General features: G+C 70.2%; 30 protein-coding genes. 11 read left to right on the forward strand and 19 right to left on the reverse strand.

Features of this window, described 5'->3' with window-relative positions; translation table 11 throughout:
• Positions 1-20: 20 nt before the first annotated feature.
• The 9 genes from ACZ4WS_RS10985 to ACZ4WS_RS11025 form a co-directional block, all read right to left on the reverse strand.
• A complete protein-coding gene (locus tag ACZ4WS_RS10985; protein WP_467979180.1) occupies positions 21-1,571 on the reverse strand; it encodes a GMC family oxidoreductase in 1,551 nt (516 codons plus the stop codon).
• Between the two features lie 37 nt (positions 1,572-1,608).
• Positions 1,609-3,189, reverse strand: a complete 1,581-nt coding sequence (locus ACZ4WS_RS10990) for an APC family permease (RefSeq protein ID WP_467979182.1) — start codon at positions 3,187-3,189, stop codon at positions 1,609-1,611.
• A 76-nt stretch (positions 3,190-3,265) separates the two neighbouring features.
• Complete coding sequence (locus ACZ4WS_RS10995; protein ID WP_467979184.1) at positions 3,266-4,732, reverse strand: aldehyde dehydrogenase family protein; 1,467 nt, start codon at positions 4,730-4,732, stop codon at positions 3,266-3,268.
• The gene (locus tag ACZ4WS_RS11000; RefSeq protein ID WP_467979186.1) at positions 4,725-5,855 is read right to left on the reverse strand and encodes an aromatic ring-hydroxylating oxygenase subunit alpha; all 1,131 of its coding nucleotides are present in this window, start codon (positions 5,853-5,855) and stop codon (positions 4,725-4,727) included. The genes ACZ4WS_RS10995 and ACZ4WS_RS11000 overlap by 8 nt, the downstream gene beginning before the upstream one ends.
• Positions 5,856-5,866: 11 nt before the next feature.
• Positions 5,867-7,021: an N-methyl-L-tryptophan oxidase gene (gene solA, locus ACZ4WS_RS11005; RefSeq protein WP_467979188.1), complete on the reverse strand. Its 1,155-nt coding sequence runs from the start codon at positions 7,019-7,021 to the stop codon at positions 5,867-5,869.
• Between the two features lie 21 nt (positions 7,022-7,042).
• Positions 7,043-9,565 carry a GcvT family protein gene (locus ACZ4WS_RS11010; RefSeq protein ID WP_467979190.1) on the reverse strand — a complete coding sequence of 841 codons (2,523 nt, stop codon included), beginning with the start codon at positions 9,563-9,565 and terminating at the stop codon, positions 7,043-7,045.
• A gap of 33 nt (positions 9,566-9,598) precedes the next feature.
• Positions 9,599-10,243 (reverse strand): MBL fold metallo-hydrolase, encoded by a 645-nt coding sequence (locus ACZ4WS_RS11015; RefSeq protein WP_467979191.1) that lies wholly within the window; start codon positions 10,241-10,243, stop codon positions 9,599-9,601.
• On the reverse strand, positions 10,240-11,325 hold the full coding sequence (locus tag ACZ4WS_RS11020; protein WP_467979193.1) for an S-(hydroxymethyl)mycothiol dehydrogenase: 1,086 nt from the start codon (positions 11,323-11,325) through the stop codon (positions 10,240-10,242). Before ACZ4WS_RS11020 ends, ACZ4WS_RS11015 begins: the two co-directional genes overlap by 4 nt.
• 259 nt (positions 11,326-11,584) lie before the next feature.
• Positions 11,585-12,406 carry an IclR family transcriptional regulator gene (locus tag ACZ4WS_RS11025; protein WP_467979195.1) on the reverse strand — a complete coding sequence of 274 codons (822 nt, stop codon included), beginning with the start codon at positions 12,404-12,406 and terminating at the stop codon, positions 11,585-11,587.
• Between the two features lie 213 nt (positions 12,407-12,619).
• Between ACZ4WS_RS11025 and ACZ4WS_RS11030 the strand changes: the two genes are divergently transcribed.
• Entirely contained in the window at positions 12,620-12,940 is a 321-nt protein-coding gene (locus ACZ4WS_RS11030) for a bifunctional 3-phenylpropionate/cinnamic acid dioxygenase ferredoxin subunit (RefSeq protein ID WP_467979198.1), read from the forward strand.
• 34 nt (positions 12,941-12,974) lie between these two features.
• Complete coding sequence (locus tag ACZ4WS_RS11035; protein WP_467979200.1) at positions 12,975-14,252, forward strand: NAD(P)/FAD-dependent oxidoreductase; 1,278 nt, start codon at positions 12,975-12,977, stop codon at positions 14,250-14,252.
• A 95-nt stretch (positions 14,253-14,347) separates the two neighbouring features.
• On the opposite strand, the gene ACZ4WS_RS11040 is transcribed toward ACZ4WS_RS11035, so the two are convergent.
• Positions 14,348-14,824 carry a hypothetical protein gene (locus ACZ4WS_RS11040; RefSeq protein ID WP_467979286.1) on the reverse strand — a complete coding sequence of 159 codons (477 nt, stop codon included), beginning with the start codon at positions 14,822-14,824 and terminating at the stop codon, positions 14,348-14,350.
• Between the two features lie 690 nt (positions 14,825-15,514).
• Here ACZ4WS_RS11040 and ACZ4WS_RS11045 point away from each other — a divergent pair.
• The 5 genes from ACZ4WS_RS11045 to ACZ4WS_RS11065 are packed head-to-tail and all read left to right on the forward strand — an operon-like array spanning position 15,515 to position 23,431.
• A complete protein-coding gene (locus ACZ4WS_RS11045; RefSeq protein WP_467979202.1) occupies positions 15,515-18,364 on the forward strand; it encodes a nitrate- and nitrite sensing domain-containing protein in 2,850 nt (949 codons plus the stop codon).
• Positions 18,361-18,801, forward strand: a complete 441-nt coding sequence (locus ACZ4WS_RS11050; protein WP_467979204.1) for a roadblock/LC7 domain-containing protein — start codon at positions 18,361-18,363, stop codon at positions 18,799-18,801. The genes ACZ4WS_RS11045 and ACZ4WS_RS11050 overlap by 4 nt, the downstream gene beginning before the upstream one ends.
• A gap of 9 nt (positions 18,802-18,810) precedes the next feature.
• On the forward strand, positions 18,811-19,206 hold the full coding sequence (locus ACZ4WS_RS11055) for a DUF742 domain-containing protein (RefSeq protein ID WP_467979207.1): 396 nt from the start codon (positions 18,811-18,813) through the stop codon (positions 19,204-19,206).
• A gap of 24 nt (positions 19,207-19,230) precedes the next feature.
• On the forward strand, positions 19,231-22,845 hold the full coding sequence (locus ACZ4WS_RS11060) for a hydantoinase B/oxoprolinase family protein (RefSeq protein ID WP_467979209.1): 3,615 nt from the start codon (positions 19,231-19,233) through the stop codon (positions 22,843-22,845).
• Positions 22,826-23,431 (forward strand): GTP-binding protein, encoded by a 606-nt coding sequence (locus ACZ4WS_RS11065; protein ID WP_467979211.1) that lies wholly within the window; start codon positions 22,826-22,828, stop codon positions 23,429-23,431. Before ACZ4WS_RS11060 ends, ACZ4WS_RS11065 begins: the two co-directional genes overlap by 20 nt.
• 189 nt (positions 23,432-23,620) lie before the next feature.
• On the opposite strand, the gene glpK is transcribed toward ACZ4WS_RS11065, so the two are convergent.
• The 5 genes from glpK to ACZ4WS_RS11090 all read right to left on the reverse strand — a co-directional run bounded on the left by glpK (position 23,621) and on the right by ACZ4WS_RS11090 (position 29,780).
• Positions 23,621-25,135 carry a glycerol kinase GlpK gene (gene glpK / locus ACZ4WS_RS11070; RefSeq protein WP_467979213.1) on the reverse strand — a complete coding sequence of 505 codons (1,515 nt, stop codon included), beginning with the start codon at positions 25,133-25,135 and terminating at the stop codon, positions 23,621-23,623.
• 13 nt (positions 25,136-25,148) lie between these two features.
• Positions 25,149-25,889, reverse strand: a complete 741-nt coding sequence (locus tag ACZ4WS_RS11075) for an MIP/aquaporin family protein (protein WP_189188126.1) — start codon at positions 25,887-25,889, stop codon at positions 25,149-25,151.
• Between the two features lie 501 nt (positions 25,890-26,390).
• Positions 26,391-28,034 (reverse strand): EAL domain-containing protein, encoded by a 1,644-nt coding sequence (locus ACZ4WS_RS11080; RefSeq protein ID WP_467979215.1) that lies wholly within the window; start codon positions 28,032-28,034, stop codon positions 26,391-26,393.
• A 101-nt stretch (positions 28,035-28,135) separates the two neighbouring features.
• On the reverse strand, positions 28,136-29,326 hold the full coding sequence (locus ACZ4WS_RS11085) for a lipid-transfer protein (RefSeq protein WP_467979216.1): 1,191 nt from the start codon (positions 29,324-29,326) through the stop codon (positions 28,136-28,138).
• Between the two features lie 28 nt (positions 29,327-29,354).
• Positions 29,355-29,780 (reverse strand): Zn-ribbon domain-containing OB-fold protein, encoded by a 426-nt coding sequence (locus ACZ4WS_RS11090; RefSeq protein WP_467979288.1) that lies wholly within the window; start codon positions 29,778-29,780, stop codon positions 29,355-29,357.
• Positions 29,781-30,086: 306 nt separating this feature from the next.
• Between ACZ4WS_RS11090 and ACZ4WS_RS11095 the strand changes: the two genes are divergently transcribed.
• Positions 30,087-30,623: an NUDIX domain-containing protein gene (locus tag ACZ4WS_RS11095; RefSeq protein WP_467979218.1), complete on the forward strand. Its 537-nt coding sequence runs from the start codon at positions 30,087-30,089 to the stop codon at positions 30,621-30,623.
• 47 nt (positions 30,624-30,670) lie between these two features.
• Here ACZ4WS_RS11095 and ACZ4WS_RS11100 read toward each other — a convergent pair whose 3' ends face one another.
• Entirely contained in the window at positions 30,671-33,037 is a 2,367-nt protein-coding gene (locus ACZ4WS_RS11100) for a glycoside hydrolase family 31 protein (RefSeq protein ID WP_467979220.1), read from the reverse strand.
• 213 nt (positions 33,038-33,250) lie between these two features.
• Between ACZ4WS_RS11100 and ACZ4WS_RS11105 the strand changes: the two genes are divergently transcribed.
• On the forward strand, positions 33,251-35,218 hold the full coding sequence (locus ACZ4WS_RS11105; RefSeq protein ID WP_467979222.1) for an acetoacetate--CoA ligase: 1,968 nt from the start codon (positions 33,251-33,253) through the stop codon (positions 35,216-35,218).
• Here the strand turns inward: ACZ4WS_RS11105 and ACZ4WS_RS11110 are convergent, their stop codons facing one another.
• Positions 35,219-36,538 carry an aminotransferase class I/II-fold pyridoxal phosphate-dependent enzyme gene (locus tag ACZ4WS_RS11110; protein ID WP_467979224.1) on the reverse strand — a complete coding sequence of 440 codons (1,320 nt, stop codon included), beginning with the start codon at positions 36,536-36,538 and terminating at the stop codon, positions 35,219-35,221.
• Positions 36,539-36,625: 87 nt separating this feature from the next.
• Between ACZ4WS_RS11110 and ACZ4WS_RS11115 the strand changes: the two genes are divergently transcribed.
• Together ACZ4WS_RS11115 and ACZ4WS_RS11120 are read left to right on the forward strand one after the other, a co-directional pair.
• Positions 36,626-37,834 (forward strand): MFS transporter, encoded by a 1,209-nt coding sequence (locus ACZ4WS_RS11115; RefSeq protein WP_467979226.1) that lies wholly within the window; start codon positions 36,626-36,628, stop codon positions 37,832-37,834.
• A 22-nt stretch (positions 37,835-37,856) separates the two neighbouring features.
• The gene (locus ACZ4WS_RS11120; RefSeq protein ID WP_467979227.1) at positions 37,857-38,747 is read left to right on the forward strand and encodes a hypothetical protein; all 891 of its coding nucleotides are present in this window, start codon (positions 37,857-37,859) and stop codon (positions 38,745-38,747) included.
• Positions 38,748-38,816: 69 nt separating this feature from the next.
• Here the strand turns inward: ACZ4WS_RS11120 and ptsP are convergent, their stop codons facing one another.
• Together ptsP and ACZ4WS_RS11130 are read right to left on the reverse strand one after the other, a co-directional pair.
• Positions 38,817-40,487 (reverse strand): phosphoenolpyruvate--protein phosphotransferase, encoded by a 1,671-nt coding sequence (ptsP, locus tag ACZ4WS_RS11125; protein WP_467979229.1) that lies wholly within the window; start codon positions 40,485-40,487, stop codon positions 38,817-38,819.
• Between the two features lie 80 nt (positions 40,488-40,567).
• Complete coding sequence (locus ACZ4WS_RS11130) at positions 40,568-41,017, reverse strand: PTS sugar transporter subunit IIA (protein WP_467979230.1); 450 nt, start codon at positions 41,015-41,017, stop codon at positions 40,568-40,570.
• Positions 41,018-41,473: the final 456 nt, after the last annotated feature.

A 41,473-nucleotide genomic window follows, 5' to 3' on the forward strand; every position in this document is an offset into this window, starting at 1 on the left:
CCCCTCACAGGGCGCTCGGTCTACACGTCCTCCTTCAAGAGATCCGCGCACTTCTCGCCGATCATCATCGTCGTGATGCACGGATTGACGGAGATGAGATCCGGCATCACCGAGCCGTCCGCGACCCGCAGACCGTCGACCCCCTTGACCCGCAGCCGCGCGTCGAGCGGGGCCGAGGCGTCGTCGTCCGCGCCCATCTTCACGGTGCAGGACGGGTGGTAGACGGTGTTGTGGGTCTTGTGGATGTAGTCGAGCAGCTCGTCGTCCGTGCGGACGTCCGGGCCGGGAGCAAGCTCCGCACCCGCCCAGCCGCCCAGCGCGGGCTGTGCCGCGATCTTCCGAGCGAGCTTCAGCCCGTACGTCATCACGCGCACGTCGTGCTCGTGCGTGAAGTAACGCGGGTCGACCATCGGCTTGTCCCGGTAGTCGCGGGTACGCAGCCGCACCGTGCCCCGTGACTTCGCGCGCGTGACGTTCGGCGTGAGGCAGAACGCGTTCTCGGACGTCGGATAGCCCCACCGCGCGGTGTTCATGTCGAACGGCACCGAGCCGTAGTGGTACATCAAGTCCGGCCGGTCCAGGCCGGGTTCGGTGTCGTAGAAGATGCCCGCTTCCCACCACTGGCTGGACGTGGTGGTCATCGGCTGCTTGGCCTCCCACATGATGACGCCCTCGGGGTGGTCCTGGAGGTTCTCGCCGACGCCCGCCGAGTCCACCACGACCTCGACCCCGACCTCGCGCAGCTGCTCGGCGGGTCCGATGCCCGAGAGCATCAGCAGCTTCGGCGTGTCGATGGACCCGCAGGACACGATCACCTCGCGGCGGGCGCGTACCGTCCGTGTGTGGATCAGGTCCGGGTCGAGGTACTCGGCGCCCACGCAGCGGCGTCCTTCGAGGACGAGCTTCTTGGCCCGTACTCCGGTGCGCACCTCCAAGTTGGGCCGCTTGCCGATGACCGGGTGGAGATACGCCACCGACGAGGACTGCCGGATGTTGTTCTCGTCGGAGTTGATCTGGAACCAGTTGGCGCCGCGTACCACGGTCGTACCGGTGTTGAAAGCGGTGGTGGGAATGCCCGCCTGCGCGCACGCCTCCAACAGGGCGGTGCCACAAGGGTCTTCGCCCTTCAGCGTGCGCAGCTTCACCGGGCCGGTGCGGCCGTGGTGGTCGCCGGGAGCGTCGTTCGACTCCAGCCGCTGGTAGAGCGGGAAGAGTTCGGCCGCGCTCCAGCCCGTACAGCCCCCCGCCGCCCAGTCGTCCAGATCCTCCGCGGGCGCCCAGAAGGCGATACAGGAGTTGTGCGAGGAACAGCCGCCGAGCACCTTGGCGCGGGCGTGCCGCATGAAACTGTTGCCGCTGGCCTGCGGCTCGACCGGGTAGTCCCAGTCGTAGCCGGACTCCAGCAGGCCCATCCAGCGCTCCAGCTTCAGGACATCGTCGTCGCCGACATCGCTGGGCCCTGCCTCCAGGACGCACACGGTGACGGACGGGTCCTCGGAGAGCCGGGCCGCGACCACGTTGCCCGCGGTGCCGCCGCCGACCACGACATAGTCGAACTCATCGACGTTCATGGGGAGTTGACCTCCTTGTACTCCTTGTAGCCGGGATTCAGTCGGTCGCGGGTGCGCCGACGTGAGCCGCTGCGGAACCGCTCTGCAGCCGGTGCTCCTCCAGCACGCCGGTCTTGTGGCGCTGGACGAACCAGTAGTAGGCGAAGCCGCCGCCGGCGATGACCGCGACGAACAGGACCGCGCCCCAGCGCAGGTACCAGTGGAACGGGGCGGCGGCGTTGTAGACCTCGGCCCGCGGCCAGATCAGGTTGATCGTCATGGCCGCGCCCCACACCACCGCGACGATGTTGACGAGCAGGCCCCAGCGGCCCAGCGAGAACTTGCCGTCGCCCGCGGGCTCCCACTTGCCGCGCAGCCGGGCCACCAGCATCGGCGCCGTGACACCGAGATAGGCGAGGTAGATCATGATGATGCCGATACTGGTGACCACGGTGAAGATCTGCGGCTGGCGGATGTTGACGACGAGGATCGCCACCGCCAGGACGCCGATGATCACCGCGGGGAGCACCGGGGTCTGGAAGCGCGGGCTGACCCGCGCCATGAGCGAGGACGCGGGCAGGTTGTTGTCCCGGGACATCGCGAAGGCCAGCCGGATCGCCGCCGTGTGCACCGCGAGCGCGCACACCGTGACCGCGATCAGCACGCACCACAGCATCGCCTTGCCGGCCGTCGGGCCGAGCACGTCGAGCACGATGTACTGCAGCCCGTCCGTGGACAGCTTGTCGCCCTTGAGGCTGGAGACGCTCATCAGCGCGAGCAGCAGCACCAGTCCGCCGAGGATGAACGAGGCGACGATGGCGCGGATGATGGCGCGCGGGGCGTTGCGGGACGGGTCCAGGGACTCCTCGCCGAGCGAGGCGGCGGTGTCGAAGCCGTACATGACGTACGCGGACGCCAGTGAGGCCACGAGGAACGCGCCCAGGTACCCGGCTTGGTGGCCCGTCCCCGTGCCGTTCGTCTCCATGACCACCTGCGGGCCGCGCGTGATGTGCACGGCGAACAGGACGATCAGCACGACCGTGGCGACCAGCTCGATGAAGACGCCCGCGCTGTTGATGGTGGCCATCAGCTTCACGCCGAAGGCGTTCACCAAGGTCGTGAACAGGATGAGGACCGTGGCCAGGACGACCGCGTTCGTCGCCACGTCGTACTTGCCGGTGCCGTCCCCGACGAACTGGAACGCCGACGAGATCTGCGGCAGCGTCAGCTGGTAGGCGAGCGCCACGGCCGAGATCGACACGATCGACGCGATCAGCATCATCCAGCCCGCGAGCCAGCCGAGATGCGGATTGCCTATCTTCTTCGACCAGTTGTAGACGGAGCCCGCCACGGGATAGCGGGCGGCCAGTTCCGCGAAGCACAGCGCGACCATGAACTGCCCGATGAAGACCATCGGCCAGGACCACCAGTAGGCGGGACCGCCGCTGCCGTAGCCGAAGTAGAAGAGCTGGAACGTGCCGGTGAGGATGGAGATGTAGCTGATGCCGGCGGCGAAGGTGTGGAAGTTGCCTAGGGTGCGCTTGAGTTCGGGCTTGTACCCGAACTCGGCCAACTCGGCATCGTCGTGGCCGTGTTGGCCGGATGGTGGCTGCTCGGATGGCTGTGTGGTTGTCGTCATGAGCGGACTCCTGGGGGAGGGGTGAGGGAGCTCGGCTCGTTGCGGGTGCCGGGATCTTGGATGGGGAGGTGGAGCCTCAGGCGAACCAGCCCTGCGGGGAAGGGTCGGTGTTGCGCCAGATGTGCTTGGCCTCGCGGTACTCGGCCAGACCGGAAGGCCCGAGCTCGCGCCCGAAGCCGGACTGCTTGAATCCGCCCCACTCGGCCTGCGGGACGTACGGGTGGTAGTCGTTGATCCACACCGTGCCGATCCGCAGCAGGGCCGCGACCCGCTGCGCCTTGGCCGCGTCGGTGGTCCAGACGGCGCCCGCGAGCCCGTAGATGGTGTCGTTGGCGAGCCGGACGGCGTCGGCCTCGCTCGTGAAGCGCTCCACGGTCAGCACGGGCCCGAAGGACTCGTCCTGGACCACGGACATGTCGCCCGTGCACTCGTCCAGCACGGTCGGCGGATAGTAGAAGCCCTCGTCGAAGTCGGGCCCGGACGGCCGCGCGCCACCGCACCGCAGCACCGCGCCCTCCGCGATGCCCCGCTCGACGTAGGTCTCGACCTTGGCGCGATGGGCCGCCGAGATCAGCGGACCGGTCTGCGCCCGCTCGTCGAACGGTCCGCCGAGGCGGATCTCCGCGGCCCGGCGTACGACCTCGTCGACGAACCGGTCGTGCAGCGAGTCCTCGACCAGCAGCCGCGCGCCCGCCGAGCAGACCTGCCCGGAGTGCAGGAAGACGGCGGTCAGCGCCATGTCGACCGCCGTGTCGAAGTCGGCGTCCGCGAACACGATGTTGGGGTTCTTGCCGCCCAGTTCCAGGGCGACCTTCTTGACCGTCCCGGCCGCGGCGGCCATCAGCCGGCGGCCGGTCTGGAGACCGCCCGTGAAGGAGACGAGGTCCACGTCCGGGTGGTCGGCGAGCGGTGCGCCCGCCTCGGGACCGGCGCCCAGGACCAGATTGGCCACCCCCGCCGGGAGCCCGGCCTCCTCCAGCAGCCGCATCAGATGGATCGCCGTGTGCGGGGTCAGCTCGCTCGGCTTGAGGACGAAGGTGTTGCCCGCGGCGAGCGCGGGGGCGACCTTCCACGCCGTCTGCAGCAGCGGGTAGTTCCAGGGCGTGATCAGCGCGCAGACCCCGACGGGCTCGTACACGACCCGGCTGTCGACGCTCGCCGTCCCCGTCTCGACGACCCGGCCCGTCTCGGCGGCGGCCAGCCGCCCGAAGTAGCGGAAACAGTTCGCGATGTCGTCGATGTCGTACTCGCTCTCGACGAGCCGCTTGCCCGTGTCCAGCGACTCCGCGCGGGCGAGGGCTTCCTTGTCGCGCAAGAGGAGGTCGGCGACGCGCAGCAGCAGGTCACCGCGGTCCGGCGCCGGGGTCGTCGGCCACGGGCCCTCGTCGAAGGCGCGCCGCGCGGCGGCGATCGCCTCGACCGTGTCCTTGCCGCCCGCCTCGTCGACGACGCCGACCAGGGAACCGTCGGCGGGACAGCGGATCTCCCGGGTGCGCTCGTCGAGTGCACCCCGCCAGGAGCCGTCAATGTAGAGGTCAGGCACGGGGGCCTCCCAATTGCGTGATCAACCACTCATGGAAGATCCCGATGTGATGCTCGGTCGGAACCAGCACACCACCGTTCCGGTACGCCCGCGATGTCATCGCAGGCTGCGTACGTTCACAGGCTTCGAAATCCTGTTCGTTCACGCGGTGGAAGAGCTCGACCGACTTGGACACGTCGGCGCCGGACTCCACGACCTCCGGCGCGTAGAGCCAGTCGCACTCCACGACCGTGCGGTCCTCGGCGAGCGGGAACATGCGGTGCAGGATGACATGGTCCGGGACCAGATTGATGAAGACCGTGGGTTTCACAGTGATTGCGTAGTAGCGGCGGTCCTGGTCGTCCGAGACCGCGGGGAGCTTGGCGAAGCCCTCGCTGCCGTCGACCGTGAACCCCTTGATCTCCTCGCCGAACTCCGCGCCGTGACCGACGTAGTACTGGGCGGCGTACCCGTCCGCGAACTCCGGGAGTACGTCGGTGAGCTCGGGGTGGATCGTCGCGCAGTGGTAGCACTCCATGAAGTTCTCGACGATCAGCTTCCAGTTCGCCTTCACGTCGTACGTGATGCGCCTGCCGAGCGCGAGGTTCTCGGTGCCGTAGTGCTCGATGGCCGCCGCGTTGCCGAGCCGCTCGACGGCCGCGCCCATCACCGTCTCCTCGAAGGAGGGCGGCGCGTCGGCCAGGCACACCCAGGCGTAGCCCAGCCACTCCCGCAGCGCGACCTTGACCAGGCCGTACTCGACACGGTCGACGTCCGGCATCTTGACCAGGTTCGGCGCGGCGACCAGCTTGCCGTCGAGGTCGTAGGTCCAGGCGTGGTAGGGGCACTGGAGGTTGCGGCGGACCTCGCCGGACTCCTCGGTGCACAGCTGGGCGCCGCGGTGCCGGCAGATGTTGAGGAAGGCGCGCAGCTCGCCGGTGCGGGAGCGGGTGATGAGGACGCTCTCGCGGCCTACCTGGACGGTGCGGAAGGCGCCGGGCTTCGCGAGATCGGCGGAGCGGACGGCGCAGAACCACATCGACTCGAAGAGCCGCTCCTGCTCCTGACGGAAGATCTCCGGGTCGGTGTAGTAGTGCCCGGGGAGGGTGCTGATCAAGCTGGGGGAGACGGGGGTCGTCGTCACGTGCGTACTCCTCAGGCGGGCGCGGCGGCGAGGCGGTGGGGGTCGAACAGCCCGATCGGATGCTCGGTGCTGCCGGTCAGGGCCAGATCGGCGAGGATCTCGCCGACGACCGGCACGAACTTGAAGCCGTGCCCGGAAAATCCGCAGGCCACGGTGACGGACTCGGGGTGCGCGGGATGCCGGGCGATGATGAAGTGCTCGTCGGGGGTGTTGGAGTACATGCAGGTGGCGGCCTTGAGGAAGGTGCCCGAGAGGTCGGGGATGCACCGGGACATGTGATCCGCCATGGCCTGGATCTCCTCCTCGTGCACGGTCCGGTCGATGTTCTCCGGGGTGCACTCGACGCCCTTGCGGAAGAAGGCGACCTTGGCGCCCAGCTCCGGCCCGTCGATGGACGGGAAGCCGTAGACCTGGACTCCGGCCGCGTCCTCCCAGACGTAGATCGGGTGGTTCTCGGGGCGGAACGGCTGGACCCCGCCCTTCGGCTGGAACCAGTACATGACCTGCCGTTCGATGGAGAACGGCACCCCGAGGTCGGTGAGCAGCTGCGGCGCCCACGCACCCGGGCAGATCACCAACTGGCCCGCGGTGTACGTGCTTTCGCTCGTGTGGACGCGTACACCGTCCTTGTACGGCTCCCACCGGGTCATCGGCTCTTCGAAGTGCAGCTCGGCGCCCTGCTGAGTGGCGAGCTGGAGGTGGGCCGCGACCATGTTCTCGGGGCGGACCAGTCCCGCCTTCTCCTCGTAGAGTGCCACCTCGTCGTCGTACGGGTTCAGTGTCGGGAAGCGGCGGCGGATGTCCTTCGCCTCCAGCATCTCGTGGGGCAGATCCCACTGCGTCGCGGAGCGCAGCGAGCCCGAGACGGTCCGCGATTCGGGGCGGCCGACCATCACGCCACCGCAGAGCGTGGCGATCTCACGGCCGGTCGCCCGCTCCAGCTCGTCGTACAGCTCGTAGGAGCGCAGCAGCAGCGGTACGTACGCCGGGTCCTCGAAGTAGGACTGCCGCGTGACGCGCGAACCGCCGTGGCTGGAACCGCGGTTGTGGACCGGGCCGAACTTCTCCAGTCCGAGCACGCGGGCGCCGCGCGCGGACAGATGGTGGGCGGCGGCGCTGCCCATGCCGCCGAGACCGATCACGATCACGTCGTAAGTGGGGGACACAGTAGGCCTCCTGAGAGCGGGTCAGCGGCGGATGCGGGTCATCTTCGGGTCGAAGAGCGGCTCCTCGGCGACGGTCGCGGGGACCTTCTCACCGAAGTACTCGATGTGCACGCCGGTGCCGGTGGCGAGCGCCGGCAGCCAGGCGTACGCGACGCAGCGGCCCAGCGTGTAGCCGTACGAGGCACTGGTGACGTAACCCGCGGGGGCGCCGTCGACGTACACGGGCTCCTTGCCGAGGACGACGGCGGCGGGGTCGTCGAGGAGGAGAGGGGTGAGCCTGCGCGTCGGCTCCGATCCGGCGAGGCCGTGCAGGACGCCCTGCAGCGCCTCCTGGCCGACGAAGCCGTCCTTGTCCATACGGACCGCGAAGCCGACGCCCGCCTCGTACGGATTGTGCTCGTCGGTCATGTCGACGCCCCAGGCGCGGTAACCCTTCTCGAGGCGAAGGGAGTTGAAGGCCGAGCGCCCGGCCGCGATCGCGCCGTGCCGCTGCCCCGCTTCCCACAATGTGTCCCAGAGCCTCAGACCCAGGTCGGCGCTTGTGTACAGCTCCCAGCCCAGCTCGCCGACGTACGACAGACGCATCGCCGTCACCGGGACGTGCCCGAGGTACGTCTCCTTCGCACGGAAGTAGCCGAAGCCCTCGTGCGAGAAGTCGTCGCGGGTCAGCGGCTGGACGAGGTCGCGGGCGAGCGGGCCCCAGACGCCGATGCAGCAGGTGCCGGAGGTGATGTCGCGAATCTGCACGTCGTCAGGGGCGTGCCGGGTGAGCCAGTCCAGGTCGGTGGGGGAGTTGGCGCCGACCTGGAAGCGGTCGGCGGCGAGGCGGGCGACGGTGAGGTCGGAGCGGACGCCGCCCGTCTCGTCCAGGAGCAGGGTGTAGGTGACCGCGCCCGGCTTCTTGCGGAGGTTGTTCGAGGTCATGCGCTGGAGGAAGCCGAGGGCGCCGGGGCCGGTGACTTCGAGGCGGCGCAGCGGGGTCATGTCGTACAGGGCGACGTTTTCGCGGGTCGCCTTGGCCTCGGCGGCGGCTATGGGCGACCAGTAGCGGGCCGACCAGGCGTCGCGCTCGGGGAGGGGGCCGAGGGCGTCGACGAGCGGGGCGTTCGCCTCGTACCAGTGCGGGCGCTCCCAGCCGCCGCCCTCCAGGAAGTACGCGCCGAGTTCCTGCTGCCGGGCGTAGAAGGGGCTGACGCGCAGGGGGCGCGGCTGCTCCATCGGCTGGAGGGGGTGCAGGACGTCGTACACCTCGACGAACTGCTGTGAACCGCGTTCACGGACGTACGACGGTGAACGCTGCGCTTCCTCGAAACGCGTGAGGTCGCATTCGTGCAGGTCGATGGAGGCGCGTCCGTCAACCATCCATTCGGCGACGGCCTTGGCAACACCCGCGGAGTGCGTGACCCAGACGGCCTCGGCGAGCCAGAAGCCGCGCAGCTTTCGCGATTCGCCGAGCACCGGCATGCCGTCAGGCGTGAAGGAGAAGACGCCGTTGAAGCCCTCCTCGATCTCCGTCTCACCCAGGGCGGGCATCAGCCGGCGGCAGTCGTCCCAGCTCGGTGCCCAGTCCTCCTCGGTGAAGGGGTAGGAGGACGGCATCTCCATGTCGTTCGCGCGCGCCTCGTCGTACGGGAGGATCCCGAACGCGTCCACGGGCAGCGGCTTGTGCGCGTAACTGCCGATGCCGATGCGGTCGTGGTGCTCGCGGAAGTAGAGGTCGCGGTCCTGGAAGCGGAGGATGGGCTTCGAGGCTTCCGTGGCGTGCGCGGCTTCGGTGGCTTCGGTGGCGTCCGCGGCTTCGGTGGTGGCTTCGGCCAGCTCGGGGAGCTGCTTCGTCTTCGCGTACTGGTGTGCGAGCGGCTGCAGGGGTACGTCGACTCCGGCCATGCGGCCGATCACCGGACCCCAGAAACCGGCCGCGGAGACGACGTGGTCGGCGGGGAAGGTGCCGCGGTCGGTGACGACGGCGGTGACTCGGCCGTCCTCCCGCTCGATTCCGGTGACCGTGTGGCGGTCCAGGAAGCGGACGCCGCGGCTTTCCGCGCGCTCCATCTGGGCGCGGGCCGCGAAGAGGGCGCGGGCCAGGCCGTCGTCGGGGGTGTGGAAGCCGCCGAGGACGGCCGACTCATCGATGAGCGGCCAGAGTTCCTTGCAGCGGGCCGCGCTGACGATCTCGCCGCGCACGCCCCAGGAAGCGGCGTAACCGGCCTTGCGGTGCAGGTCGGCGAGGCGCTCGGGTGTGGTCGCGAGTTCCAGGCCGCCGACCGGGTTGAAGCAGGAAACCCCGTCCACCTGGAGGGAGTTGAACTTCTCGACGGTATAGCGGGCGAACGCCGTGAGCGTCTTGGACGGGCTGGTCTGGAACACCAGGCCCGGCGCGTGCGAGGTGGAGCCGCCCGGGGCGGGCAGCGGCCCCTGTTCGAGAACGGTGACGTCGGTCCAGCCGCGGGCGGTCAGCTCGTCGGCGAGGGAGCAGCCGACGATGCCGGCGCCGATGATGACCACGCGGGGACCCTGGGGGCGGTTTTCGGGCGTGCTGGACATGCCCCTCCTTGCCGGGGTGGGGAGTGAACGCGCTTAGGGAGTGGTGATGTTGGGCCGCTCGGCGGCGATGGTGGTGTCCTCGCCGTGTCCGGTGCGGACGACCGTGCTACCGGGGAGGGTGAGGAGCCGGTTACGGATGGAGGCCTCGATGGTCGGCCGGTCGGAGTAGGAGCGGCCGGTCGCTCCGGGGCCGCCGTGGAAGAGGGTGTCCCCGGTGAAGACCGTGTCCAGGAACGGGGCGTAGAGCGAGCAACTGCCCCAGGTGTGGCCGGGGGTGTGGATCACCTGGAGCTCGATGCCGGCGACGCTGAGGATGCGGCCGTCCGTGAGCTCGCCGTCCGGCTTGCGGGCGGGGTGCGCGAAGGACCACAGCTCGTTGTCGTCGGGGTGGAGGAGGACCGGCGCGCCGGTCAGCACGGAGAGCTCGGCCGCCGCGTCGATGTGGTCGTCGTGCGCGTGGGTGCACACGATGGCCGTGACCCTGCGGTCCGCGACGGCTTCGTGGATCGTACGGGCGTCGTGGGCGGCGTCGACGATCAGTACCTCTTCGTCGTCGCCGACGAGCCAGACGTTGTTGTCGACGTCGAAGGTCTCGCCGTCCAGGCTGAAGGTGCCCGAGGTGACGACGCGCTGGATCCGTACCGCGTGGGTCTCCGTGTGGCTCTCCGCTCGGCTCACAGGACCACCACGGACCGCAGCACCTCACCGCGCTGCATCTTCGCGAACGCCTCCTCGACCTGGTCGAGGGCGATGGTCTCGCTGACGAACGCGTTGAGGTCGAGCAGCCCGTACAGGTACTGGTCGATGAGGAAGGGGAAGTCGCGGCTCGGCAGGCAGTCGCCGTACCAGGACGACTTGAGGGCGCCGCCACGCGAGAACAGGTCGATCAGCGGGAGGTCGATCTTCATCTCGGGGTCCGGGACACCGACCTGGACGAGCACGCCCGCGTGGTCGCGCATGTAGAAGGCCTGCTTGTACGTCTCCGGTCGGCCCACCGCGTCGATGGCGATGTCGACCCCGAAACCGTCGGTGAGCGCGCGCACGGCCTCGACCGGGTCCGTGCCGCGCGAGTTGACCGTGTGGGTGGCGCCGAACTTCTCCGCCTGGTCGAGCTTCTTGTCGTCGATGTCGACGGCGATGACCTTCATGGCGCCGTTCAGACAGGCGCCCGCGATCGCGGCGTTGCCGACGCCGCCGCAGCCGATGACGGCGACCGTGTCACCGCGGCCGACGTTGCCGGTGTTGACGGCGGCGCCGTATCCGGCCATCACCCCGCAGCCGATCAGGCCCGCGGCCTCCGGGCGGGCGGCCGGGTCGATCTTCACCGCCTGCCCGGCCGCGACCAGGGTCTTCTCGGCGAACGCGCCGATGCCGAGGGCGTTGCTGAGCGGGGTGCCGTCGAGCAGCGTCATCGGCTGCGTGGCGTTGCGGGAGTCGAAGCAGTACCAGGGGCGGCCGCGGCGACAGGAGCGACAGGTGCCGCAGGGGGCGCGCCAGGCGAGGACGACATAGTCGCCGGGGACGAGGTCGGTGACACCCTCGCCGACCGCCTCGATCGTGCCGGCCGCCTCATGGCCCAGCAGGAACGGGAAGTCGTCGTTGATCGCGCCCTCCCGGTAGTGCAGATCCGTGTGGCAGACCCCGCAGGCCTGTACGGCGACGAGCACCTCGCCCGGTCCTGGATCGGGAACGACGATCGTCTGCACCTCGACGGGTGCGCCCTTCTTGACGGCGACTACGGCACGGACCTCGTGTGGCACGACAAGCTCCTCTGCTGTTGCGCAATGCACGATGGGTTGCGCGATGAGGAACATATTGAGAACGCCGTCAGGGGGTCGTCAAGAGGTGCGAGTTAACCCTTGGCAAAAGGAACGGGCCGGACGAAACCTGCCCGACACACAGAAACGCGGGGCCAGGTGATTCCTGGCCCCGCGCTGTGTTCCGCGCCCCGTGGGGTTTCCGCCTGCGGCCGTGTCCGGTGCGGTTTCGGGCTCCGTTTCGTGTCCGGTACGGCTTCCGTCAGAAGCCGTACCCCATCCGGCGCGACAGCTCAGCGGCAGCGGCCACCGTGCGCTTGGAGAGGTCCGACAGGCGGTCCGGGCCCAGCCGGTACACCGGCCCGGAGACGCTGATCGCGGCGATGACCTTGCCGTCGTGGGCGCGCACCGGGGCGGCCACCGCGGTGAGGCCGACCTCCAGCTCCTCCAGGGTGATCCCGTACCCCTGGTCGATCACCGCCTCCAACTCGCTGCGCAGCGCGGACGTGCCGGTGATCGTGCGCTCCGTGAAGCGCGGCAGCGGGCGCGCGAGCAGGCCTTCGCGCAGTGTGGGCGGCATGTGCGCCAGCAGCACCTTGCCACTGGAGGTGGCGTGCAGGGGTGTGCGTCTGCCCAGCCAGTTCTGCGCCGTGACCGACGCGGTGCCGCGGGCCTGCATGATGTTGACCGCCGCGTCGTCGTCGAGGACCGCGATGTTGACGGTCTCGCCCAGCTCGTCGGCGAGTTCGCGACAGACCGGGACGCCCTCCTGGGAGATGTCGAGGCGCACTGCCGCCGCGCCCGCGAGGCGCAGTACGGCCGCCCCCAGGTAGTACTTCCCACGGTCCTTGGCCTGCGCGACCAGGCCGCGGTTCTCCAGGACGCCAAGCAGCCGGAACGCGGTGGACTTGTGCACGTCCAGCTCGTCGGCGATCTCGGTGACACCCGCCTCGCCGAGCCGGGCGAGGATCTCCAGCACGCTCACCGCGCGGTCCACCGACTGGACGGCACTGCCCGTGCTCCTGCCGTTCCGCCTCTCGGGATTCTCCTCGTTCCGCTCAACCTGCTTCTGCGTGCGGGTCATAGCTCAACTCTCACCACCTGGCGGCCCTGTTTGGGCCGCATCTGCGGGAAGCCCTTGACGTGACGGGACCCCCGCGCGGATTCTGTTGCGCATAGCGCTCCCTCGTGCGCCATACGAAACATCATGTTACCGAAGCGTCCGGAACCGGAAAGGTCTCGGACGACCTGGACCTGAGAGGTCCCGGACGAAACGTCCGGACCGAGAGGGGGGCCCATGATTCCCGTCTGCCGCCTTGAAGACCTCCCCGTGGGCGAATCCGTCCGTGTCGACACCACACCCCCCGTCGCCGTGTTCAACGCCGACGGCGAGTTGTACGCCATCGACGACACCTGCACCCACCAGGACGCCTCCCTCTCCGAGGGCTGGCTGGAGGGTTGTCTGGTCGAATGCCCGCTGCACGCCGCCTCATTCGATCTCCGTACGGGCCGGCCGACGTGCCTGCCCGCACGGCGCCCCGTCCGCACCCACCGCGTCACCGTCGACGACGGCATCATCCACGTCCATCCGGCCGCGGAGGAGGGCACCGCCGCATGAACGCCGTGACCGTTTGCGACGAAGAGTGGGCCTCATGAAAACCGTGACCGTCGTCGGTGCCTCCCTCTCCGGGCTGTACGCGGCTCGCGAGCTGCGGGCCCAGGGGTTCGACGGGCGCCTGGTGGTCGTCGGGGACGAACCCCACCGTCCGTACGACCGCCCGCCCCTCTCCAAGGACTTCCTCACCGGCCGCGCCGACGAGGACCAACTCTCCCTCACCGACGCCGAGGAGACCGCCGAACTCGACGCCGACTGGCTCCTCGGCGTACGCGCCCGCGGCCTCGACATCCGTGGCCGCACCCTCCTCCTCGACAACGGCCGCACCGTCTCCACCGACGGCGTGGTCATCGCCACCGGCGCCTCGGCCCGCCGCCTCCCGGGCGACGACCTCGCCGGCGTCCACACCCTGCGCACCCTCGACGACGCCCGCGCCCTGCGCGCGGAACTCGGCCGGGGCCCACGCCGCGTCGTCGTCATCGGCGGCGGCTTCATCGGCGCCGAGACCGCGTCCTCGTGCGCCGCCCTCGGCCACGACGTCACCGTCGTCGAGGCCGCCCCGCTGCCCCTCGTCCCCCAACTCGGCCCCGACATGGCCGCCGTGTGCGCCGCGCTGCACCGCCGCGGCGGCGTCGACCTCGTCACCGGCATCGGCGTCGCCGGGCTCCGGGGGAGCGGCGCTGCGGAAGCCCGCGGAGGCGGTTCCACCGCACGGGACGGCAGCCACGCAGTCGATCCGTCGCGGATCGGGGACGACGGCGCGGCGCGCGGCTCCGTCACCGGCGTACAGCTCGCCGACGGCCGGACCCTGTGCGCCGACGTCGTGATCGTCGGCATCGGCGCCACCCCCAACACTGGCTGGCTCGCGGGTTCGACGCTCGCCCTGCACGACGGCGTGCTGTGCGACGACGGCTGTGTGACCGGACTTCCCCAGGTGGTCGCCGTCGGTGACGTCGCCCGGGTCGGAGGTGCCCGCGCCGAGCACTGGACCTCCGCCACCGAGCAACCCCGTGTCGCCGTACGGAACTTGCTCGCCGGACGCACCGTCGAGACCGCGCGGTCCCTGCCCTACTTCTGGTCCGACCAGTACGGTGCGCGGATCCAGTTCGCGGGGCGGCGGCACGAGGCGGACACCGTCCGTATCGCCGAAGGCGCTCTCGAGGACGGCGCGCCCGCCGAGGGCGGCTTCCTCGCCCTCTACGAACGCGACGGCCGGACGACGGCCGTGCTCTCCGTCGACCGCCCCCGCCCGTTCATGCGGGCACGCCGCGGACTGGCGCGCAGCGCAGGTCCGATGGAAGCGGCGGCACTGTGACGAGCTGACGGTGCGGTGAGCGGGCCGGACCGATGTGTCCCTCGGCCGTGACCAGGAATGCTAGTGGTCGTGACCAGGAATGCCCCTGGTCGTGACTAGGAGTGCGACAGCTGCCCGGCCCCGCCCTGCCGACGTATCCGCTCCTGCGCACGCTCGGCCGCCCGTGCCTGCCGCCTGGCCCTGCGCCGCTCGCGTCGCAGGGCCCGCGCGGTGCTGCTCGGGACCGAGACCACCCCGTTGCGCTGGTTCCACACCTGTCGCGTCACCCAGACGTCGAGGGCGGACCAGGTGGCCACGACCGTGCTGGCCACGCTGCTCAGGACCATGGGGAAGGCCAGCCAGGATCCCGCGAGGGTGGACAGGAAGGCCACCATCGCCTGTATCAGTGTCACGGCGATGATGATGACCGCCCGCACGGCCGCCGTACGCACCGGATCGGGCAACCGCCGCCTGCGCGCGGGCTCCTCGATCCACAACGGCCGGTAGTACGCCTGCTCTTCGTACCCTTCAGCAGCAACGTCCGGCCGGACGGCTCGGCCGTGCCCGTCCGCGGCGAAGCCGTGCTCGTCCACCCGACCGTGCCCGTCCGCCGTGAAGCCCTGCCTGCCCACCCGGTCGTCCCCGTCCGCCGCGAAGCCCCGACCGTCCACCCGGCCGCGCCCGCCCGTGGCCACGCCCTGCCCGTCCACCCCGTCACGCCCGCCCGTCGCTCCGTGCCGCCCGTCCAACTGGCCGCGTCCGTCCGCCGGAATGTCGCGATCCGGTGCTTGAGCGGCCCGCCGCGCCGCCTCGGGTGCCGCAACGCCGGTCCCGGGCGCCCCGTTCCGCTCCACCGTGCCCATCAACTCGTCACTCCCCACCGCCGACAGACCCCTCGCACCGGTGTCAGATGACTCCGGCTCCCCAGTGGCTGCCCGGCTTGCGCTGTTTTACGCGGCCTGAGCGCGGCATGCGGCGCCTGTGGCCGATTCCGCCCCCATTTCCCGTACAGAACGACGAACGACGTGCCCCGAAGATTCCCGCCGAACGAAGAATTCCGGCCAACTGACCAAGTTCACCGCTCCGATGTGATCCGGCCTCAAGTACCGGATTCGGGGAGGCAATCTCCCCCAATGAACGGACAACTGCCCATGTCTCGTTCCCCTCGCGCCGGGGCTGCGCCCGGACAGCTCTTCGAGTTACCCGTGCTTCGGTAGTAGGCTCACGCCGTTTGTTGACGCACATGTGTACCCCCGGGTCAGGGGGTCGAGCTGGGGGAGGCCATGCGCTTTCGCGGGAAGTCCATCCGCCGGAAGATCGTGGCGCTGCTCCTCGTGCCGCTGGTTTCGTTGACCGCGATCTGGGCCTTCGCGACCGTGCTCACGGGGCGCGAGGCCAACCAGTTGTTCAACGTGACCGACATCGTCGAGAAGATCGGCTATCCCACCGAGGACGCCGTCCGTGTCCTTCAGCAGGAACGCCGTCAGACCCTCGTCTATCTGGCCGACCCTCGTGCCTCCGACGCGCTCGCCGCGCTCAAGCGCAGCCAGACCGCCACCGACCACGCCGTCGCGAAGGTCCGCAGGAACGCCAAGGACGATGACGTACGCGAGGAGATGGGCGAGGGCACATCGGAGCGCCTCACCTCCATCCTCGACGCCGTCGACGGAATCGACTCGCTGCGCCGCAGTGTCGAGGAGGGCACCGTCGGCCGGGCCCAGGCCCTCGGCCTCTACAACCGCCTGGTCGACCCCTGTTACGTCCTGATGGCCAACCTCCACGTGCTCGACAACGTGGAGATGGACAAGCAGGGCCGCGCCCTTGTCAACGTCGCCCGCGCCCGCGAGCTGCTCTCCCGCGAGGACGCCCTCCTCGGCTCCGCACTGGTCGCGGGGCGTATCACCCACGACGAGATCCGCGACGTCTCCGACCTCGTCGCTCAGCGCACCCTGTTGTACGACATCAGCCTGCCGCTGCTGCCCTCCTCGGAGCGCGATCGCTTCGCGCGCTACTGGAAGAACGCCGACACGGCGCCCCTGCGCGTGGCCGAGCAGTCCGTCGTCAACTCCGCGGCCGGCTCGCCCCGTGGCGTCACCGCGAAGAGCTGGGACAGCGCGGCCGGACATGTGCTCGACGAGCTCGGCGACCTCAACGACAAGGCGGGCGACCGGTACCAGGACCGGGTCCGGCCCGTGGCGATCGGCGTCATCGTCAAGGCGATCATCGCGGGAGTCTTCGGGCTCATCGCCCTGCTGATCTCGCTCATCATGTCCGTACGCATCGGCCGGAGCCTCATCCGCGACCTGCGCCGACTGCGCCTGGAGGCCCACGAGGCGTCCGGCGTCCGGCTTCCCAGCGTCATGCGCCGCCTCTCCGCGGGAGAACAGGTCGACGTGGAGACCGAAGCGCCACGCCTGGAGTACGACAAGAACGAGATCGGCGAGGTCGGGCAGGCCCTCAACACCCTGCAGCGCGCCGCCGTCGAGGCCGCCGTCAAGCAGTCCGAACTGCGCGACGGCGTCTCCGAGGTCTTCGTCAACCTGGCCCGCCGCAGCCAGGTCCTGCTCCACAAGCAGCTCACCCTGCTCGACACCATGGAGCGCAGGACCGAGGACACCGACGAACTCGCCGACCTCTTCCGTCTCGACCACCTGACCACGCGCATGCGCCGCCACGCCGAGGGCCTGGTCATCCTCTCCGGCGCCGCCCCGTCCCGGCAGTGGCGCAAGCCCGTCCAGCTCATGGACATCGTCCGCGCAGCCGTCGCCGAGGTCGAGGACTACGAGCGCATCGAGGTACGCCGTCTGCCGCGCGTCGCGGTCACCGGGCCCGCGGTCGCCGACCTCACCCACCTCGTGGCCGAACTCCTGGAGAACGCCACGGTGTTCTCGCCCCCGCACACCGCCGTCCAGGTCCTCGGCGAGCGTGTCGCCAACGGCTTCACCCTGGAGATCCACGACCGTGGCCTGGGTATGGCGGCCGAGGCGCTCCTCGACGCCAACCTGCGGCTCGCCGAGACCCCCGAGTTCGAACTCTCCGACACCGACCGGCTCGGCCTCTTCGTGGTCAGCCGTCTGGCCCAGCGGCAGAACGTCCGCGTCTCCCTGCAACCGTCCCCGTACGGCGGCACCACCGCGGTCGTCTTCATCCCCGACGTCCTGCTCACCGACGACGTCCCGGACACCAACGGCATCGGCTTCCGCCTCGACCGCGCGCTGCCCACGAAGGAGGGCGAGACCGAGGAGGGCCGCACGTCGGCGCTCTCCCAGGTTCCGGTGCGCCTGCCGGGCCTGCCGGCGTCGATCCTGGACGGTCCGGTCGAACTGGAAGCGCCGGTCGACCTGGACACCCTCACCGGTTTCCCAGGAGCCCTCGGCGACGAGGACAGCGAGCGCGGCGGTCTGTTCCGGCCGCGCCGCTCCATCGCCGGAGTCCCGGGAGAGCAGCACCAGCAGGCACGCGACAACCGGGGCGAGCTCGCCCGTCGGGACGACGACGACCATCCGGGCGCCACCCCCGTCCCGCTGCCGAGGCGCAGGGCCCCCAAACTCGTCAGTTCGCACGGCCGTCCCGTCACCCAGACGAGGTCACGGCGCGATGAGGCGGACGAGGAGTTCGCGGAGAACCTCGAACCGGTCCAGAACCTGGAGCCGGTGGAACGGGTCGGGGCGGAGCTCGACGGCGCTAAGCCGCTGCCCGCCCGGCGCGGCGAGCGCACTGAGACCCCGGAGCGGCCCAGCAGCGAAGGCCCCGAGACTCCCGGCCTGCGAGAGGCCCCGGGGCTCCGCGAAGCTTCCGGTCTTCGCGAGGCCCCCGCCCGCCCCAAGCGCACCCGCCGTACCGCCTTGTCGTCCGAGGCGGGAGAGGCAGAATCGGGGGTGGGTCCGCTGCCCCGCCGCGTCCGACAGGCCAATCTGGCCCCGCAGTTGAAGGACGGCCCCGAACGGCGCACCGAGCGCGACAAGGCCCGCACCGGCAACGGAACGGATCCCGCCGAGCGCGACGCCGACGAGGTACGCAGCCGGATGGCCTCGCTCCAGCGGGGCTGGCAGCGCGGCCGCGAAGAGAACGCGGTGGGCGACGAGACCCAGGACGGCACAGCACCAGGAACGACAAAGGGGGACGGTCGATGACCGCACCGAAGGCCGCAGGGCCCACCACGACCAGCAAGGCGGCAGGCGAGCTGAACTGGCTTCTCGACGAACTGGTGGACCGCGTCGCCAGCATCCGCAAGGCGATCGTGCTCTCCGGCGACGGCCTTCCCACCGGGGCCTCCAAGGACCTGACCCGGGAGGACAGCGAGCACCTGGCCGCCGTCGCCTCCGGCTTCCACAGCCTCGCCAAGGGCGTCGGCCGGCATTTCGAGGCGGGCAGCGTCCGGCAGACCGTCGTCGAGCTGGACGAGGCCTTCCTGTTCGTCACGGCCGCCGGTGACGGCAGCTGCCTCGCCGTCCTCTCGGACGCCGACTCGGACGTCGGGCAGGTCGCCTACGAAATGACGCTCCTGGTCAAGCGGGTCGGCGCACATCTGGCCGCCACTCCGCGCACCGATCTGACTTCGGGCGGGTAGTGGGATGACATGAGCGGAGACGGTCAGGGAAGACGCCACTGGTTCGACGACGAGGCCGGACCGGTGGTGCGTCCGTACGCCATGACACGCGGCCGCACCACCAGTGCGGCCCAGCACCGCCTCGATCTGATCGCGGTGGTCGTCACGGAGCCGCACGCCGACGACCCCGAAACGGACCAGACGCTGTCCCCGGAGCACGTGGACATCGTCGAACTCTGCCGCGACACGCCCCAGTCAGTCGCTGAACTCGCCGCCGAACTCGACCTCCCCATCGGAGTGGTACGGGTCCTCATCGGGGACCTCGTGGACGAGGAAATGGTCCATGTGACACGTCCCGTACCCCCTGCCGAGCTGCCGGACGAGAGTATTCTGCGCGACGTGATCAACGGCCTCCGGGCGCTCTGAGCAGGGCGGAAACGGGGAACAGACGTGACAGGCTGGCAGTTCTGGGTCGACCGAGGCGGCACCTTCACCGACATCGTCGCGCGGCGCCCGGACGGCCGTCTGCTCACGCACAAGCTGCTGTCCGACCATCCGGCCAGATATGCCGACGCGGCGGTCGCGGGCGTGCGTGAACTTCTCGACGAGGGCGCGGAGATCGAGGCCGTCCGCATGGGCACCACCGTCGCCACCAACGCCCTCCTGGAACGCAAGGGCGAGCGCACCCTCCTCGTCATCACCCGAGGCTTCCGCGACGCCCTGCGCATCGCCTACCAGAACCGGCCCCGCATCTTCGCCCGCGCGATCGAACTGCCCGAACTGCTGTACGAGCACGTCGTCGAGGTCGACGAGCGGATCGCCGCCGACGGCACGGTCCTGCGCGCCCCCGACCTGGACTCCCTCACCGGACCCCTCCAGAAGGCGTACGACTCCGGGATCCGCGCTGTTGCAGTCGTCTGCCTGCACAGCCACCTCCACCCCGCCCACGAACAAGCCGTCGGTGAACTGGCAGCCGGGATCGGCTTCCCGCAGATCTCTCTCTCCAGCGAGGTCAGCCCGCTGATGAAGCTCGTCCCGCGCGGCGACACGGCCGTCGTCGACGCCTATCTGTCGCCTGTGCTCCGGCGCTATGTCCAGCACGTAGCCGACGAACTCCAGGGCGTACGGCTGATGTTCATGCAGTCCAACGGTGGCCTTGCCGAAGCGGGTCAGTTCCGCGGCAAGGACGCCATCCTGTCCGGGCCCGCGGGCGGCATCGTCGGCATGGCGCGGATGTCGCAGCTCGCGGGCTTCGACCGGGTCATCGGCTTCGACATGGGCGGTACGTCCACGGACGTCTCGCACTTCGCGGGCGAGTACGAGCGGGTGTTCACCACCCAGATCGCCGGGGTCCGGCTGCGCTCGCCCATGCTGGACATCCACACCGTCGCCGCCGGCGGCGGTTCGGTGCTGCACTTCGACGGCTCCCGCTACCGCGTGGGCCCCGACTCGGCGGGCGCCGACCCCGGGCCCGCCTGCTACCGGGGAGGCGGCCCGCTCACCGTCACCGACGCCAATGTGGCGCTCGGCCGCATCCAACCCGCCCACTTCCCGCACGTGTTCGGCCCCGACGGAGACCGGCCCCTCGACGACACCCTGGTCCGCGACCGCTTCGCCGCTCTCGCGCGCGAGATCCGCGAGCAGACCGGCGACGACCGCACCCCTGAGCAGGTCGCCGAGGGCTACCTCCAGATCGCCGTGGCCAACATCGCCAACGCCGTCAAGCGGATCTCGGTCCAGAAGGGCCACGACGTCACCCGGTACGCGCTGACCACCTTCGGCGGCGCGGGCGGCCAGCACGCGTGCATGGTCGCCGACTCGCTCGGCATCCGCACCGTCCTCGTGCCACCCATGGCCGGTGTGCTGTCCGCCCTCGGCATCGGACTCGCCGATACGACGGCCATGCGCGAGCAGTCCGTCGAGGCCCCCTTGGAAACCTCCTCGATGCCCGCTGTCCTGAAGACCGCCGACGACCTGGAGGGCGCCGCCCGCGCCGAACTCCTCGCCGAGGACGTACCCGAGGACCGCATCCGGGTCACCCGCCGTGCCCAACTCCGCTATGACGGCACGGACACGACGCTCACCGTCGAGCTCACCGAGCCCGACACCATGACCCACGCCTTCGAAGAACGCCATCGCGCAACCTACTCCTTCACCCTCGACCGTCCGGTCGTCGTGGAAGCCCTCTCCGTGGAAGCCACCGGTCTCACCGAACCCCCCGATCTCTCCGCCCTGGCTTCTTTTGAAGGCCGCTCCGCCACCCCGGAGACGGTCCGCCTCCACACGGGCGGCGCCTGGTGCGACGTACCCCTGCACCGTCGCGAGGAATTGCCTCCCGGCGAAACGGTCACCGGCCCCGCGATCATCACCGAGGCCAGCTCGACGACCGCCGTCGACGACGGCTGGCAGGCCGCGACGACCGACGACGGGCATCTGGTCATGGAACGCGTGGCGGTTACGCAGAGTTCCGATCTCGGCACGGAAGCGGACCCCGTTCTCCTTGAGGTCTTCAACAATCTCTTCATGTCCATCGCCGAACAGATGGGCGCCCGTCTCGAGTCCACCGCCCAGTCGGTCAACATCAAGGAGCGCCTGGACTTCTCCTGCGCCCTCTTCGACCCCGACGGAAACCTGGTGGCCAACGCCCCACACATTCCAGTCCACTTGGGTTCGATGGGCACGAGCGTCAAGGAGGTCATCCGGCGGCGCGGCTCCGGCATGCGCCCCGGCGACACATACGCGGTCAACGACCCGTACCACGGCGGCACCCACCTCCCCGACGTCACGGTGATCACCCCGGTCTTCGACACGGAGGGTGAGCGGATCCTGTTCTACGTCGCCTCGCGCGGCCACCACGCCGAGATCGGCGGCATCGCACCGGGGTCCATGCCCGCGAACAGCCGCACCATCGAAGAGGAGGGCATCCTCTTCGACAACTGGCTGCTCGCCGAGAACAGCCGCTTCCGCGAGGCCGAGACCCTGGCCCTGCTCACCGAGCCGCCCTACCCCTCGCGCAACCCCAAGACCAACCTCGCCGACCTGCGCGCCCAGATCGCCGCCAACCAGAAGGGTGTCGACGAAGTCGCCCGCATGATCGAGAACTTCGGGCTCGACGTCGTCCAGGCGTACATGAGGCACGTGCAGGACAACGCCGAAGAAGCCGTACGCCGGGTTATCGACGCTCTTGAAGACGGTGAGTTCGCCTACGAGACCGACTCCGGGGCCGTCATCCGCGTCCATGTCTCCGTAGACCGCGAAAAACGCTCCGCCACTGTCGATTTCACCGGTACGTCACCGCAGCTCACCACCAACTTCAACGCACCCTTCGCGGTGGTCAACGCCGCTGTCCTGTACGTCTTTCGCACGCTGGTCGCCGACGACATCCCGCTCAACGACGGCTGTCTGCGCCCCCTCGACATCGTGGTGCCGCCGGGTTCGATGCTCGCGCCCGAGCCCCCGGCCGCCGTCGTCGCGGGCAACGTGGAGACGTCCCAGGCGATCACCGGCGCCCTGTACGGAGCCCTGGGAGTGCAGGCCGAGGGCTCAGGGACCATGAACAACGTCACCTTCGGCAACGCGCGGTACCAGTACTACGAGACCGTCGCCTCCGGATCCGGAGCGGGCGAGGGCTTCCCCGGCGCGTCCGTCGTGCAGACCCACATGACCAACTCGCGGCTCACCGACCCCGAGATCCTGGAGTGGCGACTGCCGGTCCAGCTCGACGAGTTCTCGGTCCGGCGCGGCAGCGGTGGCGCCGGGCGCTGGCGTGGCGGGGACGGCGCCGTGCGCCGCATCCGGTTCCACGAGCCCATGACCGTCTCCACGCTCTCCCAGCACCGCAGGGTCCCGCCCTACGGCATGGCGGGCGGCGAGCCCGGAGCGCTCGGCGCCAACCGGGTGGAGCGCGCGGACGGCACAGTCACGGAACTTGGCGGAAGTGATGCGGCGGACGTCGTCCCCGGCGACGTACTCGTCATCGAAACCCCCGGCGGCGGAGGCTACGGTCCACCGCCGCGCGACCCCCATCAAGCAGGAGAAGAGATCGATGATCTTCGGGCGTTCTGAGCGCGGCAAGCCCCCGGTCGAGCCCGTCACGCTCAAGATCCTGGTGGCCGGCGGCTTCGGCGTGGGCAAGACGACCCTCGTCGGCGCGGTCAGCGAGATCAAGCCGCTGCGCACCGAGGAGTTGCTCACCGAGGCGGGCCGCCCGGTCGACGACACCAGCGGCGTGGAGGGCAAGCACACCACCACCGTCGCCATGGACTTCGGCCGCATCACGCTCCGCGAGGATCTGGTGCTCTACCTCTTCGGGACGCCCGGGCAGGACCGCTTCTGGTTCCTGTGGGACGAGCTCGCCACCGGCTCGCTGGGCGCCGTCGTGCTCGCCGACACCCGCCGCCTGGAGGACTGCTTCGCGGCCGTCGACTACTTCGAGCGGCGCTCCATACCCTTCGTGGTCGGAGTCAACTGCTTCGAGGGCGCCGCCCGTTACCCCGCAGACGACGTCCGCCAGGCCCTCGATCTCGACCCGGGAGTACCGGTCGTCCTCTGTGACGCGCGGGACCGGGAGACGGTCAAGGAGGTCCTCATCGGCGTCGTCCAGCACGCGATGGCGTACGCGGCCGAGCGCCGCCAGACCGTCACTGGCTGATGCCCGCCGCCAGGCCGTAACGAGCCGACCGCCAACGCCGGACCGTCAGAAGCGGACGCCCGTCGTCAGACCTTCACGACCCAACACACAGGTACGGCCCGTACCCCCGCCGACCGGGGTACGGGCCGCAGTCATGTACGCGCGCGTGGCTCACGCGAGACGCACGCGCGCGTAGACCCCTGTTTCAGCTCACCTGTCCTCGTGCCAGCCGAAGCTCTTCTCCACCGCCTTGCGCCAGTTGTGGTACTCGTGGTCGCGCACGGAGGCCTCCATGGACGGCGTCCACTCGACGTCCTTCTGCCAGTGCGACTTCAGCTCGTCGAGGTCGTTCCACACACCGGTCGCGAGCCCGGCCGCGTACGCGGCGCCCAGGCAGGTCGTCTCGGAGACCTTCGGACGGATCACCGGCACCCCGAGAACATCCGCCTGGTGCTGCATCAGCAGATTGTTCTTGGTCATGCCGCCGTCCACCTTCAGGGTGGTGATCTGCACCCCGGAGTCCTGGTACATGGCGTCCACGACCTCACGGGTCTGCCAGCTGGTCGCCTCCAGAACCGCGCGGGCGAGGTGCGCCTTCGTGACGTACCGCGTGAGCCCCGTGACGACACCGCGCGCGTCGGAGCGCCAGTAGGGGGCGAACAGGCCCGAGAACGCGGGCACGATGTACGCGCCGCCGTTGTCCTCGACGCTCGCCGCCAGCGTCTCGATCTCGTCGGCGCTGCGGATGATGCCGAGCTGGTCGCGGAACCATTGCACGAGCGCCCCGGTGATCGCGATCGACCCCTCGAGGCAGTAGACCGGCGCCTCGGTGCCGATCTTGTAGCCCATCGTCGTCAGCAGCCCGTTCTTCGAAGGAACGGGCCGGTTACCGGTGTTGAGCAGCAGGAAACTGCCCGTGCCGTACGTGTTCTTCGCCGTGCCCACGTCGTAACAGGCCTGCCCGAACACCGCCGCCTGCTGGTCGCCGAGCGCCGACGCGACGGGCACGCCCCCGAGTTGGCCCACAGCGGTGCCGTACACCTCGGCGGAGGACCTGATCTCGGGAAGGACCGCTTCGGGGACGTTCATCGCGGAGAGGATGGACTGGTCCCACTGGAGGGTCTCCAGGTTCATCAGCATGGTGCGCCCGGCGTTGGTCACGTCGGTGACGTGCTGCCCGCCGTCCGTGCCGCCGGTCAGGTTCCAGATCAGCCAGGAGTCGATGGTGCCGAAGGCGATCTCGCCGCGCTCGGCACGCGCGCGCAGCCCCGGGACGTTGTCGAGCAGCCAGGCCGCCTTGGGCCCGGAGAAGTAGCTGGCCAGCGGCAGTCCGGTCTGCTCGCGGAAGCGGTCCTGCCCGTCCGTGCCGCCCAGTTCGTTGCAGAGAGCGGAGGTGCGGGTGTCCTGCCAGACGATCGCGTTGTGCACGGGCTTGCCAGTGGCGCGGTCCCACAGAACCGTCGTCTCCCGCTGGTTGGTGATGCCGAGCGCGCTGACCTGGTCGGCGCGCAGCCCGGCCTTGGCGATCGCCCCGGCGACCACCGCCTGCACCTTGGACCAGATCTCGGTGGCGTCGTGCTCCACCCAGCCCGGCTTCGGGAAGATCTGGCGGTGTTCGCGCTGGTCGACGGCGACGATCGCGCCGTCCTGGTTGAAGATGATGCAGCGGCTTGAGGTGGTGCCCTGGTCGATTGCGGCGACGTACTTCTCGGCATGGTCCGTCATGACGTCCCCTTCGTCAGAAGGCTGCGTTGTAGATCGCGGCCCCGATGGCGGCACCCGCGATCGGGCCGACCACCGGGATCCAGGAGTAACTCCACTCCGAGGTGCCCTTGTTGGGAATCGGCAGCAGCGCGTGGGTGAGGCGCGGTCCCAGGTCGCGGGCCGGATTGATGGCGTACCCGGTGGGGCCGCCCAGTGAGAGGCCGATGCCGACGACGAGGAGGGAGATGAGCAGAACGGGCAGGCCCGCGTCGCCGATGCCCGCGACGTGCTTGCTCCCGCCGACCAGCCCGAGGATGGGCAGCATCAGGGCGGCGGTGGCGATGATCTCGGTGATCAGGTTCTGTACCGGGTTGTTGATCTCGGGCCGCGTCGAGAAGATCCCCAGCGTCTCGATGGCCTTGTCCTCTTCGGCGTTGAGGTTGAACTGGCCGAGGTAGAGAAGCCAGCAGAGCGTGGCCCCGATGATGGCTCCGGCGAACTGCCCGAGGATGTAGAAGGGTACGTCCTCCCACTTCGTGGAGCCCTCGATGGCGAAGCCGATCGTCACCGCCGGGTTGATCTGCCCTCCGGACAGTGGTGCCGAGGTGTACGCACCGGCGAGCACACCGAAGCCCCACCCGAAGGCGATGACGACCCAGCCCGCGCCCTGTGCCTTGGACTTGTTGAGGGTGACCGCGGCGCACACTCCCGCGCCGAACAGGATCAGAATCGCGGTGCCGATCAACTCGCCGACAAAGATGTCTCCGTTGCTCATGGCGGCTCCTAGGCTCTCGCCCGGGGCGGTCCGCCCCGGTCCACCGTGCAGGGTGCGTTTCCCATGGCTACTGCAGCCGAAGGCAGGGAGGTCCCGCGCCCCGCCCGGCGTCCGTGACGAGCGTGCCGTCGCAGTGGAATCGCCCGTGGAGGATGGCCCTTCGTCCAGGTCGGAAACCCGAGCGGCGCGGTGCCTGAAGACGCCCGAATGCGGCGATGCCGACTGACACCCGGAAGTGTTCACCGGTGCCCAGGGGGCGTCAAGGTCGCGGACTGCAACGGTTCGAAGGCCGCAAAAGGGGACGTGACAGGGAGGCCCGCCGAAGGGGGCATGCAAGCCGCAGGGCCCCGCGAGGCGCGGACCGGCCGCCACCGAGCCCCGCCGATCGACGCCGACTGCCATGCATCGACCGCCGACGGGCCCTTCGCACCCTTGCAGGTCAGCAGGTCAGCAGGTCGGCACGCCGATGGCCAACAGCTTGGGCGGCCCGAGACCGAGAAGTCAGCCGGCCAGCGTCTGCCCCGACCACTGAGCCGGTGCAGCCCCCGGGCCACGGCGGATCTCGTGGCCCGGCAGCCCCGCGCGCCCCAGCACCCAACTCGCCCCGCTCAGGGCCTTCGCGGCCTGCTTGAGCGGCGCGAGACACGCGGCCGCCTGTCGGTGGTCGGTCACACTGCCCGGCGCGCACAGCACCGTGGCCAGCGACAGTGTGACGGCCCGTCCTCCTGCCGACCAGGGCGCGTCGAGCACCGAGGTGGCCAGCGGGTCGAGGGTGTCGGGGTCCGCGAGGACCAGGAAGTCGTCCCCGCCGATGTGCCCCACATGCGTCGCCCCGGACGCCGCGTGCTGCAACGCCCGCCCCACCGCCCGGATCAGCTCGTCGCCCGCCGCGAACCCCGCTCCGTCGTTGACCTGCTTGAAGTGGTCCACGTCCAGCCAGCTCAGCGCGAACACCCGGCCGTCCGCGATCCGCCGGTCCACCTCCCCGGTGATCGCGTCCGAACCGGGCAGCCGCGTCAGCGGATTGAGCCCGGCCGCCTCTTCGACGCGGCTCTCGGCGAGCGCCCGTACGAGATCCGCCAGCCGTACGACACCCACGCACCGCCCGTACCGGTCGACGACCGCGACATCGTCGGACGTACGGTCCCGCTCCCCGTCCGCCACCACGTCGAGGACCTCCCACGCGGTGGCGTCGACGCCGACCGTACGCGGCGGATCGCCGAGCTTGGCGGCCGGCCGGTCGGCGTACAGCGCATGCCCGTACCGCCCCGACATGGACAGCAGGAACCGCGACCGGTGCACTGACCTGACCGGAACGCCAGAGGTGTCCACGAGCAGCGCCCCGGACACGTCGGGCGATCCGGTGAGCAGCGCCCGTACCTGTCCGGCGGACGCCGTGGCGGGCAGCAGCGCGGCAGGCCGCACGAACTGCCGCACGGACGGCCCCGACCGAGGCACCGCCGCCATGCCGGGGGAGAGGGCCGGAACGTATACGTCCGCCGCGGGCAACCGCGCGGGCGGCGCGAACAGCTCGCCCTGCGCCAGCTGCGCGCCCGCCGACACCGCGGCCGCGCACTGCGCCTCCGTCTCGACCCCCTCGACCGACAGCAGCGCTCCCAAGTGCTCGCACAGCGTGCGCATCGCCCGCACCGCCGCCGGCCGCGACAGCAGCGACACATCGAGCTTCACCAGCTCGGGCGCGAGGTCCGTGAGCAGCCGCAGGGGTACGTCGCCGTCGCCCACCCCGTCCGCACAGATCCGGAAGCCCTCGCCCCGTAGCGCGGCAACCGCCTCCAGCAGGGCATGCTGCGGAACATGGGTGTACGGCGGACCGACGTCGACCGTCACCTCCCAGGGCAGCCGCCCTGCCTCGCGCACCGCCTCGCGCAGCGCCGCGAGCCCGCCCAGGTCGGCCAGGGTCCCGGCGAACACGTTCACGTGCAGCGGCAGCAGCGTCTCCTTGCGGGCCGCCGCCCGGATCGCCAACGCGGCCAGACGACCGTCGAGTTCGGGGTCGCGGCGCGCCTCGGCCAAGATGTCGCCGGCTTCCGGGCGTGCGAGTATCTCCAGCGCAGCGACCCCTCCGGTCGTCAGATTGACGACCGGCTGGAAGGCGAAGCGGACAGTATCCGTCCAGGAGGGCACGGCAGCATGATGGCGCCGCCCGCGCACGCCCGGGCGCGATTCATGAGCTGTTCACGCGGGATTCCCAGGTGGTCACAGTCGGTGCGTACGCCTGTCCGAGATCAGCGTACGGCGATGACCGACGACCCATGTCCGAACAGCCCCTGGTTCGCGGTGATCCCGGCCCGGGCCCCCGCGACCTGCCGGTCACCCGCGGTGCCCCGCAACTGCCATGTCAGCTCGCACACCTGGGCGATGGCCTGTGCCGGAACAGCCTCCCCGAAGGAGGCCAGACCGCCGCTGACGTTCACCGGTATGTGCCCGCCGAGCGCCGTGGCACCCTCCCTCAGCAGCTTCGCGGCCTCGCCCTCCGCGCACAGGCCGAGATCCTCGTACCACTGCAACTCCAGGGCCGTGGACAGGTCGTACACCTCGGCGAGGGAGAGGTCCTCGGGACCGATGCCCGCCTCCTCGTACGCCGCCCGCGCGATGGAAGCGCGGAAGGTGTGGGCCGCGGGCTCCACCGCGACCGCGGAGTCCGTGGCGATGTCCGGCAGATCCAGCACGGTGTTCGGGTAGCGCGGCGTCACCGTGGACACCGCGCGGATCCGCACGGGATCCGCCGCTCCGTGCCGTCGCGCGAACCCCATGCTGGACAACACGAGGGCCGCGCCGCCGTCGGAGGTCGCGCAGATGTCGAGCAGCCGCAGCGGATCGGCGACGACCGCGGACCCGGCGACCTCCTCGGCGGTGACCCTCTTGCGGTAGCGCGCGTTCGGATTCAGCGCCCCCAGGGCCGCGTTTTTCACCTTGACCTGTGCGAAGTCCTCCAGTGTGTCCCCGTGCACGGCCATCCGCCGTCGCGCGTACAGCCCGAAGTACGTCGGATTCGTCGCCCCCAGTACGCGGAACCGCAGCCAGTCGGGATCATCCGGCCTGTCCCCGCCCGCCGGACGGAAGAATCCCTTGGGCGCCGCGTCCGCGCCCACCACGAGCACGACGTCCGCGAGGCCCGAAAGGATCTGTGCCCGCGCCGTGTTGAGCGCCTGAGCGCCCGACGCGCACGCCGCGTACACACTGGCGACCCGCGCCCCCTGCCAGCCCAGCGCCTTCGCGAACGTCGCCCCCGCCACATACCCCGGGTAGCCGCCGCGCACGGTGTCCGCGCCCACGATCGAGCCGACCTCCCGCCAGTCGATCCCCGCGTCGGCCAGCGCCGCCCGCGCCGCCGCGACTCCGTACTCGACGAAGCCGCGTCCCCACTTGCCCCAGGGGTGCATGCCCGCGCCGAGCACCGCCACCTCGCCGGTCATGCCGTCACCCCCGTGCGCCACATGCTCCTCATGCCGTCACCCCCGTCGGCCGCCAGTGCCATGTCGTCCAGGTCGTCTCCGCGTCCTCGTTCAGCACACCGGGGACGACCTCCACCTCCATGCCCACCGTCAGATCGGCGACGGTGATGCCGGGAACCGTCTGGCCGAGTACCACGATGCGCTCGGATTCCATCTCCACAGCGATCAACGTGTAGGGCTCCCACGAGAGTTCCGGATCGGTCACATACGGTGACGGAGGCCGGTACTGGCTGTCCGTGTAGGACCAGACGCGGCCGCGCCGGGACAGCGGCACCTCGGCCAGCTCGCCGCCCCGGCAGTCCGGATTGCGGCAGAACGCGTCCTCGCGGGGAAAGAAGACCGAGGCGCACGCCGAGCAGCGTGTGCCGAGCAGCCGGAAGTCGGCCCCGTCCCCGGCGAACCACCCGGCGACCACAGGCGTGCGTGTACGTGACAAGACCCCTCCACGACACTGGATCTGACGGAACGTCAGAAGTGTGCCACGGGCGACCGGAATTGGGCAGGGCGTCGTGGAGAACCGCGGGGGCCTCCCGGGCGTCGGAGTATCGGTAGGGACGGCCGGGGCCCACGGGGGTGGTTCCGGCCGTCCCTCATCACCCGTGGGGGGGACGGTCAGCAGAAGTCGCCGTTCCTCGGGGCCGGCTGCCTCACGTCGTCCCGCTGAGCCGCTGCGGGACCACCCCTGAAGACGTCCCTCCAGTGATCGGATACAGTCCGCGGCGTGTCCGCATCCCCGCACCCGCCCGCCGACTTCGCGCCGGACTCTCACTGTTCCAGCTGCGGAACACCCTACGGAGAGGGAATCTCCGGCTGGCCCCGCACCTGCGCCGCCTGCGGCACCGTGGCCTACCGCAATCCACTTCCGGTCGCGGTGGCCCTGCAACCCGTGTACGACGCCAGGGGCACCTCCCTGGTCGTGATCACCCGGACCATCGCTCCCGCGCGCGGGGGCATCGCCCTGCCCGGAGGGTTCATCGACCACCGGGAGGACTGGCGGCACGCCGTCGTCCGGGAGCTCAAGGAGGAGACGGGCATCGACGCGGCGAGCCGGGAGGTGCGGCTCGCCGACGCGATGAGTTCACCGGCCGGGCACCTGCTGCTCTTCGGGCTCCTCCCGGAGCGTCCGGCCGCCGAACTCCCGCCGTCCGCCGTCACGGACGAGACGGAGGGCTGGCACCTGCTGCGAAGACCGGAGGAACTCGCCTTCCCGCTGCACACCTTGGCGGTGCGGGCGTGGTTCGAGGGCCGGTACCTCTGAGGGGCGCGCGCAGCTGAAGGCGCGCGCTCGGGGCGCTCAGTGATCCGTCACGGCGCCCCGAGCCCCCGCACACGCACCGGGTACGCCGGCTCCCCCAGGCCACCCTCTCGGTCCCGTCGCACGATCACGCGCTTCCCCTCCCAGCGCGTCACATAGCGCTCGACCTCCTGCTCGTCCCACCCGTCGCCCGCGTCCGGGACGACGAGCCCGCCCCCGGTGCGCCCGCGCGCGGGAGCCCACGCCTCCAGCTCCAGACCGCCGTCGGCACCCCGTACGGGCACGACGGCGCCCGCGCGCGCGAGCACCGGAATCCGCGACAAGGGGGCGTCGATCAGCACCTGGCCAGGACCCTCGTACGCCTCCTCGGTGACGGTGTCGTACCAACGCCCCCGCGGCAGCTGCACCGCCCGCCGGTCGGCCCCGTGGTCGAGTACCGGCGCCACCAGGAGGCAGTCGCCGAGCAGGAAGGCGTCCTCGCAGTCGCGGAGCGCCCGGTCCTCCGGCGCGCCCCACCACACGGGCCGCACATACGGCGCACCGGTGCGGCGCGCCAGGTGCGCCAGGGTCATGAAGTACGGCAGCAGTCGCTGCCGCTCGACGAGCGCCACGCGCGCGTGCTCCAGGACTTTGTCACCGAACTCCCAGGGCTCCCTGCGCCCGGCGCGCAGACTCGCGTGCGTACGGAACAGCGGGAGGTAGGCGCCGAGCTGGAACCACCGCAGATACAGCTCCGGAGAGGGGTTCCCGTCGAAGCCGCCCACGTCGGGCCCCGAGTACGGCACCCCGCACAGCCCGAGCCCCATCACCAGGGACAGCGACGCGCGCAACCCCGGCCAGCCCGTGGCCACGTCCCCGGACCAGGTCCCTCCGTAGCGCTGCATTCCGGCCCACCCGGAGCGCGAGAAGATGAACGGCCGCTCCTGGGGAGCAAGTTCACGCAGACTCTCGTACCCGGCCCGGGCCATGCCGAGCGCGTACACGTTGTGCGCCTCGCGGTGGTCTCCGCCGCGCCCCTCCAGGGAGTGCCGGGCCGAACGCGGCAGCGTCGACTCCCCGAACGCCGCGAACGACGTCGGCTCATTCATGTCGTGCCAGAACCCGGCGAACCCCTGCGCCAGCCGTTCCTCGTACAGCCCGCCCCACCAGCGCCGCACGCGCGCGTGCGTGAAATCCGGGTAGACCGACTCCCCAGGCCATACGACACCCCGTACGAGCCGCCCCGAGGCATCACGCACGAAGGCCTCCTCGGCGACGCCACTGTCGTACACGGCGTTGCCCGGCTCGGCCTTGACCGCCGGGTCGACGATCGACACCAGGCGGATGCCGTCGCGGCGCAGTTCCTCGGCGAGCACGGGCAGCTTCGGGAAGTGCTCCCGGTCGACCGTGAACACCTGGTGCTCGTCGTAGTGGTCGATGTCCAGATGGACCGCGTCGAGCGGAAGACCGTGCTCCTGGTAGCCCGCGACGATCCGCCGGACCTCCTGCTCGCTGCCGAAGCCCCACCGTGCGTGATGGTGCCCCAGTGCCCACGCGGGCGGCAGCGCGGGCGCCCCGGTGAGCGAGGCCCAGGCGTGCAGCACGCGCGCGGGGGTGCCCACCATCACCCAGCAGCGCAGCGGGCCGCCGTCCATGCGCAGTTCGCAGGTCCCGGCTCTGTCGTGCCCGGAGCCGGCGCCCTCCTCGCCCTCGCGCAAGGCGACCGTGCCGTCCCACGAGGTGTCGTGGAACACGAGATGCGTGGCCGCGTCGGCGACCACCATCTGCACCGGCATGGTGATGTACAGCGGATCGTCGCCGGGCGCGAAGGCGTGGCCGGGATCCGTGTTCCACAGCCGGTACGTCCCGTCGCGCAGCCGAGGCCCTGCCGTGCGCCCGCCCAGGCCGAAGAAGCGCGCGTCGGCGGCCACTTCGGAGCGCTGCATCCAGCGCGCTCCGCCACCGTCGACCGGCTCCCACCAACGCGGCGGCAGATCACGGCGCAGGATCACCCCACCGGGGGTACACACGTCGACCGCTCCGTGCCGCGAGACCACGACCGTCACACGCTCGGCCACGACCCGCCAGCCGCCGTCCTTGTCGGGCTCCAGGACGGCCCGTGGGTCCGGCTCCGGGCAGCGGCCCGCGAGCGCGTACGACGGCTCGGGACCAGCCCCGTCCCAGCCCCAGAACACGGCGCCGTTCACCGCGACCGTGATCCGCAGCTCGGACCGCGCGAACCGTACGACGCCGCCGCCGGGCCCCGGCTCCACATCCCGCACCGGGCCCGGCACCCGCGCACGCTCGGCCCCGCGCCGCGGCAGCCCAGTGGCGTCGGCACGCCTCCTGCGCCACGCGGCCCGCACAGTGCGCAATCCTTGAGTGGCACCCCCCGAACCGACCGCCTTCACCGAACGCACCAGGTCACGACCGTCCATGCTGCTCACCCTGCCATTACCGGCGCCAAATGGGTGAGTCGTTCAACTGCCGTTCACCCGTGGCGACGCCACATCTTCACGCTGCCGACTATGTGTGGCGCACCCTGGTGCAGAAGTCGATCACATGGCATCGTCCGTGTCAGCCGCGTGACGCGCACACCCCCGCTCGTGCGCGACAGACGCACACGACGCGCACAGTCCGGGAGCCGCCCCATGTCCACCTCGAACCCCTCACCGCTCTGGCAGCCCACTGGGGAGCGCATCGCCCAGGCGCAGATCACGAAGTTCCAGGCCTGGGCGGCCGAGCAGCACGGAGCCCCGTCCGACGGCGGCTACGCGGCGCTGCACTGCTGGTCGGTGGACGAACTGGACACGTTCTGGAAAGCCGTCACCGAATGGTTCGACGTACGGTTTTCGACCCCCTACGCGCGCGTGCTCGGCGACCGTTCCATGCCCGGCGCCGAGTGGTTCCCCGGGGCGACCCTCAACTACGCCGAGCACGCCCTGCGCGCCGCCGGGACCCGTGCGGGCGCGCCCGCGCTCCTGTACGTCGACGAGACCCATGAGCCGACCCCCGTGAGCTGGTCCGAGCTGCGCCGCCAGGTCGGGTCCCTGGCCGCCGAGCTGCGCACCCTCGGGGTAGGTCCGGGAGACCGTGTCAGCGGCTATCTCCCGAACGTTCCGCAAGCCGTGGTCGCCCTTCTCGCCACGGCCGCCGTGGGCGGTGTCTGGACGTCCTGCGCCCCCGACTTCGGCGCCCGCAGCGTCCTCGACCGCTTCCAGCAGGTCGAACCCGTCGTGCTGTTCGCGGTCGACGGCTACCGCTACGGCGGCAAGGAGCACGACCGCCGCGACATCGTCGCCGAGCTGCGCCGCGAGCTGCCCACGCTGCGCGCCGTCGTCCACATCCCGCTGCTCGGCACCGAGGCCCCCGAGGGCGCCCTGGACTGGTCAACGCTGACCTCCGCCGACGTGGAGCCCGTCTTCGAGCAGGTCCCCTTCGACCATCCCTTGTGGGTGCTCTACTCCTCGGGCACTACCGGCCTCCCCAAGGCCATCGTCCAGTCACAGGGCGGCATCCTCGTCGAGCACCTCAAGCAGCTCGGCCTGCACTGCGACCTCGGCCCCGAAGACCGCTTCTTCTGGTACACGTCCACCGGCTGGATGATGTGGAACTTCCTCGTCTCCGGCCTGCTCACGGGCACCACGATCGTCCTGTACGACGGCAGCCCCGGCTATCCGGACACGGGCGCCCAGTGGCGCATCGCCGAACGCACGGGAGCCACTCTCTTCGGCACGTCAGCCGCGTACGTCATGGCGTGTCGCAAGGCGGGCGTCCACCCCTCCCGCGACTTCGACCTCTCGCGTGTGCAGTGCGTCGCCACCACGGGCTCGCCCCTGCCGCCCGACGGCTTCCGCTGGCTGCACGACGAGATCCGCGAAGACCTGTGGATCGCCTCCGTCAGCGGCGGCACCGACGTGTGCTCCTGCTTCGCGGGAGGGGTACCGACACTCCCGGTGTACATCGGCGAACTCCAGGCTCCCGGCCTCGGCACCGACCTCCAGTCCTGGGACCCCAGCGGAAAGCCCGTCATCGACGAAGTCGGCGAACTCGTGGTCACCAATCCGATGCCGTCGATGCCCATCCGCTTCTGGAACGACCCCGACGGCAGCCGCTACCACGACAGCTACTTCGACACGTATCCCGGAGTGTGGCGCCACGGCGACTGGATCACCGTCACCTCACGTGGCTCCGTCGTCATCCACGGACGTTCCGACTCCACGCTCAACCGCCAGGGCGTGCGCATGGGGTCGGCCGACATCTACGAAGCCGTCGAACGCCTCCCCGAGATCAAGGAGTCGCTCGTCATCGGCATCGAACAGCCCGACGGCGGCTACTGGATGCCCCTCTTCGTGCACCTCGCCCCCGGAGCCGTACTCGACGAGGCCCTCCTGAACCGCATCAAGCGGACCATCCGCGAACAGCTCTCACCGCGCCACGTCCCCGACGAGGTCATCGAGGTCCCCGGCGTTCCCCACACCCTCACCGGCAAGCGCATCGAGGTCCCGGTCAAACGCCTTCTCCAGGGCACCCCCTTGGACAAGGCGGTCAATCTCGGCTCCGTGGACAACGTCGAACTGCTGCGCTTCTACGAGGAGCTGGCCCACAAGCGCGCCTGATCAGCCCCCGTAGGAGGCCTCGGACTCGCCGAGCACGGCAGCGAAGTCCGAGGCCAGGCGCACCGCGTCGGCGGGCTCGAGTTCGGACCCCGAGATCCGTACACCGGGTCCGCAGGCGATCCGGAACCGCGCCCCCGCCCCGACCCACCACCCGTACGACCGCAGCCCGTTCACAACGGCCGACTCGTCCCGCACGGGCACCCAGAGGTTCAGCCCGCTCACACCGTGAGCCTCGATCCCACGCTCCGCGAGCTCGCGGACGAGCGCGTTCCGACGCATCCCGTACGTCTCCTGAGCACGCGCGATCAACGCGCGCGTGCCGTCGTCCGTCATGAGCCCGTACACCGTCTCCTGCAACAGGTGGCTGACCCAGCCCGAGGTCAGCAGCAGCCGACCGTCGTGCCGAGCCAGCGTCGTGGGATCACAGGCCGCCGCGGCCCATCGCAGATCGGTCCCCAGGAACTTGCTCACGGTCCGCACATGCACCCAGCGCGCCAGGCCGCCCGCCGTCAACGTGTGAAGCGGCGCGCCCGCGACGGCGGACGCGTGGTCGTTCTCCACGACCAGCACATCGGGCTCCTCCCGAAGCACGTCGACCAGCGCGTCCCGGCGCTCCGCCGAGAAACACCCGCCGAACGGATTCTGCGCCCGCGGACTGCACACGACCGCTCGTACGCCTGCCCGCAACGCACCGCGCAGCGCCTCGGGGCGCATCCCCTGATCGTCCACCGCCACCGGGACGTTACGCAGCCCCAACGCCGTGACCAGATCCAGCAGATGGTGATAACCGGGGTCCTCCATGGCAACGGCATCCCCTGGCCGCAACTCCACTGACAGCAGCCGCCCCACCAGATCCAGCGCACCGTGCGCGAACGTCACGTGGTCCGTCGGCACCCCGTCCGGCTCCAGCCAGCCGCGCACCGCTTCCTCCAGTCGCGCCAGTCGGGGCGTGCTGCGGTGCGACCGCGCGCCGGGGGAGAGCCGCGACGGCGGCACCAGATGGGGAAGCAGCTCAGGGTCAGGATGTCCGCCGGCCAAGTCGCGCAGTCCGTCCGGCACTTTCGGGGGCCGGCGCGACGCCACCGCGGGAGCCTCGGCGACCACGGTCCCGCCACGCCCGCGGGTCACGACGATCCCGCGCCGCCGCAGCTCCTTGTAGGCCGTCGCAACCGTCCCGGGACTCACCCCGAGCTCGTCGGCAAGCCCGCGCACCGGAGGCAGTGCCGTTCCCGGACCCAACGCGCCCTCGGCCACGCCTCGTTCGATGGACGAGGCAATCCCCTTGGCCGTCGAACCACTGATCACATATTGTGTTGCCACATTGTCGAGTATGTATCAGTACATAACTGAAGGCAAGGGGGAACAGTGAGTCCGACGCGCATTCCAGGAGGCCTCCACGGCCGCCGAATGCTCTGGATCGCCCTCGTCGACCGGATCGGCAGCGGACTGTGGGCCTCCGTCTCCGTTCTGTACTTCACCTACGTCACCGGGCTCTCCGTCGCGCAGGTCGGCACCCTCGCCGCCGTAGCGGGCGCCATAGGCATCGCCGGTGCCCCCCTAGGCGGCCGCATCGCGGACCGCCTGCCCCTCACCCGCGTCCTGATCGCCCTCCAGCTCCTGCGGGCCCTCGCCTCCTTCGCACTGCTCACCACCGACAACTGCGCCCTGCTGCTCGCCTTCTCGGCCGTCGGCAGCCTCGGCGACCGCGCGGCCAACGTCCTCACCAAGCTGTACGCCACCCGCGTCTCAGGGCGGGACCGCGTCCGCTACCAGGCCCTCAACCGGACCGTCGCCAACGTCGGCTGGGCCCTCGGCGGTCTCGCCGCCGCAGCGGCCCTCGCCGTCGGCACCACCACCGCGTACCAGTGGCTCCTGGCAGGCGACGCCCTCTCGTTCATCGCCGCCGCCCTCCTCACCGTGCGCTGCGCCGAACCGCCGTCACCCACCCGAACGGTCGCCACATCGAAGGACCCCGTCCCCACGACACGGCGGGCCACCCCCTGGCGCGATCGCACTTACCTCGCATACGTCGCCACCGAGACCGCCCTCTTCCTCGACGACGCGGTGTTCAAGGTCGGGCTGCCGCTGTGGATCGCGCACTCCGACAGCGCGCCGCACGGCCTGGCCCCGCTGCTCATGGTCCTCAACAACGTGATGGTGGTGGCCCTCCAAGTCCCGTTGGCCCGGTTCGGGGCCACAACAGCCGCGGCACGCGCCCTGCTGCTCCCGCTCTCCGCCGCCTTCGCCCTGGGCGGCGCCACCATGGCACTCTCTGCCACGGGCGGGACCATCGCCGCGTGCCTGTTCCTCACGGCCTCGGCCATCGCCTTCACCCTGGCCGAAATAATCCACGCCACCGTCTCCTGGGAACTCTCGGTCGCCCTCGCACCCGACACCGCCCAGGGCGCCTACCTCGGCGCTCACGGGCTGGCACAGTCCACACAGCGCAGCATCGGGCCACTGGCAGTCACCGCGGCCATCGCCACCGGCCCCATCGGCTGGACCGTTTTCGGCGCGACCATCGCCCTGACCTGCTTGTTTCAGCATCGCCTGGTGCGCGACCAGCTCGCCCGACCGGCATTGTCAGTGCCACTGGTTACTGTGAGTGAGAATTGATCGACTGCGCACAGGGGGATACATGGCGCACACCCAGCACCAGACCATGCGACGCGTCCTGCGCCGCGAAATCGCCGGCACCATCGGCCTGTTGACCGACGCACACGACTTCACGGCGATGCGGCGCTACCGCACCTTCGCCTTCGACGACCATGCGACCTACCTCCAGCAGGTGGAATCCCTGCTCAGGACCCTCGCCGCCCAGGGCAGCCACACCACGGTGGCACTCTTCGACCCCGAGGAGTACGCCGAGTTCTGCGCCGCCAGCGGCCTGGAACCCGACGCCGCCGCCAGCCGCACCCGCTTCACCGCCGAGCTGGCCGCCACAGGACCGACCGTTCCCTACGAGGGACAGTCCCTCGACGAACTCGTTCCGGACCTCGTCGACGAGGCCGTCCGCCAGGCGACCTGGGAGTACGCGACCACACTCCTGGCCCGCATCGGCAATTGCGCGTCCTGCGGCGAGGACATCGGACGCGCGTCCTTCGTCCGCGCCTCCCACCTCCTCTCCCGCATCCTCGACACAGCGGGCCCCGGCGACCTGCACCTCGTATGCAGCGTCTCGGCGGTACCCGAAACGCTCGTCGCGGTACTCCGAGCCGACGACGCCGCGGGCACCTCCCGCCTCGACGAGTCGGAAGCCCTCGAATTCACCACTGTCCTGGCCCTCGGCATCGCCACCCGGAGCGTCGGAGGTCTCGTCATGCGCACCACCGCCCCCGACGCCACCGACCGCGTCTACGGATGGCGGCTGCGCGGCGAAGACCTGGAGCCCCTCACCGCCGCAGAAGTCTTCGACGCCTACTGCACCGACGCCGACTCCGGAGACCTCGTCTCCCCGGAATCCGGCGTCGACTACTGCGTTCCGCCCGACCTCGGCGAGGAAGGAGAAAGGACGGGCCACGCGCACTGAACGCGAGAGGGGCGCCCCACCCGAAGGTGGAGCGCCCCTGGACAACAGCCGATCGACGACGGGGCCCGGCTACTCGCCGGACAGCACCGCCTGAGCCGCGGTGCGCGCCTCCTCGGCCGTGTCCGTGGCACGCGCGGCCGCGGCGGCACGCTCGCACTGCGCCAACGTGTACTTGGCGAGAGTCGCCCGTACATAAGGAATCGACGCGGCGCCCATCGACAAGGAGGTGACACCGAGACCGGTCAGCACACACGCGAGCAGCGGATCGGACGCGGCCTCACCGCAGACACCACAGCTCTTGCCCTCGGCCTTCGCCGCCTCGGCGGACAGCGCGACCAGGTCGAGCAGCGCGGGCTGCCACGGGTCCTGCAGGCGGGACACCGCACCGACCTGCCGGTCGGCGGCGAAGGTGTACTGCGCGAGGTCGTTGGTCCCCAGCGACAGGAACTCGACCTCCTGCAGGATCGACCGCGCCCGCAGCGCGGCCGACGGAATCTCCACCATCGCGCCGAACTTCGCCTGCAGCCCGGCCACACGGCACGCGTCCGCGAACGCCTTGGCGTCAGTACGGTCCGCGACCATCGGAGCCATCACTTCGAGGTAGACCGGCAGCCCCTCCGAAGCCTTCGCGAGCGCCGTCAGCTGCGTACGCAGCACGTCGGGGTGGTCGAGCAGCGACCGAAGACCCCGTACACCCAGTGCCGGGTTCGGCTCGTCGGCCGGAGTCAGGAATTCGAGCGGCTTGTCCGCACCCGCGTCGAGCACACGCACGACGACACGGCCCTCGGGGAACGCCTCCAGCACCTGCCGGTACGCCTCGACCTGCTTCTCCTCGGACGGCGCGTTCTTGCTGTCGTCAAGGAAGAGGAACTCGGTGCGGAACAGACCGACACCCTCGGCACCGGCCTCCACCGCGGCCGGCACGTCCGCCGGGCCGCCGACGTTGGCCAGCAGCGGCACCTTGTGCCCGTCGGAGGTGGCACCCGGACCCGTCGAGGCGGACAGCGCCGCCTTGCGCTCTGCCGCCGCGGCCTCCAGCTGCGCCTTCTTCTCGGCGCTCGGCTCCACGAAGATCTCACCGGTGCTGCCGTCCACAGCGATCACGGTGCCCTCACCGATCTCACTCGCACCGGGCAGTGCCACCACAGCGGGAACCCCGAGCGCCCGCGCCAGGATGGCGCTGTGGCTGGTCGGCCCGCCCTCCTCGGTGACAAAACCGAGCACCAGAGTGGGGTCGAGCAGTGCGGTGTCCGCAGGCGCGAGGTCACGAGCAATAAGAACGTACGGCTCGTCGCTGTCCGGGACGCCCGGCATGGGCACGCCCAGCAGTCGCGCGACGATACGGTTCCGCACGTCATCGAGGTCGGCCACGCGACCCGCGAGATACTCGCCGGCACCCGCCAGCAGAGCGCGGTACGAGGCGAACGCGTCGTAGACCGCACGCTCGGCGGTGCTGCCGACGGCGATACGCCGTTCCACATCCGCCATCAGCTCGGGGTCCTGGGCCATCATGGCCTGAGCCTCGAGTACCGCCTGGGCTTCGCCCCCCGCCAGATTGCCGCGCGCAATCAGGTCGGCTGCCACAGCCTCCACGGCCTTGCGGGCACGCCCCTGTTCGCGCTCCGCGTCCTCCGCCGGGATCTGCTTGGCAGGCGGCTCAAGAACCGCCGTTCCCATGTGCCGAACCTCGCCGATCGCCACACCGTGGCTCACGCCGACGCCTCGCAGCGTTGTCTCCATCTCACCCGTCTCCGATAGTGCGGCGGGCCCCGCCGCCGCGGTGGTTGTCCAACTCGCCGTCCACTACGACGGCATCGATGTCACTGCCAGTCGAAAAGGACGTCGCCGGCCTTCACATCGCCGTCCTCGCGGAGGTCGGAGAGGGAGTCGCTGGTGGCCTCGAGCGCCACGATCGGGCACACCGGGGACTTGCCGGCCTGCTCGACAGCGACCGGGTTCCAGCGCACGATGCCCTGGCCGCGCGTCACAGTGTCGCCCTTGTTGACGAGCAGCTCGAAGCCCTCGCCGTTGAGCTGTACGGTGTCGATACCCAGGTGCGTGAGCACGCCATGACCCTCGCCGTCGACGACGACAAACGCATGTGGGTGAAGCGAGACAATCACTCCGTCCACGGGGGCGACAGCCTCCGAGGGCTCACGCACCGGGTCGATCGCCGTGCCGGGGCCGACCATCGCCCCGGAGAACACAGGATCCGGTACCGCGGCGAGTCCGATGGCGCGTCCTGCAAGAGGGGACGTCACGGTGGTCATGGGAAGCCTCCCAGGGGTGGAGATTTATATGGGCCGTCACTGCCTGTCCCGGACGGCGCACTGTTCAGCAGGGTATGTCATATGAAGTGCCGGTTCCGCATGAGAGGTACCGGTTGGCGGCCGTAGAGCACAGCGCAAACGATTTGCGCCCGCTCCGGACCCCCATGTAGAGTCGTACTCCTGCTTGAGGCCGAGCGACGCAACCAAGCGTCCTTGCCTGGCAGCACCCAACTTGTCAGATCCTATCTCGGGGTCTCGTTCTGCATGTCCGCAGGACGGTGGTCAGAGAGACAGAAAAACACTGATAGAGTTTGGAACACCGAAGGGAAGCGCCCGGAGGAAAGCCACGAGAGAGTCTCTCGGGTGAGTACAAAGGAAGCGTCCGTTCCTTGAGAACTCAACAGCGTGCCAAAAATCAACGCCAGATATGTTGATACCCCGTCTCCGGCCGATCGG

The sequence above is a fragment of the Streptomyces sp. NPDC029292 genome (assembly GCF_055569295.1).

Coding starts and splice junctions, on each gene's coding strand:
- ACZ4WS_RS10985 (WP_467979180.1), bottom strand. CDS start 1,571: ATGAACGTCGATGAGTTCGACTATGTCGTGGTCGGCGGCGGCACCGCG.
- ACZ4WS_RS10990 (WP_467979182.1), bottom strand. CDS start 3,189: ATGACGACAACCACACAGCCATCCGAGCAGCCACCATCCGGCCAACAC.
- ACZ4WS_RS11010 (WP_467979190.1), bottom strand. CDS start 9,565: ATGTCCAGCACGCCCGAAAACCGCCCCCAGGGTCCCCGCGTGGTCATC.
- ACZ4WS_RS11025 (WP_467979195.1), bottom strand. CDS start 12,406: ATGACCCGCACGCAGAAGCAGGTTGAGCGGAACGAGGAGAATCCCGAG.
- ACZ4WS_RS11030 (WP_467979198.1), top strand. CDS start 12,620: ATGATTCCCGTCTGCCGCCTTGAAGACCTCCCCGTGGGCGAATCCGTC.
- ACZ4WS_RS11035 (WP_467979200.1), top strand. CDS start 12,975: ATGAAAACCGTGACCGTCGTCGGTGCCTCCCTCTCCGGGCTGTACGCG.
- ACZ4WS_RS11045 (WP_467979202.1), top strand. CDS start 15,515: ATGCGCTTTCGCGGGAAGTCCATCCGCCGGAAGATCGTGGCGCTGCTC.
- ACZ4WS_RS11050 (WP_467979204.1), top strand. CDS start 18,361: ATGACCGCACCGAAGGCCGCAGGGCCCACCACGACCAGCAAGGCGGCA.
- ACZ4WS_RS11055 (WP_467979207.1), top strand. CDS start 18,811: ATGAGCGGAGACGGTCAGGGAAGACGCCACTGGTTCGACGACGAGGCC.
- ACZ4WS_RS11065 (WP_467979211.1), top strand. CDS start 22,826: ATGATCTTCGGGCGTTCTGAGCGCGGCAAGCCCCCGGTCGAGCCCGTC.
- glpK (WP_467979213.1), bottom strand. CDS start 25,135: ATGACGGACCATGCCGAGAAGTACGTCGCCGCAATCGACCAGGGCACC.
- ACZ4WS_RS11075 (WP_189188126.1), bottom strand. CDS start 25,889: ATGAGCAACGGAGACATCTTTGTCGGCGAGTTGATCGGCACCGCGATT.
- ACZ4WS_RS11085 (WP_467979216.1), bottom strand. CDS start 29,326: ATGACCGGCGAGGTGGCGGTGCTCGGCGCGGGCATGCACCCCTGGGGC.
- ACZ4WS_RS11100 (WP_467979220.1), bottom strand. CDS start 33,037: ATGGACGGTCGTGACCTGGTGCGTTCGGTGAAGGCGGTCGGTTCGGGG.
- ACZ4WS_RS11105 (WP_467979222.1), top strand. CDS start 33,251: ATGTCCACCTCGAACCCCTCACCGCTCTGGCAGCCCACTGGGGAGCGC.
- ACZ4WS_RS11115 (WP_467979226.1), top strand. CDS start 36,626: ATGCTCTGGATCGCCCTCGTCGACCGGATCGGCAGCGGACTGTGGGCC.
- ACZ4WS_RS11120 (WP_467979227.1), top strand. CDS start 37,857: ATGGCGCACACCCAGCACCAGACCATGCGACGCGTCCTGCGCCGCGAA.
- ptsP (WP_467979229.1), bottom strand. CDS start 40,487: ATGGAGACAACGCTGCGAGGCGTCGGCGTGAGCCACGGTGTGGCGATC.
- ACZ4WS_RS11130 (WP_467979230.1), bottom strand. CDS start 41,017: ATGACCACCGTGACGTCCCCTCTTGCAGGACGCGCCATCGGACTCGCC.